This is a genomic window from Pseudomonas sp. 13B_3.2_Bac1 (genome assembly GCF_025466205.1).
Taxonomy (GTDB): Bacteria; Pseudomonadota; Gammaproteobacteria; order Pseudomonadales; family Pseudomonadaceae; genus Aquipseudomonas; species Aquipseudomonas fluorescens_H.
Genome location: NZ_JANLOG010000070.1, coordinates 56858 through 114528 on the forward strand (window position 1 = coordinate 56858; position 57671 = coordinate 114528).

The 57671-nt window shown below is 60.8% G+C and carries 49 protein-coding genes and 1 pseudogene (1 of these 50 cut by a window edge); 19 read left to right on the forward strand and 31 right to left on the reverse strand.

Going from position 1 to position 57671, the window contains the following annotated elements; genetic code table 11:
* Positions 1-114 precede the first annotated feature (114 nt).
* The gene (locus NTD85_RS10750) at positions 115-1470 is read right to left on the reverse strand and encodes a GntP family permease (protein WP_201136783.1); all 1356 of its coding nucleotides are present in this window, start codon (positions 1468-1470) and stop codon (positions 115-117) included.
* Between the two features lie 82 nt (positions 1471-1552).
* The gene (locus NTD85_RS10755) at positions 1553-2086 is read right to left on the reverse strand and encodes a gluconokinase (RefSeq protein ID WP_003227379.1); all 534 of its coding nucleotides are present in this window, start codon (positions 2084-2086) and stop codon (positions 1553-1555) included.
* Between the two features lie 216 nt (positions 2087-2302).
* Here NTD85_RS10755 and NTD85_RS10760 point away from each other — a divergent pair, with 216 nt between their 5' ends.
* Positions 2303-3334 (forward strand): LacI family DNA-binding transcriptional regulator, encoded by a 1032-nt coding sequence (locus NTD85_RS10760; RefSeq protein WP_027612588.1) that lies wholly within the window; start codon positions 2303-2305, stop codon positions 3332-3334.
* 158 nt (positions 3335-3492) lie between these two features.
* Here NTD85_RS10760 and NTD85_RS10765 read toward each other — a convergent pair whose 3' ends face one another.
* On the reverse strand, positions 3493-4365 hold the full coding sequence (locus NTD85_RS10765) for a LysR family transcriptional regulator (RefSeq protein ID WP_262142123.1): 873 nt from the start codon (positions 4363-4365) through the stop codon (positions 3493-3495).
* Positions 4366-4487: 122 nt separating this feature from the next.
* Between NTD85_RS10765 and NTD85_RS10770 the strand changes: the two genes are divergently transcribed.
* The 3 genes from NTD85_RS10770 to NTD85_RS10780 all read left to right on the forward strand — a co-directional run bounded on the left by NTD85_RS10770 (position 4488) and on the right by NTD85_RS10780 (position 7195).
* The gene (locus NTD85_RS10770) at positions 4488-4928 is read left to right on the forward strand and encodes a PACE efflux transporter (RefSeq protein ID WP_262142124.1); all 441 of its coding nucleotides are present in this window, start codon (positions 4488-4490) and stop codon (positions 4926-4928) included.
* A 125-nt stretch (positions 4929-5053) separates the two neighbouring features.
* Positions 5054-6478 carry an MFS transporter gene (locus NTD85_RS10775; protein ID WP_103486039.1) on the forward strand — a complete coding sequence of 475 codons (1425 nt, stop codon included), beginning with the start codon at positions 5054-5056 and terminating at the stop codon, positions 6476-6478.
* A gap of 156 nt (positions 6479-6634) precedes the next feature.
* The gene (locus tag NTD85_RS10780) at positions 6635-7195 is read left to right on the forward strand and encodes a hypothetical protein (protein ID WP_262142150.1); all 561 of its coding nucleotides are present in this window, start codon (positions 6635-6637) and stop codon (positions 7193-7195) included.
* Between the two features lie 126 nt (positions 7196-7321).
* Here NTD85_RS10780 and NTD85_RS27745 read toward each other — a convergent pair whose 3' ends face one another.
* From NTD85_RS27745 to NTD85_RS10790, 3 genes and pseudogenes are all read right to left on the reverse strand, one after another.
* Positions 7322-7861, reverse strand: coding sequence for a methyl-accepting chemotaxis protein (locus NTD85_RS27745; RefSeq protein ID WP_400497918.1), 540 nt, complete (start codon positions 7859-7861; stop codon positions 7322-7324).
* A gap of 3 nt (positions 7862-7864) precedes the next feature.
* A pseudogene (locus tag NTD85_RS27750) lies at positions 7865-8641 on the reverse strand (PAS domain-containing protein); the annotation flags it as partial.
* A 405-nt stretch (positions 8642-9046) separates the two neighbouring features.
* Entirely contained in the window at positions 9047-9937 is an 891-nt protein-coding gene (locus tag NTD85_RS10790) for a LysR family transcriptional regulator (RefSeq protein WP_262142125.1), read from the reverse strand.
* Between the two features lie 99 nt (positions 9938-10036).
* Here NTD85_RS10790 and gstA point away from each other — a divergent pair, with 99 nt between their 5' ends.
* The gene (gene gstA / locus NTD85_RS10795) at positions 10037-10630 is read left to right on the forward strand and encodes a glutathione transferase GstA (RefSeq protein WP_262142126.1); all 594 of its coding nucleotides are present in this window, start codon (positions 10037-10039) and stop codon (positions 10628-10630) included.
* A gap of 125 nt (positions 10631-10755) precedes the next feature.
* Here gstA and NTD85_RS10800 read toward each other — a convergent pair whose 3' ends face one another.
* From NTD85_RS10800 to NTD85_RS10815, 4 genes are all read right to left on the reverse strand, one after another.
* Entirely contained in the window at positions 10756-11769 is a 1014-nt protein-coding gene (locus tag NTD85_RS10800; protein WP_003227391.1) for an ABC transporter substrate-binding protein, read from the reverse strand.
* On the reverse strand, positions 11766-12293 hold the full coding sequence (locus NTD85_RS10805; protein WP_262142127.1) for a sigma-70 family RNA polymerase sigma factor: 528 nt from the start codon (positions 12291-12293) through the stop codon (positions 11766-11768). Before NTD85_RS10805 ends, NTD85_RS10800 begins: the two co-directional genes overlap by 4 nt.
* Positions 12294-12417: 124 nt before the next feature.
* Complete coding sequence (locus NTD85_RS10810; protein ID WP_262142128.1) at positions 12418-13209, reverse strand: phosphate/phosphite/phosphonate ABC transporter substrate-binding protein; 792 nt, start codon at positions 13207-13209, stop codon at positions 12418-12420.
* Between the two features lie 157 nt (positions 13210-13366).
* The gene (locus tag NTD85_RS10815; protein ID WP_003227397.1) at positions 13367-14308 is read right to left on the reverse strand and encodes a fatty acid desaturase; all 942 of its coding nucleotides are present in this window, start codon (positions 14306-14308) and stop codon (positions 13367-13369) included.
* Between the two features lie 324 nt (positions 14309-14632).
* Here NTD85_RS10815 and NTD85_RS10820 point away from each other — a divergent pair, with 324 nt between their 5' ends.
* Entirely contained in the window at positions 14633-15052 is a 420-nt protein-coding gene (locus NTD85_RS10820; RefSeq protein ID WP_262142129.1) for a GNAT family N-acetyltransferase, read from the forward strand.
* Positions 15053-15180: 128 nt separating this feature from the next.
* On the opposite strand, the gene def is transcribed toward NTD85_RS10820, so the two are convergent.
* From def to NTD85_RS10835, 3 genes are all read right to left on the reverse strand, one after another.
* Complete coding sequence (gene def / locus NTD85_RS10825; RefSeq protein WP_262142130.1) at positions 15181-15720, reverse strand: peptide deformylase; 540 nt, start codon at positions 15718-15720, stop codon at positions 15181-15183.
* 2 nt (positions 15721-15722) lie between these two features.
* Positions 15723-16673, reverse strand: a complete 951-nt coding sequence (locus NTD85_RS10830) for a YihY/virulence factor BrkB family protein (RefSeq protein WP_003227406.1) — start codon at positions 16671-16673, stop codon at positions 15723-15725.
* Between the two features lie 163 nt (positions 16674-16836).
* Positions 16837-17028, reverse strand: a complete 192-nt coding sequence (locus NTD85_RS10835) for a CsbD family protein (protein WP_003227408.1) — start codon at positions 17026-17028, stop codon at positions 16837-16839.
* Between the two features lie 196 nt (positions 17029-17224).
* Between NTD85_RS10835 and NTD85_RS10840 the strand changes: the two genes are divergently transcribed.
* Positions 17225-17602, forward strand: a complete 378-nt coding sequence (locus NTD85_RS10840) for a hypothetical protein (protein ID WP_003227412.1) — start codon at positions 17225-17227, stop codon at positions 17600-17602.
* 128 nt (positions 17603-17730) lie between these two features.
* On the opposite strand, the gene fadD1 is transcribed toward NTD85_RS10840, so the two are convergent.
* Together fadD1 and fadD2 are read right to left on the reverse strand one after the other, a co-directional pair.
* Positions 17731-19428, reverse strand: coding sequence for a long-chain-fatty-acid--CoA ligase FadD1 (fadD1, locus tag NTD85_RS10845; RefSeq protein ID WP_226499555.1), 1698 nt, complete (start codon positions 19426-19428; stop codon positions 17731-17733).
* 362 nt (positions 19429-19790) lie between these two features.
* The gene (gene fadD2 / locus NTD85_RS10850; RefSeq protein ID WP_262142131.1) at positions 19791-21479 is read right to left on the reverse strand and encodes a long-chain-fatty-acid--CoA ligase FadD2; all 1689 of its coding nucleotides are present in this window, start codon (positions 21477-21479) and stop codon (positions 19791-19793) included.
* Positions 21480-21720: 241 nt separating this feature from the next.
* Here fadD2 and NTD85_RS10855 point away from each other — a divergent pair, with 241 nt between their 5' ends.
* Positions 21721-22665: an alpha/beta hydrolase gene (locus tag NTD85_RS10855; protein ID WP_262142132.1), complete on the forward strand. Its 945-nt coding sequence runs from the start codon at positions 21721-21723 to the stop codon at positions 22663-22665.
* A 43-nt stretch (positions 22666-22708) separates the two neighbouring features.
* A complete protein-coding gene (locus tag NTD85_RS10860; protein WP_003227420.1) occupies positions 22709-23179 on the forward strand; it encodes a MaoC family dehydratase in 471 nt (156 codons plus the stop codon).
* 127 nt (positions 23180-23306) lie between these two features.
* On the opposite strand, the gene NTD85_RS10865 is transcribed toward NTD85_RS10860, so the two are convergent.
* The gene (locus NTD85_RS10865; RefSeq protein WP_103522061.1) at positions 23307-23774 is read right to left on the reverse strand and encodes a ferritin-like domain-containing protein; all 468 of its coding nucleotides are present in this window, start codon (positions 23772-23774) and stop codon (positions 23307-23309) included.
* Positions 23775-23980: 206 nt separating this feature from the next.
* Here NTD85_RS10865 and NTD85_RS10870 point away from each other — a divergent pair, with 206 nt between their 5' ends.
* A complete protein-coding gene (locus NTD85_RS10870) occupies positions 23981-24217 on the forward strand; it encodes a DUF3820 family protein (protein WP_003227425.1) in 237 nt (78 codons plus the stop codon).
* Positions 24218-24243: 26 nt separating this feature from the next.
* Positions 24244-25425, forward strand: coding sequence for an aminotransferase class V-fold PLP-dependent enzyme (locus NTD85_RS10875; protein WP_262142133.1), 1182 nt, complete (start codon positions 24244-24246; stop codon positions 25423-25425).
* A 4-nt stretch (positions 25426-25429) separates the two neighbouring features.
* On the opposite strand, the gene NTD85_RS10880 is transcribed toward NTD85_RS10875, so the two are convergent.
* From NTD85_RS10880 to zwf, 4 genes are all read right to left on the reverse strand, one after another.
* Entirely contained in the window at positions 25430-26155 is a 726-nt protein-coding gene (locus NTD85_RS10880; RefSeq protein ID WP_262142134.1) for an intradiol ring-cleavage dioxygenase, read from the reverse strand.
* Positions 26156-26316: 161 nt separating this feature from the next.
* On the reverse strand, positions 26317-26982 hold the full coding sequence (locus NTD85_RS10885) for a bifunctional 4-hydroxy-2-oxoglutarate aldolase/2-dehydro-3-deoxy-phosphogluconate aldolase (protein WP_003227433.1): 666 nt from the start codon (positions 26980-26982) through the stop codon (positions 26317-26319).
* Between the two features lie 17 nt (positions 26983-26999).
* Positions 27000-27713 carry a 6-phosphogluconolactonase gene (gene pgl, locus NTD85_RS10890; protein ID WP_262142135.1) on the reverse strand — a complete coding sequence of 238 codons (714 nt, stop codon included), beginning with the start codon at positions 27711-27713 and terminating at the stop codon, positions 27000-27002.
* Positions 27700-29166 (reverse strand): glucose-6-phosphate dehydrogenase, encoded by a 1467-nt coding sequence (zwf, locus tag NTD85_RS10895; protein WP_262142136.1) that lies wholly within the window; start codon positions 29164-29166, stop codon positions 27700-27702. The genes pgl and zwf overlap by 14 nt, the downstream gene beginning before the upstream one ends.
* A 226-nt stretch (positions 29167-29392) precedes the next feature.
* Here zwf and NTD85_RS10900 point away from each other — a divergent pair, with 226 nt between their 5' ends.
* The gene (locus NTD85_RS10900) at positions 29393-30253 is read left to right on the forward strand and encodes a MurR/RpiR family transcriptional regulator (RefSeq protein ID WP_169432688.1); all 861 of its coding nucleotides are present in this window, start codon (positions 29393-29395) and stop codon (positions 30251-30253) included.
* Between the two features lie 137 nt (positions 30254-30390).
* On the opposite strand, the gene NTD85_RS10905 is transcribed toward NTD85_RS10900, so the two are convergent.
* From NTD85_RS10905 to NTD85_RS10945, 9 genes are all read right to left on the reverse strand, one after another.
* Positions 30391-31245, reverse strand: a complete 855-nt coding sequence (locus tag NTD85_RS10905; RefSeq protein ID WP_007969321.1) for a D-hexose-6-phosphate mutarotase — start codon at positions 31243-31245, stop codon at positions 30391-30393.
* A gap of 287 nt (positions 31246-31532) precedes the next feature.
* A complete protein-coding gene (locus NTD85_RS10910) occupies positions 31533-32882 on the reverse strand; it encodes a carbohydrate porin (RefSeq protein ID WP_262142137.1) in 1350 nt (449 codons plus the stop codon).
* Positions 32883-33078: 196 nt separating this feature from the next.
* Positions 33079-34239 (reverse strand): ABC transporter ATP-binding protein, encoded by a 1161-nt coding sequence (locus NTD85_RS10915; RefSeq protein ID WP_003227447.1) that lies wholly within the window; start codon positions 34237-34239, stop codon positions 33079-33081.
* Between the two features lie 2 nt (positions 34240-34241).
* Positions 34242-35087 (reverse strand): carbohydrate ABC transporter permease, encoded by an 846-nt coding sequence (locus NTD85_RS10920; protein ID WP_003227450.1) that lies wholly within the window; start codon positions 35085-35087, stop codon positions 34242-34244.
* A complete protein-coding gene (locus tag NTD85_RS10925; RefSeq protein ID WP_003227452.1) occupies positions 35080-35988 on the reverse strand; it encodes a carbohydrate ABC transporter permease in 909 nt (302 codons plus the stop codon). The genes NTD85_RS10920 and NTD85_RS10925 overlap by 8 nt, the downstream gene beginning before the upstream one ends.
* Before the next feature lie 153 nt (positions 35989-36141).
* A complete protein-coding gene (locus NTD85_RS10930; protein WP_262142138.1) occupies positions 36142-37443 on the reverse strand; it encodes an ABC transporter substrate-binding protein in 1302 nt (433 codons plus the stop codon).
* Between the two features lie 118 nt (positions 37444-37561).
* Entirely contained in the window at positions 37562-38821 is a 1260-nt protein-coding gene (locus tag NTD85_RS10935) for an AGE family epimerase/isomerase (protein ID WP_262142139.1), read from the reverse strand.
* A 218-nt stretch (positions 38822-39039) separates the two neighbouring features.
* Positions 39040-40509, reverse strand: a complete 1470-nt coding sequence (locus NTD85_RS10940) for an ATP-binding protein (protein ID WP_262142140.1) — start codon at positions 40507-40509, stop codon at positions 39040-39042.
* Positions 40499-41230 carry a response regulator gene (locus NTD85_RS10945; RefSeq protein WP_003227460.1) on the reverse strand — a complete coding sequence of 244 codons (732 nt, stop codon included), beginning with the start codon at positions 41228-41230 and terminating at the stop codon, positions 40499-40501. The genes NTD85_RS10940 and NTD85_RS10945 overlap by 11 nt, the downstream gene beginning before the upstream one ends.
* Positions 41231-41461: 231 nt before the next feature.
* Here NTD85_RS10945 and NTD85_RS10950 point away from each other — a divergent pair, with 231 nt between their 5' ends.
* On the forward strand, positions 41462-42454 hold the full coding sequence (locus NTD85_RS10950; protein WP_003229651.1) for an AraC family transcriptional regulator: 993 nt from the start codon (positions 41462-41464) through the stop codon (positions 42452-42454).
* A gap of 166 nt (positions 42455-42620) precedes the next feature.
* On the opposite strand, the gene NTD85_RS10955 is transcribed toward NTD85_RS10950, so the two are convergent.
* A complete protein-coding gene (locus NTD85_RS10955) occupies positions 42621-43052 on the reverse strand; it encodes a hypothetical protein (protein WP_003229653.1) in 432 nt (143 codons plus the stop codon).
* A gap of 619 nt (positions 43053-43671) precedes the next feature.
* Here NTD85_RS10955 and NTD85_RS10960 point away from each other — a divergent pair.
* From NTD85_RS10960 to NTD85_RS10975, 4 genes are all read left to right on the forward strand, one after another.
* On the forward strand, positions 43672-44697 hold the full coding sequence (locus NTD85_RS10960) for a histone deacetylase family protein (protein WP_103484635.1): 1026 nt from the start codon (positions 43672-43674) through the stop codon (positions 44695-44697).
* On the forward strand, positions 44694-45794 hold the full coding sequence (locus NTD85_RS10965; protein WP_262142141.1) for a polyamine ABC transporter substrate-binding protein: 1101 nt from the start codon (positions 44694-44696) through the stop codon (positions 45792-45794). Before NTD85_RS10960 ends, NTD85_RS10965 begins: the two co-directional genes overlap by 4 nt.
* 149 nt (positions 45795-45943) lie before the next feature.
* Positions 45944-50485, forward strand: coding sequence for a dermonecrotic toxin domain-containing protein (locus tag NTD85_RS10970; protein ID WP_262142142.1), 4542 nt, complete (start codon positions 45944-45946; stop codon positions 50483-50485).
* A 140-nt stretch (positions 50486-50625) separates the two neighbouring features.
* A complete protein-coding gene (locus NTD85_RS10975) occupies positions 50626-55215 on the forward strand; it encodes a dermonecrotic toxin domain-containing protein (protein WP_262142143.1) in 4590 nt (1529 codons plus the stop codon).
* 15 nt (positions 55216-55230) lie between these two features.
* On the opposite strand, the gene NTD85_RS10980 is transcribed toward NTD85_RS10975, so the two are convergent.
* On the reverse strand, positions 55231-56784 hold the full coding sequence (locus NTD85_RS10980) for a PLP-dependent aminotransferase family protein (protein WP_262142144.1): 1554 nt from the start codon (positions 56782-56784) through the stop codon (positions 55231-55233).
* A 92-nt stretch (positions 56785-56876) separates the two neighbouring features.
* Between NTD85_RS10980 and NTD85_RS10985 the strand changes: the two genes are divergently transcribed.
* A complete protein-coding gene (locus tag NTD85_RS10985) occupies positions 56877-57500 on the forward strand; it encodes an FMN-binding negative transcriptional regulator (protein WP_103521545.1) in 624 nt (207 codons plus the stop codon).
* A gap of 10 nt (positions 57501-57510) precedes the next feature.
* Positions 57511-57671 carry the 5' end (the start) of a GNAT family N-acetyltransferase gene (locus NTD85_RS10990; protein WP_003229664.1) on the forward strand. It continues 286 nt past the right edge of the window, so 161 of the gene's 447 nt are visible here — the first part of the coding sequence; it begins with the start codon at positions 57511-57513; its stop codon lies beyond the right edge, outside the window.

Genomic DNA, 57671 nt, shown 5'->3' on the forward strand with positions numbered 1-57671 from the left:
ACACGACGCCTTCGCGGGCAAGCCCGCTCCCACAGGGGTAATGTATTGAGCCTGATACCGTCACCCACAAAAAAACCGCATCGCTGCGGTTTTTTTGTGTCTGCAAGAAGCTGCTTAGACGAACAGCGACAACAGCAGGATAAAGCCCAACGCAACCACCGACAGGATGGTTTCCATCGCGGTCCAGGTCTTGAAGGTTTCGGCCACGGTCATGTTGAAGTACTGCTTCACCAGCCAGAAACCGGCGTCGTTCACATGGGACAGGATCAGCGAGCCGGCGCCGGTGGCCAGCACCAGCAGTTCACGGTTGACGCCCGGGATCATCCCCACCACCGGCACGACGATGCCCGCGCCAGTGATGGTCGCCACGGTGGCCGAACCGGTGGCGATACGAATCACCGCCGCCACCAGCCACGCCAGCAGGATCGGCGAGATCTGCGCGCTGACCGCCATGTGGCCGATCACGTCGCCCACGCCGCTGGTCACCAGCATCTGCTTGAAGCCGCCACCGGCACCGATGATCAGGATGATCGCGGCAGTCGGCGCCAGGCTCGCGTCCAGCCACTTGAGGATCTGCTGCGAACCGATGCCCTGCTTGTGGCCAAAGGTGTACAGCGACAGCAGCAACGCCAGCAGCAGTGCGGAGATCGGGTGACCGATCATGTCCATCCAGGTGCGGAAGAAGTGACCGTCCGGCAGCGCCACGTCAGCGAAGGTTTTCAGCAGCATCAGGAACACCGGCAGCAGCACGGTGATCAGGGTGATGCTGAAGCTTGGCAGCTTGGCCGATTCGTCGTTCTCACGGGCCAGTTGATCGACCAGGTCCTGATTCGGCGTGCCGGGAATGTGCTTGGCAATGAACGTACCGAAGATCGGACCGGCAATGATTGCAGTCGGCAGTGCGACGATCAGACCGTAGAGAATGGTCTTGCCGATGTCGGCGCCAAATACCCCGATCGCCAGCAGCGGGCCCGGGTGCGGGGGCACCAGACCGTGTACCGCAGACAGGCCAGCGAGCAGCGGGATACCGATCTTGATGATCGACACACCGGTCCGCCGGGCGACGATGAACACCAACGGAATCAGCAACACGAAGCCGATTTCGAAGAACAGCGGAATACCCACCAGGAACGCGGCGAACATCATCGCCCACTGAACCCTTTCCTTGCCGAAGGCGCGGATCAGGGTCTGGGCGATCTGATCGGCACCACCGGATTCGGCCATCATTTTGCCGAGCATGGTGCCCAGCGCAAGGATGATCCCGACGAAACCGAGCACGCCACCAAAGCCGTCCTGGAACGCCTTGATGATGGTGCCGATCGGCATGCCGGACGTCAGCCCGAGAAAGGCAGCGGCAATGGTCAGGGAGATGAAGGGGTGAATCTTGAACTTGGTAATCAGGACAATCAGCCCGATTACCGTGACCACTGCATCAAGCAGCAGAAACGTGTCGTGGGACATGCCAAACATTGGGGGTGTCTCCTGGCTTGTTGTTGTTATTAAAGCGGGTTGAACAGAAATCGTGAGGACTGCGCTATCTGCATGAACACACTCATACCGCCTGTTTCAGACCATGGGCCTGCCACCAGACGTGGGCTTGCGCGGCAAGCTCTTCAACACTGTGGATCGAAGCATTCAGCGCCAGGGTCAGCGGCTCGCCGACCGGCGATTCGAGGGTGGCGAACTGGCTTTCGATCAGCGTCGCCGGCATGAAGTGGCCCGGGCGATGCGATACACGGTCGGCGGCCACTTCCGGGGTCAGCTCCAGGAACACGAAGCCCAGGCCCGGCAAGGCACTGCGCAGCACTTCGCGATAACTGTGTTTGAGGGCCGAACAGGTCAGCACCGGACGCTCGCCAAGGGCGTCGACACGGCGCAGTTCATCGCACAGGCTGTCGAGCCAGCCGGCGCGGTCGTCGTCGTTCAGGGGGATCCCCGCGCTCATCTTTTCGATGTTGGCGGCCGGATGAAAAGTATCGCCTTCAATGGCAGTGGCGCCGCTCAATTGGCACAGGGCCTCGCTGACGCACGTCTTGCCGCAACCGGCAACGCCCATGATGACCAGGGCGGTGATGGGATGACTCATATAACACCTCAGCGCGCAGACAGCGCTACCTTTGCTAGCTATGACTCTAGTGCACAGGCAGAAGTTGCCGACGCCTTCTTGTCGTTTTTTTGGGTTGCAGCAGGTTTGCGCCCCAACGCCAAAAAGCGAGATCAGGCAGGACCTCGCTTACGCATTTGCAGCTGCATCAGGACAGCGCTACCTTAGTGCCTTGATTTTTGTTTGGCAAGCCGCCCGATGACCACCCCTAAAAACGATAAAAACACTCGCACCACCGGCCGTCCCACCCTTAATGAAGTTGCCCGCCTCGCCGGCGTGAGCCCGATTACCGCCTCCCGTGCCCTGCGCGGGGTCAGCACCGTGGCCACCGAACTGGTGGAAAAAGTGCAGAAAGCCGCGCTCGAACTCAACTACGTGGTCAACCCTGCCGCCCGCGCATTGGCCTCGGCGCAGAGCCATTCGGTGGTGGTCCTGGTGCCGTCGCTGTCCAACCTGTTGTTCATCGATACGCTGGAAGCCATTCATCGGGTACTCACGCCCAAGGGCTTCGAAGTGCTGATCGGCAACTTCCACTACTCACGCGATGAAGAAGAAAACCTGTTGCGCAACTACATGGCCTATCAGCCGCGCGGTTTGCTGCTGACCGGCTTCGACCGCACTGAAAGTTCACGGCGGATGATCGAGGCCAGCAACATTCCCTGCGTGTACATGATGGAACTGGACAGCGCCGCCGGGGTGAATTGCGTGGGTTTCTCCCAGCTCAATGCCGGCGAAACCGCTGCCGAACATTTGCTCTCTCGTGGGCGCAAGCGTCTGGCCTATATCGGCGCACAACTCGATCAGCGCACTTTGTTGCGCGGCGAAGGTTTCCGCAAAGCCCTGCAAAAGGCCGGTCGCTACGACCCGGATCTGGAAGTGCTGACCCCACGTTCCTCGTCTGTTGGCCTGGGCGGTGAGCTGTTCCTGCAACTGCTGGCGGCGCACCCGGACGTTGATGCGATCTTCTTTGGTAACGACGACCTCGCGCAGGGTGCGCTGCTGGAAGCGTTGCGCAACGGGATCAAGATCCCCGAGCAGGTGGCGATTCTCGGCTTCAATGACTTGCCGATGTCCGAACACATGGTGCCACGCCTGAGCAGCATCAACACCCCGCGCGAGGCAATCGGCCGGCGCGCGGCGGAGCAGATGTTGACGTTGATGGCCGGCAACAGCGTGGCGCGACCGGTTGAGGATATGGGCTTTGAACTGAAGATTCGCGAGAGTACTTGACCTCTGAAATCCCTCGGATGGTCACAAATGCCAAGGTGAAACCCAATCTCCCTGTGGGAGCGGGCTTGCTCGCGAAGGCGGTGTGCCAGATAAGCAAATGCCAGCTGACACGACGCCTTCGCGAGCAAGCCCGCTCCCACAGGGGAAGTGTGTTGGGCTTAGTGACCGAGCAATTCGACGAGGGCCAACGCGCCCTTCTGCAGCGGCTGGCTCTTGAGCCACACCGCGTGCACCGGCAGCACCAGGCCATTCTCGATATTGCGGAAATTCAGCCGCTTCAAGCGCCCGCTGTCCAGCCACGGCTGCACCACCGACAACGGAAAATTGCCCCACCCCAGCCCCGCCTCGACCATCTCCAGCGCCGCCCCCAAGGTGTCGGTGCGCCAGTGCGATTCGGCCACCAATGGCCGGGTCTCGCTGATCGGCAAGTCGCGGCTGGCGACGACGATCTGCCGCACATGCACCAGGTCTTCGAGAAACAGATCCTGCCCCTGCAACAACGGACTGTCCGCTGCCAGCGTGGCGATCATCCGTTCGCTGCCGACAAACTGAAAACGCTCCAGTACGTTCATGCTCAACCCGGCAAACGCCAGACAGACGCTGACGCGGCCACTGTGCAGCAGCGCCAGCACGTCGTCCTGCGGTGCGGTCAGCACTTCGATGTCGAGCAGCGGATGGCGTTCGGCAATTACCTTGATCGCGGCGAGCAAACGACGCCGGTCGATGTCCGCGACCACACCTATCGACAGCTTGCTCTCCAGCCCTAGTGACAACTCCACCGCGTGCACCTGGAGTTGCTTGAGCTGCTCGGCGATCAACCGCGCATGCGGCACCAGTGACAGTGCCATCGCGGTCGGTTGGGGTTCGCGATGGCTGCGGTCGAACAAGGGATAGCCAAGCTCCGCCTCCAGATTGCCGATGCCCATGCTGACCGCCGAAGGCACCCGGCCCAAAGCGCGGGCAGCAGCGGAGAACGAGCCACGCTCGATCACCGCCAGAAACAGTTCGATGCTGTCGCTGTTGAAATTCACTTCACCTACCTATCACCAAAACTGAAAGCTACTGACTTTTTCTGTCACGTCTATTGAAGCTATCTTTCGCCGTCTTCGCCAGCCCCGCTGGCCAACACGTTGCAAGAAAGAGGCAAATCCCCATGCAAGGCGTCAAACGCAAACTGGTCTACGTGTCGCTCTACGAAGTGATCGGCATGACCTTCTCGGCCCTCGGTCTGGCGCTGTTGTCCGGCACTTCGCCCGGCAGCACAGGCCCGCTGGCGGTGATCATCACCACCATCGCGGTGACCTGGAATTTCATCTACACCTCGCTGTTCGAGCACTGGGAAAGCCGCCAGAAGTCGCGCACCCGCACGGTCAAACGGCGCATCGCCCACGCCGTGGGTTTTCAACTGACGCTGATCGTGTTCCTGATTCCGCTGATCGCCTGGTGGATGAACATCAGTCTGGTGCAGGCATTCCTGCTGGATCTGGTATTGATCATCTTCATCCCGTGCTACACGTTTGCCTTCAACTGGCTGTTCGATCGCCTCTTCGGCTTGCCGGCCTCAGCGCTGCCCGATTCGGCCGCTGCGGCATAAATCGTTAATTCGTAAGCAGTTATTGCAAAAAATCGGCGGCATTCCCGGGCAAACCGCCGATATTCACAACCCATCCACTCCGGTAGCAGGCTAAGCTTTTCCATCAATAAAAAATGGATCAGCCGATGACTGCTCATGCCCCCGCCGCCGCGCAACGCGACGGCATCGACCCGATACGCGCCGCCGAGATTTCCGCCCGCATCGACCGCCTCCCTGCCGTCGCCACGATCTGGCGTCTGGTGGCGCTGTTGTCGATCGGCGGCTTCTTCGAACTCTACGACCTGTTCCAGACCGCCTACATCAGCCCCGGGCTGATCCGCGACGGGATCTTTGCCACCGGCAATCAGGGCGTGTTCGGTTTCTCCGATCAGGCGGCCTTCGCTTCCGCGACCTTCCTCGGCCTGTTCCTCGGCGCGAGCCTGCTCAGTCCGTTGGCTGACCGTTTCGGCCGCCGCGCAATCTTCACTTTTGCGCTGGTCTGGTACACGGTGGCCACGGTGCTGATGGGCGTTCAAAGCTCGGCGCTGGGCATTATCTGCATGCGTTTTCTGGTGGGCATCGGCCTCGGGATCGAGCTGGTGACCATCGACGCCTACCTCTCGGAGCTGGTGCCCAAACGCATGCGCAGTTCGGCGTTTGCCTTCGCGTTTTTCGTGCAGTTTCTCTCGGTGCCGGCGGTGGCACTCATGTCCTGGTGGCTGGTGCCGCAGGCGCCGTTCGGTGTGTCCGGCTGGCGTTGGGTGGTGTTGGCGAGTGCGGTGTTTGCGCTGTTCATCTGGTGGCTGCGCAAGCGTCTGCCGGAGTCGCCGCGCTGGCTGGCGCAGCATGGGCGGTTCGATGAAGCCAACAGAATTCTCGACAACATCGAAACACGCTGCGAGAAGGATCACCGCCAACCGCTGGATGCCCCCGAAGCCGTCCCGGTGGATGTCGAAGGCAAGGGTCGTTTCGCCGACATCTGGCAACCACCGTATCGCCGTCGGGCACTGATGCTGATCGTCTTTCACGTGTTCCAGGCGATCGGTTTCTTCGGTTTCGGCAACTGGCTGCCGGCGCTGCTTTCCGGCCAGGGCGTCAGCGTCACCCACAGCCTGATGTACGCGTTCATCATCACCCTCGCCTACCCGCTCGGGCCGTTGCTGTTCGTGAAGTTTGCCAACCGTTTCGAGAACAAATGGCAGATTGTCGGCTCGGCCCTCGGCGCGATGACCTTCGGCACTTTGTTCGCGTTGCAGACCAGCGCCTTCGGCCTGATCTTCTGCGGGGTGATGATCACCTTTTGCAATGCGTGGCTGAGTTTCAGTTATCACTCGTACCAGAGCGAACTGTTCCCGACCAACATCCGCGCCCGGGCGGTGGGCTTCTGTTATTCGTTCAGTCGCTTGTCGACGGTGTTCAGCAGCCTGTTGATCGGGCTGTTCCTCGACCACTTCGGCACGCCCGGGGTGCTCGCGTTCATCGTCAGCAGCATGCTGATCGTGATGCTGACCATCGGCTGGTTCGGCCCGCGCACGCGCAATCTGGCACTGGAAAACATTGCCCATCGCTGACGGCCGCACGGTCATCCTCTGCCGCCTGACGGCAAGGGATGACCGCTTTGTTGCGCATGCCAGAGCAGCAACTCATTGAAATAGCGGAATTTGCTGCAAAGGCACGGTAATTGCTCGGATACGACCGTCAGCAATTATCCAAAGGTCTCCATCATGATGTTGGTCAGTGCCAAACAGCAGCAGCTCATCCACCTGCCCAAGCGGCTGGCGGAAGACGCGACCACGACCGCCGCTGCCGGTCTGCAAAGCGGCCTGCACGGCGCCATGCTGCAATCGCTGCAGAATCAGACCCAGTCGCAAGCCACCGATGCGACGTCAACGGTCCAGGATTCGGCCACGCAGATCGCCTCTCAGCAAGTGGCCGCCGCCACGCGCATCAGCGATAACGTCGACGAAGCCTTCGCCAAGACCCGCGTCGGCCTGCAAACCACCGACGCCACGGCTGCCGGCAGCACTACCGGCACCTCGGCCACCGACGCGTTCAAGGACTACATGAGCAAGTCGCCGGAACAGCGTCTGCGTGACAGTGTCCTTCAGAGCATGGGCCTCACCGAAGACGACATCAAAGCCATGCCGCCGGAGAAGCAGCAGGCCATCGGCAAGGAGATCGCCGAGCGCCTGCAGGACAAGATGAAACTGGCGCAGTCGGAGAAAGACAACGTCAATGACGTCAAGGACAGCGACAAACTGGCGAACAAGTTTCTCGCTTCGCTGTGATCTGAAAGTTGCTTAGAAACCAATGTAGGAGTGAGCCTGCTCGCGATAGCGATACATCAGTTACTTATCCAGTGACTGACGCACCGCAATCGCGAGCAGGCTCACTCCTACAGTTGTTGATGGGTGTCAGTTCAGTTGCAACGTATCGTTGAACTGGCTGATCGCATCCACCACATGCCGTGATCCCTGCTGAATCTCCAGAATCACCTCCCCCGCCTCATTCGCCAGCTCCACACCCAGCCCGGTGCGGCTCAGGCTCGACTGCATGCTCGACACCGCACTCAGCGACAGGTCATGGTTTTTGCGCACCACTTCGACAATCTCCAGGGTCGCCTGACTGGTGCGTGCCGCGAGGCTGCGCACCTCATCCGCCACCACCGCAAACCCACGCCCGTGCTCACCGGCCCGGGCCGCTTCGATCGCGGCGTTGAGCGCCAGCAGGTTGGTCTGATCGGCGATCCCGCGAATGGTCTGGACGATGCTGCCGATGATGTCCGACTGTTTGCTCACCGCATCGATGCTCAGCGCCGCTTCGTTGAGGTCGCGGGAAATGTCCTGAATGATCTGCACGGTTTGCTGCACCACCTGTGAGCCTTTTTGCGCACAGGCGTCGTTTTGTACCGAAGTGCTGTGGGCCGATTCCGCGGCGTTCTGCAAGGTAGTCATCTGCTGGGTGATGTCGCTGGCGAACTTCACCACTTTGTACAAACGGCCCTTGGTGTCGAACAGCGGGTTGTACGAGGCTTCGAGATAAACCATCTGCCCGGACTTGTTCTTGCGTTCGAAACGGTGCGAGTGATATTCGCCGCGATTGAGCGACGCCCAGAATGCCTTGTATTGCGCCGACTCGGATTCGGCACGGTGGCAGAACATACTGTGGTGATGACCAACGATTTCGTTGAGCGAGTACTGCATGGTTTTCAGAAAGTTGTCATTGGCGGTAATCACGTTGCCGTCCGGGGTGAACTCGATCACCGCCATCGAACGACTGATCGCCGCCAGCATGCTTTCTTCTTCATGCTCTTTGTTGACCCGGGCGGTGATGTCCGAGGCCACCTTGATCACACTTCGAACCTGTTTGTCGGGGCCATAAACCGGCATGTAACTGGCTTCGAGCCAGATTTCCCTGCCGCTCTTGTTCAAGCGCAGGAACGTGCCGCTGATCGGTTCACCCCGGGCCAGGTCGCGCCACAACTTTGCGTATTCCTCGCTGCGGTAAAACGCTTCTTCACAAAAGATCCGATGATGTTTGCCGCGCACTTCCTCGGCGCTGTAACCCATGGTCTTGCAGAAGTTTTCGTTGGCATCCAGAACAATGCCTTCGGGGGTAAATTCGATCATCGCCATCGAACGGCTGATCGCTTCGAGCTTGGCGTTGGCTTCGGTCAAGGCGCAGCTGAAACGCTCGATTTCCTGCAGGTCAGCCTTGTGATGTAGGTTGAACATGGTTGTATCACCTTCCGCGCGGTCTTTTGATTTGATGAAAGTCAGGTCTTTCAGAATCCACCACTACGTTCCACAGAACAGGCACACGCATTCCTCCACGGGAGGAAGTTGTCAGGTGATAAATGATGTTCAATCGGAGTGTCCATGCCGCGACGCTCTAATCAAGACATCCTTCTCTTGATAGCCCAGCAGCGGGCCAGCCCTAACGTGCAGAAAACTTCCATGTACAACTTGCTCCTTGTTGGTTCAGTGTCCGGTGCCTTGGGTTGCGCACTCTGGCAGCGTTGAAATCACGGCTAACCGATGACGGTCGACATAGTTAGTTACAGCTAGCATAGCCAGCGCCATGCCGTGCGCAAGGCCACTAGTCGGCCAGTATCTGGCACTTTTTGCACAAGAAACGGTTCAGCGAGCTGTCGCGACTGCCGTCTCCACCACCAGATCCAGCAACGCCTGCACCGCCGCTGGCGGCGTCTGCCCCGCAGGCAGCACCAGCGAAAAGACCCGTTCGATACGTGGCTGCAAGGCAATCACGCGCAAGCCCTGGCGCTCGGCCGGCAAGGTCATTTCCGGCACCAGGGTCACGCCGAGGTTTTCCCGCACCAACGTGAAGGCGCTGCTCCATTCGCGCACCTCGACCCGCACGTCCTGCAACTGCAACCCGGCTTCGGCGGCGAGGCTGCGGGCGTTGGTCGAGCAACCGCCGGTGGCCAGCACAAAGGGCAGCGCCGTCAGTTCTTGCAGGCTGACGCCCTGCTCGGTTCCTCGCAGCCCCAGCGGATGCCCTGCCGGCACCACCACTACCCATTCATCCCGACCCAATGGCCCGGCGTTACGCTCGGGTGCGGGGTTGAGCACCACGCCAACATCCACCAGACCGGCCGCGAGCAGGGTTTCGACCTCATCGTCGCTGACCTCCAGCGCCACCACTTCGATCCCCGGATACAGCCGATTGAACTGGCGCAGCAGCGGCGGCAGAAAACTCGCCAGCACCATGGGGAAACTCGCCAGACGAATCGTCCCGCGCAGCATCGGGAGAACGCTGTCGACAGTCTGGCGAATAGTCTCCAGTGCACCGAGCATCAGCCGCGCCTGTTCGATCACCGGCAGACCGATGGCGGTGGGCAAGGTCTGTCGGCTCTCGCGGCTGAACAGCTGCACGCCGAGGGTTTCCTCCATCAGCGCCAAAGCCTGGCTGGCGCCGGACTGGGTCATGCCGACCCGCTCGGCCGCGCGGGTGATGTTGCCGTGATCGGCGACGGCGACCACCAGCCGCCAATGCATCAGGTTCATCATGCCAGTAGCTGTCCTTATGGCAGGTTTCTGAAAGATTAATTTTACCGAGGGTGCGGCGCACTATGACACTGGCGCCAAATCCCTACCAGAGAACTGCCGATGAAGCTGTATTACGCCCCGCAAGCCTGTTCGCTGGCGCCGCACATTGTGTTGCGCGAACTGAACCTGCCCTTCGTGCTGATCCGCGTCGACAACCGCAGCAAGCGCACGGCCAGCGGCGAAGACTTTCTTGCGATCAACCCCAAGGGTTACGTCGCGGCACTGCAACTGGACAACGGCGCGGTACTGACCGAGGGGGCGGTGATCCTGCAGTATCTGGCGGATCTGCAACCGCAATCATGGCTGGCTCCGGCGCCCGGCAGTTTTGAACGGCTGCGTTTGCAGGAGTGGTTGAATTTCATTTCGAGCGAGATCCACGGCGGCTTCGGCGCGCTGTTTGATGAGCGTCTGCCGGCCGAACCGATCAAGGAGAAGTTGTTCAAGCGTTTTGCCGTATTGGTCGCGGTGCTGGAGCGGCAGGAGTATCTGCTGCCGAGCGGTTTTAGCGTCGCGGATGCGTTGTTGTTTGTGGTGTTGCGCTGGGCCGGGTTGTTCGGGATCGAGTTGGGGCAGTGGCCGGCGCTGGCGCGGTTTCAGGCGCGGATTGAGCGGCGACCTACCGTGGTGGCGGCGCTGGCGGCGGAAGCGGTGTAGGTCTTTAGATCATTCGCGAGCAAGCTCGCTCCCACACTGGATTCGGGCAAGCCACAGACCCAGTGTGGGAGCGAGCTTGCTCGCGAAGGCGTCCGTTCAAACAACGCAGATCAACCGGCAGAAACTCAAAGCCCCGCCGTCACCTTGCTCGCCACCTCCCCCGGCACCCACGCCTTCCACACCTGCGGCTGATCACGCAAAAACGCTTCGGCAACCTGCCGCGGTGGCTGGCGCTTTTCGCTCATTCCGGCCAGGGTCTGGTTCAGCAGATCGATCGGTAAATCGACTTTCTCGAAGAACGACACCAGTTCCGGATACTGCGCCTTGAACGGTGCCGACACGCCAATCGCCAGGCTTGCGGGCATCGAGCGGGTGCCCTTTGGATTCGGGTTGTTGGCATCGGCCAGGGTCTTCCAGGCTTCGGCATCGAACGGCGGCTCTTCGAGCTTCACCAGTTTGAATCGACCGAGCAGCGGTGTCGGCGACCAGTAGTAGAACAGCACCGGTTTGCCGCGTTTGATCGACGACGCCACCTCGGCATCCAGCGCCGCGCCGGAGCCGGTGCGGAAGTTGACGTAGCTGTCGGTCAGCGCATAGGCCTTGAGTTTCTGGCTGTTGACGATCTCCGAAGTCCAGCCGGTCGGGCTGTTGAGGAAACGTCCGCGGCTCGGGTCTTCAGGGTCGCGGAACACGTCCTTGTAGCGCGGCAGATCGGCCACCGATTTCAGCTCCGGGGCCAACGGTTTGATTCCGCGTTCCGGATCGCCCTTGATCACGTATTCCGGCACCCACCAGCCCTCGGTCGCGCCTTTGACCGTATCGCCGAGGCCGAAGACCTTGCCTTCATTGGCCGCCTTGACCCACGCCGGACTGCGCCCGGCCCATTCCTCGCCGATCACCTGAATATCGTTTTTCGCCAACGCCGCTTCGAGGCTGACGGTGCTGCCCGGCAGCGTATCGGTGGGGTAGCCGTAGCCTTTTTCGACGATCAGGCGCAGCACTTCGGTGATGAAACTGCCGCTCTCCCAAGTGATGTCACCGAAGTGGATCGGTGCGGTTTTTTCCGCCGCCGAAACAGCGCCGACGCTCAGGCTCAGCGCCAGTAACGAACGGCCGAGCAGGGTTTTGATCGATCTCATGCGGACCTCTTGTCTGTCAGGATTTGGTTGGCGCTGTGGCGGTCGCACAGGGCCTGGGAGCGGGTCATGTAAACGCTGACCGAACGTTGCGAGATGCCCAGTTCGGCGGCGATTTGCGGGTAGGTCAGGCCATCGATCCGCGCCAGCAGAAAGGTCGAGCGGACTTTGCCCGGCAGGCGTTGCAGGCTGTGATCGAGGCGCTTGAGGGTCTGGCTCAGTTGGGCGATTTCTTCAGGCGAGCGCGCGACCTCGACGTCGATCTGCTGCGCATGCCGGCGCTCCAGATCCGCCCGGCGCCAGCGCTGATAAAGCAAGCGCTGAGCAATCGTGGTGAGCATGGCGCGGGGTTCACGAATCGCCGTGACACTGGGCGCCTGAAGCAATTGCGCGAAGGTTTCGGCAGCGATGTCTTCCGCGCCTGCGGCGTCGTGCAGCTGTCGGCGCAGGTACGTGCACAGCCAGCGGTAATGGGCGCGGAACAGAGCGTCGAGATGATAGCGGTGAGCGGTGTCGGCGCCGGACATAAGGGCTCCTGGGTAAGGGTCGCTGAATGTCCGGTGATCCGGTGGCGCGATCCTAGCAAGGCGCCTTATGCATTAATAATATTTATATTTCATTTTTATATTCTTTTTGGAGATATGCGATCTTTCAACGCAAGCGGCCATAGCCCAACTGTTCAGCCTCACGCTGATAGTCGAGCACGACCTGATAATCGCTTTCGCTGGCCGCCAGCACCTCAGGCAGCCCCAATGTCTGCACAACATCCGGCAGTTCATGCAAAGCTTGATTCATCACCCGGCGCAATTTTTCGATCTGCTCATCAGTGGCAGTCGCGGCGGTGATAAAAGGCAAGGTCGGACTGAGCGCAGTGCGTGCCACCACCCGCAATCCAGTGACTTCTTCAGGCGCATGCCGAGCGAGGTACGCATAGGTCACGCTGTCGATCGCCGCCAGATCAGCGCGCCCCTCACGCACCCAACGCAGACTCTCGCGGTGCGCGCCACTGATGCCGACCGAGGCGAAAAACTGCCCGTCGCGCTGCAGCGGCGCCAGGCGCTGACGCAACAGGTTCATGCCGCTGTTGGAGTCGTCACTGTTGATCACCCCGCGACTGCCGCGAAAGTCCGCCAGGGTTTCGCGCGAATCGTCAGCACGGCTGAGAATCAGGCTGCAATGATTGCCGGCAGTGGCGTCGGGCAATTCGTAGCGCGGGCGACCGACGATGCGTACTTGACCGCGCAGCAGGGTCATCAGCGGATAGCCGCAAGTCTGGGTCAGCAGCAGATCAGGCGATAACCACAGCGCTGGGAGCGACAGGCTTGCGGCGTTCAAGCGGGAGTGGCCGAGGTGTTCGAGGATGCGGGTGATCCAGCGTTCATTGGCCGCGCGGATGGGCTCGGGGGCGGTGTACATCAGCAGTTCGAGATGGTGTTGGGTCATACACGTTATTTCCCTGCAAATACTTACCCCTGTGGGAGCGGCGGTGCGACGATTCGACTTGCTCGCGAAAGCGGTGTGTCAGACACCAGACATGTCACTGTTCTACCGCATTCGCGAGCAAGCCCGCTCCCACAGGGGTTTTGTGGTGTTCTTGAGATTAGTGGAAAGGATGCTGCGGACTGTCGATCGGTCTGAACCCGTGCTGCCGCCACAACTGCCCATAACCCTGCACCAGAAATCCGCCACTGCGCGCCACCCATTGCTCGCGGCGCATGCGGTAGGCCTGGGGCAAGTCATACCACGCCAGCCCCGGCAGGTCGTGATGCACCAGATGAAAATTCAGATTCAGAAACAGCCAGCGCCACGGCCAGCCAGCCTCGTTGAGCACCGTGCGCTGTTCCGGTTGTGCATGCGGACGGTGTTCATAGTAGGAGCGGATCATCGCGATCGACAGTGCCGGTACGCTGATCAGCAACAGGTAATGCCAGACCGGCAGCACGCTGTAGCGGGCGATGAACCACAGCATCAGTACAGTCATGGCTCCGTGGGTCAGCCACATGAGCCAGGCCTGACGCTCGCGGTTTTTCAGCCGTTGCAGTTCTTCGGCGGCCAGCGCAATCAATCCCAGCGGAGCACCAATGATGAAGCGGCCGATTACGGTTTTATTCAGCCAGTGCAGGCTGCGTTCAAACAGCGAACTGCCCTGCCAGCGTGCTGCCGTGAGGTAGCGACTTTCCGGATCAATGCCGGGCACGGTCAGGTCTTCATCGCGGTGATGCAGCAGATGGCTGTCGCGGTAGAGCGTGTACGGATACCACACCGCAAAGGGTGCGTAGCCGAGGATTTTGTTGAACCGCACCGAGCGGGTCGGATGCCCATGCAGCAATTCATGCTGAACCGACAGCCACAGCACCAGCAACGGAATCAGCAACAAGGTGCTCAAGCCGCGACCCAGCCAGGCGCTATTGAGGATGATGGTGAACCAGCCGCCATACACGCCGATCAACAGTAGCCACGTTGGCCACTCGGTGCGGGCGGTGAAGCGCTGGCGCAGGGTTTCGATCTGCTGGCGATGGTCGGCGTCGAAGTAATTCGGCATGGCGTGGCTCGGAACGGGAATCTTCCCCTTCTGTGCAACGAAGCCGAGCAATCTTGCAGATTATTTTTGCGTTGAAACGGGAGCCCGGCGGGCGGGCTCCCGAAGGACGGGATCAATGACCGAAAATATCGACCTTCTTGGCTTTCTTCTCTGCACGCTTTTCAATCGCCGTCTTCACCGGTTTCTTCTTCGCGGCTTTCTTTGAATCCATACCTTTGGACATGATGCGTACTCCACTCACAGGGATGTAGGCTCAGGTATACACCTATCGCGCGGCGCGCGTTCTTTTATAATCGGCGCTTTGCCCGCCGCCAGTCCGATCCCATGCCCGATACCCGCTACGTCCTGCTCGACGAGCCTTTGTGGCCGTTGATGAACAAGTTTTACCGCAGCCACCAATCGTCGATGAAGGCGGTGCGCGATGCGCAGTTGTGGGTGGCCCGTCGCGAGGACATCGTCGCCGCATTGTGCTTGCGGCCGGTGGCGGGCGGGTACTGGTTGACCGGGTTGTTTGTTGATCCGGGTTGCCGTGAGCAAGGGATCGCCGGAGAGTTGATCACGGCGGCGGTGAAGGATTTGCAGGAGCCGGTGTGGCTGTTCTGTCATCCGGACTTGCGCGGATTTTACGAGCGGCGCGGTTTCAGTTTCGATCCCGCCCTGCCCTTCGCACTGGCCGAACGCTTGAGCCGGTATGCGCGGAGCAAGCCGATGATTGCGATGGGGCTGACACCGCATTCAATCTGAGATCACAGATACCCTTGTGGGAGCGGGCTTGCTCGCGAAGGCGTCGTGTCAGTCGCTGCATCAATTGACTGATACGACGCCTTCGCGAGCAAGCCCGCTCCCACATTGGGATAGAGGTGTTCTCAGGATCAGTCGTCGGCTGTGGGATCGAGATCCGGGAACATTACCTCGGTAAAGCCGAACTTGCTGAAATCGGTAATCCGCGACGGATACAACCGACCGATCAGGTGATCGCACTCGTGCTGCACCACCCGCGCATGAAAGCCTGACGCCACGCGCACGATCGGCTCGCCTTTGGGATCAAAGCCTTCGTAGCGTATCTGCTGATAACGATCCACCGCGCCGCGCAGGCCGGGCACCGACAGGCAGCCTTCGAAGCCCTCTTCGGTCAGCGTATTCAACGGGGTGATCAGCGGATTGATCAGGATCGTCTGCGGCACCGCTTCGGCGTCCGGGTAGCGTTCGCTGTGCTCGAAACCGAAGATCACCAGTTGCAGGTCGACGCCGATCTGCGGCGCGGCCAGGCCGACGCCTCCGACACTTTCCATGGTCTGGAACATGTCATCGATCAGTTGCCACAGCTCGGGGCTGTCGAACATTTCCGGGGGCACCGGCGGAGCGATGCGCAGCAGGCGTTCATCGCCCATTTTCAGGATTTCACGGATCATGATCAGACTTCGTCGGTATTCGGTTTCAGCGACTGGTCGCGCCCAAGCCCTGAAACGTGTTGTTTGGGATGTTCATCGAGTTCGCCGGGGACTTTCTCGCCCTCGTTCTTGCCCTCGCTGGACATGTGTTCGATCACCGCGTTCATCTCCGCCCCAAGCAGCAGCACGGCGGCGGAAATATAGAAATACAGCAACAGCACGATGATCGCGCCGATGCTGCCATACATCGCGTTGTAGTTGGCGAAGGTTTTGACGTAGAACGCGAACCCCAACGAGGCCACGATCCACACCACCACCGCCAGCACCGAGCCTGGGGTGATGAAGCGGAATTCCTGTTTGACGTCGGGCATCACGTAGTAGATCAGGGCCACGGCGACCATCATAAGAATCACGATCACTGGCCAGCGGGCAATCGTCCACACCGTGACAATGAAATCTTCAAGGCCCACCTGCGCGGCAATCCAGCCCATCACTTGCGGCCCGAGCACCATCAGTGCGGCCGCCACCAGCAACATGCCGGCAATGCCGACGGTGTAGAACACCGACAGCGGAAAACGCTTCCAGATCGGCCGGCCCTCGACCACGTCGTAAGCGGCGTTCATCGCGCTCATCATCAGCCGCACGCCGGCAGATGCCGTGTACAGGGCGATGACGATACCGATCGAGAGCAAGCCGCCCTTGGACTGCTGCAACTGATCGATGACCGGGTTGACCTGTTCCAGCGCCTGCGGTGGCAGCACCAGTTCCGATTGCAGACGCAGCCAGGTGAAGAAGTCCGGCAGGTGCAGGAAACCGATCAGGGCAATCAGGAACAGAATGAACGGGAACAGCGAGAACAGCATCTGGTAAGCCAGTGCCGAGGCGTAGGTCGACATCTCGTCATCGATGAATTCAGTCACCGTGCGCACCATCACCCGGTGCAGTGGCAGACCTTTCATGTCCGGAAAAATCATTCGCGTCTCCTTTCGCCGCATTACAGGTTGAAGTCGTGGCGACTCAGGGGCGGTTTTTTACATCAAGGTAGCTCACTTGGCGACCCTTGGTGGCTCGCGCAAGCTTTTGACACAAGAACGGCCATCCCTGGATGGCCGCTCGTGTGTTGCGTTCAAGGCTGGATTACGCCTTGTCGACACCTTTTTTGATGGCGTCTTTGGCTTTGCCGACTGCTTGCTGGGCTTCGCCTTTTTTCTCTTGAACCTTGCCTTCGGCTTGCAGCTTGGTGTTGTCGGTGGCTTTACCGACGCCTTGCTTGACGTTGCCGACAGCTTCGTTGGCCATGCCTTTTACTTTATCGCCTGTGCTACTCATGGTGTTTCTCCTTGGTGCAATTAGGGGGAAAAGTCAGTACGTAATGATTGACCGGGCAGGTTTGCCACGAGTTTCATTTATTTTTGCTGTTCATTTCGTCGTGCAATGCAGGTTGGGCTTTATGTTTGCCCTTCAAGCCCCGAGAATGCGCACCTATGGGCGCCGCGCGCCAACGATCAGATCCCGCAGGAATGTTATGAAACTCGATAAAAAGCAGGCCATTGCCCGTCGCAACCAGGAACTGGGCGGCGCTGTGCTCGGCACCAACAACTGTCACTTCGCCGAACTGAACCGCAACCGCAACATCTGGTGGTTCGACCTGCCGGTCTCGCGCCTGGCCGTCGGTCAATACGAGTGGATTCACCTGCTGATGCACACTCCGGCCACCGACGAACTGCTGCACCTGAAAGTGCCGACGGTGTTCCTGCGGGAAAAGCTCGAAGGTCTGGTGATTCGCAACGAAGGCAAGCGCAAGGCCGCGTTGAGCCTGGAATTGAGTGCGGACAAGGATTCGTACCTGCAGGACATGCGTCCGACGGGGACCAACGTGAACTTCGCACCGTTCCGCCAGTAACAACCGCATAAAGCAAAAGATCGCAGCCTTCGGCAGCTCCTACATTGAACTCTGTAGGAGCTGCCGAAGGCTGCGATCTTTTGATCTTTTTCACAAAGAAGAGCCCCGCATCGGCGGGGCTTTTTGCTTTAGGCGGCGGACTTGGCCTTGATCTTCTTCAGCTCTTCGTCACGCAACTCGCGGCGCAGGATCTTGCCGACGTTGGTGGTCGGCAGCGCATCGCGGAATTCCACCGAACGCGGCACCTTGTAACCGGTGACGTTGGCGCGCATGTGCTCCATGACGGTTTCCTTGGTCAGGGTCACACCCGGCTTGGCCACGATGAAAATCTTGATCGCTTCACCCGACTTCTCGTCAGGCACGCCGATGGCCGCGCACTGCAACACGCCCGGCAGGGTTGCCAGCACGTCTTCCAGCTCGTTCGGGTAAACATTGAAACCGGAGACCAGGATCATGTCTTTCTTGCGATCGACAATGCGCATGTAGCCATCGGGCTGGATCAGCGCGATGTCACCGGTCTTCAACCAGCCTTCGCTGTCGAGGATCTCATCGGTGGCTTCCTGACGCTGCCAGTAGCCCTTCATCACTTGCGGGCCCTTGACGCACAGCTCGCCGATTTCGCCCATTGGCTGCTCGACACCGGCATCGTCGATGACTTTGCACAGGGTCGACGGCACCGGAATGCCGATGGTGCCGATCTGGATGTTCTGGATCGGGTTGACCGTGGCCACCGGACTGGTTTCGGTCATGCCGTAACCTTCGCAGATCGAGCAACCGGTCACCGCTTTCCAGCGCTCGGCCGCGGCCAGTTGCAGGGCCATGCCGCCGGACAGGGTGACTTTCAGGTTGGAGAAATCCAGCTTGCGGAAACCTTCGTTGTTGCACAGCGCAACGAACAACGTATTGAGGCCGACAAAACCACTGAACTTCCACTTCGACAGTTCCTTGACCATCGCCGGCAGGTCGCGCGGGTTGCTGATCAGGATGTTGTGGTTGCCGATCAGCATCATCGCCATGCAATGAAAGGTGAACGCATAGATGTGGTACAGCGGCAGCGGGGTGATCAGGATCTCGCAGCCTTCATTGAGGTTGGAGCCCATCAGCGCCTTGCACTGCAGCATGTTGGCGACGAGGTTGCGATGGGTCAGCATCGCGCCCTTGGCCACGCCGGTGGTGCCGCCGGTGTATTGCAGAACCGCGACATCACCGCTGTGCGGATTGGCTTCGGCCACCGGCTGGCCCTGGCCCTTGCTCAGCACGTCGTTGAACTTGACGGCTTTAGGCAGGTGATAGGCCGGCACCATTTTCTTCACGTACTTGATCACGCTGTTGATCAGCAGGCGCTTGACCGGCGGCAGCAGGTCGGCGACTTCGGTGACGATGACGTGTTTGACGCCGGTTTTCGGCACCACGGCTTCCGCCAGGTGCGCCATGTTGGCCAGGCACACCAGGGCTTTGGCGCCGGAGTCATTGAATTGGTGTTCCATTTCCCGCGCGGTGTACAGCGGGTTGGTGTTGACCACGATCAGCCCGGCGCGGATCGCACCGAAGACGGCGACCGGGTACTGCAGAACGTTGGGCAGTTGCACGGCGATTCGATCACCGGGCTGCAAGTCGGTATGCTGTTGCAGATACGCGGCAAATGCACCGGACAATTCGTACAGTTCACCGTAGGTGATTGTCTTGCCCAGGTTGCTGAAAGCCGGTTTGTTGGCGAAGCGTTGGCAGGATTGCTTCAACACTGCCTGAATATTCGGGTACTCGTCTGGATTGATGTCGGCAGCAATTCCAGCCGGGTATTTATCCTTCCAAAAGTCTTCGATCATGGAAGCCCACTCCTCAGCAACGCGAATTCTTCACCGCATTTGATGCGATTATTATTGGTGTGTGTTTTGTATTGGTGAATCTGGCTTTCATACAGGCCGAGAAGTCACAAAGCGCGCCGAGAGTAGCAGCTTTGCCGAGGGCCGACTAGAGCCAAAAGCGGCCTTCATGGTCACTTTAATGACTCAAGACTTTCTAACAGTCATTTTAGAGCAAAAATCCTATACCAGCCTGAAAGCCCCGGTTTTCCGGGACTTCACCGCCCAAAAAGCATCGCGGGCAAGCCCGCTCCCACAAGGTTGATGGAGATCCCTGTGGGAGCGTGGCTTGCCCGCGATCCGCGCAACGCGCGGCCATTCACCGATCAGGCGATATCGCGCAACTCCCGCCGCAGAATCTTGCCAACCGGCGTCATCGGCAACGACTCACGCAGTACGATGTGTTTCGGCACTTTGTAAGCGGTGAAATTCTCTTTGCAGTACGCCTTCAGCTCCTCAAGGCTGATCCCGGTTTCCCGCGCCACCACAAACAGCTTCACCGCTTCGCCCGAACGCTCGTCCGGCACGCCGATCACCGCGCAGTTGGCGACTTTCGGGTGAGCCATGACCACGTCTTCGATTTCGTTGGGGTACACGTTGAAACCGGAGACGATGATCATGTCCTTCTTACGGTCGACGATGCGCACGAAACCGTCCGGGTCGATCACCGCGATGTCACCGGATTTGAACCAGCCCTCGGCATCCAGCACTTCGGCGGTGGCTTCGGGTTTGTGCCAGTAGCCTTTCATGATCTGCGGGCCTTTGATGCACAGCTCGCCGCGCTCGCCCATCGGCTGCTCGATGCCCTCATCATCGATGACTTTCAGCAGCGTACCCGGCACCGGCAGACCGACCGTGCCCAGGCGCGACTGGTCGCCATACGGGTTGGTGCAGGCCACCGGCGAGGTTTCGGTCAGGCCGTAACCTTCGGTGATGCGGCAACCGGTGATCTGCTCCCAGCGCTCGGCGGTGGCCTTGACCAGCGCAGTACCGCCGGAGTTGGTCAGCTTGAGGCTGGAGAAGTCCAGGGGCTTGAAGTCCGGGTGATCCATCAGCGCGACGAACAACGTATTCAGGCCGAGCAACGCCGAGAAACGCCAGTTCTTCAGTTCCTTGATGAAGCCTGCGATGTCTCGCGGATTGGTGATCAGCACGTTGTGGTTGCCGGACACCATCATGCACATGCAATTCGCGGTGAAGGCATAGATGTGGTACAGCGGCAGCGGCGCCACCATCACCTCCTGCCCTTCGCGCAGCAGTGGCTGACCGTCAGGCCCCAGTTGCGCAAGACACGCGCGCACTTGCTGCATGTTGGCCACGAGGTTGCCGTGGGTCAGCATCGCGCCCTTGGCCAGGCCGGTGGTGCCGCCGGTGTATTGCAACACGGCGATGTCGTCGAGACCGACTTTCAGCGGCTTGATCCCCAGACCACGGCCCAGGCGCAGCGCACTCTTGAACGAGATGGCCTGGGGCAGCGAATAGGCCGGGACCATTTTCTTCACTTTGCTGACCACGGTGTTGACCAACCAGCCCTTGGCGGTGGGCATCAGGTCGCCCATCTTCGCTTCGATCAGGTATTGAATCTCGGTGTCCGGCAGCACTTCCTGAACCTTCTGCCCGAACATGTTCAGGTACACCAGCGCGCGGGCACCGGAGTCCTTGAACTGGTGGCGCATCTCGCGCGCGGTGTACAGCGGGTTGGTATTGACTACGATCAGCCCGGCGCGCAAGGCGCCAAACACGGCAATCGGATACTGCAGCACATTGGGCATCTGCACCGCGATGCGATCCCCCGGCACCAGATCGGTGTGGGCTTGCAGGTAACCGGCGAATGCCGCGCTTTGGCGCTCGAGTTCCGCGTAGGTCAGGGTCACGCCCATGTTGCTGAAGGCCGGACGGTCCGCGAACTTCTTGCAGGAACGCTCAAACACCTCGATCACCGACTTGAACTCGCCCATGTCGATGTCCAGTGGTACGCCGGCGGGGCGTTTGTCATTCCAGAAATCAGGTTGCATTGTTCTTGTCCTCTTTACCTGAATCGTTCCGGGAGCCGCTTTTCTGTGGTTTCGCGCTGCCCCCTAAAGGGCAGAAAGCAAAAAGCGGAGCTTCACGGACACTAGCAGCTATGGCCGGTGAGGCAAATATGGGCGATGGCGACATTGATCGTATGAATCTTCCTGCCGTGGCGTGAGCTGATCGGACGCGCTATACAATGCTACGACTGCGGGCCGTTACCGCTCGATAAAAGGAATTGCCATGATCCACCACGCCTTCTGGCTGGACGCGAGTGACCGCAGCCGCCTGTACGTCAACCAGTGGCTGCCATCCGCACCATTGAAAGCGGTGATCCTGCTGGCCCACGGCATGGCCGAACACAGTGCTCGCTACGAGCGACTGGCGAATGCGTTCTGCGAGCAAGGCTACGGGGTATACGCCCCGGACTTGCGTGGCCATGGCAAAACCGCCGAACACGGGACGCTCGGGCATTTCGCCGATGACGACGGCTGGTGCAAGGTGATTGGCGACCTGGCCAGCCTCAATCAGCATATCGGCCAGCAGCATCCCGACGTGCCGATCATTCTGCTCGGACACAGCATGGGCAGCTACATCGCTCAGGGTTACCTGCTGCATCACAGCGCCAGCCTGCACGGGGCGATTCTCAGCGGCTCGAATTTCCAGCCAGTGGCGTTGTACGGTGCGGCGCGGCAGATCGCCCGCTTCGAGAAACTGCGTCAGGGTGGCAAGGGCCGCAGTGCGCTGATCGAGTGGTTGTCATTCGGTTCGTTCAACAAAAAATTCAAACCGGCGCGCACGCCGTTCGACTGGCTGAGCCGCGACCCGGTCGAGGTCGACAAGTACGTCGCCGATCCGCTGTGCGGCTTTCGCTGCACCAATCAGTTATGGATCGACTTGCTCGGTGGCTTGCAGCAGATCAGCAAAGCGTCCAATCTCGCCCAGATCGACCCGGGCCTGCCGCTGCTGGTAATCGGCGGTGAATGTGATCCGGTAAGCGAAGGCAAGCGTCTGACAGATCTGGCCGAGGCGTTGCGCTCGGCCGGCAGCCAGAACCTGCAACTGCAGATCTACCCGCAGGCGCGGCACGAATTGTTCAATGAAACCAATCGCGACGAAGTGATTGCCGATGTGCTGGCCTGGATCGACCAGGCGCTGAGCCATCGTCGCCCTCAACGCAGCGAATAATTTTTTGTGGATTCACTTTAATCCGTCACAGGAATCAAGACCGATGACCCAGGTTACCAACATCCCTTACGAAGCCCTCGAAGTCGGCCAGACCGCCAGCTATAGCAAGACCGTCGAAGAGCGCGACATTCAGCTGTTCGCCGCGATGTCGGGCGACCACAACCCGGTGCACCTGGATGCCGAGTTCGCCGCGGCCAGCATGTTCAAGGAGCGTATCGCCCACGGCATGTTCAGCGGTGCGCTGATCAGCGCTGCCGTGGCGTGCGAACTGCCTGGGCCGGGCACCATCTACATCGGTCAGCAGATGAGCTTTCAGAAGCCAGTGAAAATTGGCGACACCCTGACCGTGCGCCTGGAAATCCTCGAGAAGCTGCCGAAGTTTCGCGTACGCATCGCCACTCGCGTGTTCAACCAGCGTGATGAACTGGTAGTGGATGGCGAGGCCGAAATTCTGGCGCCGCGTAAACAACAGACCGTGACCTTGCCGACGTTGCCGGCGATCAGCATCGGCTGATCATCAGGTACACAAAAACAAAAGTGGGAGCGGGCTTGCTCGCGAAGCGGTTATGTCAGCAACATCATCGTTGCATGACACAGCGCTTTCGCGAGCAAGCCCGCTCCCACAGTTTTTTCAGCGTGGCTTACGAACGAGCGCGAGCCTGGTTACGCAGGGCTTTCACTTGGTCGTGATTGCGTTGTACGCCGTGGTACTGACGCTCAACCAGGTCACGAATACCCACCAGGCTGTGCTTGTTGATTTTCTCGATGGCTTCACGATAAGCCTTCAGCGCATGGTCTTCACCGCGCTCGGCTTCGTTGAGCACCGCTTCTTCGTCTTTGCCGGTGAACATGGCTTTGACGTCGACCCAGCGACGGTGCAGGTCACCGCTGACGCTGGTGGAAGTTTCCGGATCACCGCCCAGTTTACGTACTTCAGCCTGCAGTTCAGCGGCGGCAGTCGCGCAATCGGCAGAACGGGTCACGAACAGGGTTTTCAGTTCTGGATGCTTGATGTCTTCAGCGCAAGTCTTGAACCCTTCCTGACCGTCTTTGCAGGTTTCGATCAGGTCGTTCAGTACAGAGATGGCTTCTTTATTCATGTCAGTCATTTTTCAATTCCTTGCGGTTGGTTGAAGATGCAAGGGTTATTGCAGTGTGCGTGCCAGCTTTTTCAAAAATAAATATCACTTAAAAATCAATAACTTAAAGATAGTTGAACTATCTGTATCACGGTTATTTGCATGAACTGTCATTTGGCCTGCATGCAGAATGCCTGTATTTTCCTGACTGTTTCGAACCCAGATGATTGCCACTGATGAATCCTGAAAAGCTTGAACTACTGATCACCCGTGAAATGCCCTTCGGCAAGTACAAGGGCCGGATCATTGCCGACCTGCCAGGGCCTTACCTGAACTGGTTTGCCCGCGAAGGCTTTCCTCACGGCGAACTCGGCGGACTGCTGGCGCTGATGCAGGAAATCGACCATAACGGCCTGTCGGACCTGCTCGAGCCGCTACGCGCCAAACACGGCAAACCTGCCCCGCGCCACTGAAGCGCCCTCCTCCTAGAGCCTCGACCATGCCTGACAACACCCGCCGCGCCCGTGACGAAGCTTTCTGGCAAACCTTCGCCGATCGCTACGAAGCGCAAACCGGCCCGCTGAACCTGGAGAACGGTTACTTCGGACGCATGTCGCGCACGGTGATCGAGGACTACCAGCGCAACATCGAAATGATCAACACCAGCAACTCGGTGTATGTGCGCCAACGTTTTGAACAGTACGACAGCCTCGACATCCGTGCGCAACTGGCCGAGTTGATCGGCGTGCGCGCGCAGAGCGTGGCCTTCACCCGCAACGCCAGCGATGCGCTGCAGTCGCTGATCCGTAATTACAATCGCCTGCTACCCGGCGATCAGGTGCTGATCAGCGACCTGGAATACGACACCGTCAAAGGCGCCATGCGCTGGCTGGCGCGGCATCGCGGCGTCGATGTGATCGAGATCAACCATGCGCATCCGGCCAGTTTCGACAGTCTGCTGGACAGCTACCGCGAAACCTTCATCCGCTATCCGAAACTCAAACTGATGGCCCTGACCCACGTCACCCACCGCACCGGGCTGGTGATGCCGGTGCAGGCCATCGCCGCGCTGGCGAAACAACATGGCGTGGACATCATCCTCGACGGCGCTCACGCCCTCGGCCAGATCGACTTCAATCTCGAAGCAATGGGCATCGCCTTCGCCGGCTTCAACCTGCACAAGTGGATCGGCGCACCGCTGACCCTGGGCTTTCTGTATATCGCGCCACAGCGTCTGGCCGACATCGACCCGGACATGGGCGAAATGCACTTCCCCATCAGCGATATCCGCGCGCGCACGCCGTACAGCACGCCGAACATTCCGGCACTGATGACCCTGCCGCTGGTATTCGAGGAGCACCGTTCACTCGGTGGCGCCGCAGCCAAAGGCGCACGGCTCAATTACCTGCGCAACCTGTGGGTCAGCGCGGTGCGGCACTTGCCAGGGATCGAGGTCATGACCCCGGACGATCCGCGCCTGTATTGCGGGATCACCTCGATGCGCTTCACCCGTCACGCCGATCAACAGGTGATGGCCGCGCGACTGCTCGACGAGTACAACCTGTTCACTGTGGTGCGCAACGGCGCAGCGAGCGGGCCGAACATCCGCATCACCCCGGGACTGACCACCACCGCCGATGACATGCAGTTGCTGACCCGCGCGCTCAACGAACTGCGCTGATCGCTCACACGGTGTACTTGTCGAAGTCCTCGGGTTTGATCTGCGACGAGGCGGCAAAGGTGTCGATGCCGATGGTCAGGTGGCCGAAGAAACCGTCCTCGTGAGAGTCTCGGCCGATCGGCCACACGGTCAGCGTCGAATCTTCGCCGCCCATGTTGCTGTAGTAGCTGTCATCGGCGTTGTTCAAGGGGGCCGAGGCACGCCCGCGATAGTCCCGGGCATTGAGCACCGAGCGTGACACCACTTCGGGGAAATACAGCTGGCCGACCCAGGCCACGTTGCGCTCCGCCAGATATTCAGTGCCGGCGACAATGCGCACTGCCACATGAATGTGCAGCGCTCGCCCGGCATAGAACCCCGGATAGATCGTGGTGAATCGTGCCCGTCCCTGTTGATCGCAGAACTGGCTGCCGCGCAGGTAGGTGTCATCGTCGGTACGCGGCACTGAGCCGATGGCATCGGAATCGACCTCCTGATCCGGATTGATCCGGCTCCAACCCGAATAGGCGCCCCGTGCATTGCAGTGCCAGATGTCCACCAGCGCCCCGCTCACCGGCTCGCCGGTCATCGCGTCGACGATGCTCAGGCGCAACAGCAAGGGCAGCCCTTCGGCGCCTTCGCTGATGTTGCGACGCAGTAGTTTTGGATTGCGGAAATACGGCCCGGCGATCTGTTCGGGGGCCAACTGATAGATCGATGATGACGGTGCGGTTGAAGTATCTCGTTCCATGACGCGTTCTCTCTTCCATAAGAGAACGCAGATTAACGGCGCACGAGCGCCGCAGTGCGGTAACTATGTATCGCGCCATTTCTCGGGGCAAAAAAAAACGGTGCACCGACCAAGCGCACCGTAAAGCCGTAGAACACACAACGAAGTGTCAGGTAAAACGTTTAGTCCAGCAGCGCCAGGGCCTCGGCGGTGCATTCCTGAATGCGCGCCCAATCGCCGTTCTTGATCCACTCGGGATCGAGCATCCAGCTGCCGCCCACGCACATGACGTTTTTCAGCGCCATGTAACTCTTGATGTTGGCCGGGCCGACGCCACCGGTCGGGCAGAATTTCACTTCGCCGAACGGGCCGCCGAGGGCCTTGATGGCTGCCACGCCGCCGCTGACTTCCGCCGGGAACAGCTTGAAGCGGCGGTAACCCAGGCCATAGCCTTCCATGATGCCGGAGGCGTTGCTGATGCCGGGCAACAGCGGAATCGGGCTGTCGACGCTGGCTTCGAGCAGGTCACGGGTGATGCCCGGGGTGACGATGAACTGCGAACCCGCCGCTTCCGCCGCCGCGAGCATGTTGCGATCCAGTACGGTGCCGGCACCGGTCACCAGCTCCGGACGCTGCTCACGCAGGATCTGAATCGCCTTGAGCCCGAACTGCGAGCGCAGGGTCACTTCCAGCGCGGTGAGGCCACCGGCCGCCAGCGCGTCGGCCAATGGCAGCACGTCCTGTTCACGGGCGATGGTGATCACTGGCAGGATCCGCGCCTTGGCGCAGAGGCTGTCGATCAGGGCAACTTTGTCCGCCATGGAAACGGTCGGGGATGGATTTTTCATAGCGGCTGATCCTTGGCTCATGGGCACCAGTAAATCTCTAACGTAGGTTGCAGAAACGCGCGTACCGGCATGGCCGCGACGTCGTCGGATGCCAGCGCGGCATTCAGGGTGGTCAGTTTCGACTGACCGGAAATCGACAGAATCTTGTGCTTTGCCGAAGCCAGCAGCGCGCGGCTCATGGTCAGGCGTTGACGCGGCACGCTCGGCGCCAGCATCGGCCAGCAGCGACGAGTGCCGTCGATCTGCAAGGCTTCGGTCAGGTTCGGGCTGTCGGGGAACAACGACGCGGTGTGACCGTCATCCCCCATGCCCAGCACCAGCACGTCGATCGGCGGCAATTCCGCGAGCAGACGGTCGGCCTGTTCCGCAGCCTGCTCGACGTTGGCCGCCGCGCTGTAAAGGCTGAGGAACTGCGCCTTGGCCGCCGGGCCCTTGAGCAGATACTGCTTGAGCAGGCCGGCATTGCTGTCGGCATGCTCCACCGGCACCCAGCGCTCGTCGGCAAGGGTCACGACGACCTTCGACCAGTCCAGCTCCTGCTTGGCCAGGTGCTGGAAAAACGCCACCGGACTGCGACCGCCAGAGACCACCAGCACCGCGTTGCCGCGTGCAGCGATGGCATCGCTCAGTTGCTTGGCGACGTTCAGCGCCAGACCTTCAGCCAACAGCACCGGGCTCTTGAATGGGTGAGCGTGCACGCCCGCAGGCAGTTTCACATCAGATATCGCCATACCACGACCTCCCGTCCCGCGTGATCAGTGCAATCGAGCTCATCGGCCCCCACGACCCGGCCGCATACGGCTTGGGCGCGTCACCGGATTTTTTCCAGCCGGCGATCAACTGGTCACACCACTTCCACGCGGCTTCGATTTCATCTTTACGGACAAACAGGTTCTGATTGCCGTTCATCACTTCCAGCAACAACCGCTCGTAGGCATCGGGGATCCGTGCGCTGCGCCAGGTGTCGGAGAAATTCAGTTGCAGCGGACCGCTGCGCAGTTGCATGCCCTTGTCCAGGCCCTGCTCCTTGGTCATCACACGCAAGGAAATGCCTTCGTCCGGTTGCAGACGGATGATCAGTTTGTTGCTGATCTGCAGGCGCTGTTCCGGCGCAAAGATGTAGTGCGACGGTTCCTTGAAGTGGATGACAATCTGCGACAGCTTCTGTGGCATGCGCTTGCCGGTACGCAGGTAGAACGGCACGCCGGCCCAGCGCCAGTTGCGGATGTCGGCACGCAGGGCGACGAAGGTTTCGGTGTCGCTTTGGGTGTTGGAATTCGGTTCTTCGAGGTAACCCGGAACGGATTTGCCTTCGCTGTGGCCGGCGATGTACTGGCCGCGCACCACCTGAGTGGTCAGGCCTTCTGGGCTGATCGGTGCCAGCGCCTTGAGCACTTTGACCTTTTCATCACGGATGCTGTCGGCAGACAGGTCGGCCGGCGGGTCCATGGCGATCAGGCACAGCAGCTGCAACAGGTGATTCTGGATCATGTCGCGCAGTTGGCCGGCCTTGTCGAAATAGCCCCAACGGCCTTCGATGCCGACCTTCTCGGCCACGGTGATTTCCACGTGGGAGATGTAATTCTGGTTCCACTGGGTTTCGAACAGACTGTTGGCGAAACGCAGGGCGATCAGGTTCTGGACGGTCTCTTTGCCCAGGTAGTGGTCGATGCGGTAGGTGCGGTTCTCCGGGAAAAACTGCGCCACGGCGTCGTTCACTTTGCGCGAGGATTCCAGATCGGAGCCGATCGGCTTTTCCAGCACCACACGGGTGTTTTCCGCCAGACCGACTTTCGCCAGGTTCTCGCAGATCGCGCCGTACACCGCTGCCGGTGTGGCGAAGTAGGCAATCATGCGTTGCGTGGTGCCGGCGGCTTCGGCCAGCGCCACATAGTCTTCAGCCTTGAGGAAGTCGACGTGCAGGTAGCTCAGGCGCGCCAGAAAGCGCTCGGCCACGGCCTGGTCCAGCTCTTTGCCGACGTAACGGCGCAATTCGGCGGCGATGAACGCCATGTGCTGCTGCTCGGAGCCAGGTTCACGCGCCAGCGCGATGATGCGCGTGTCTTCGTGCAACAGGTCGGCGCCATCGAGGTGATAAAGGGCAGGAAACAGCTTGCGCAGGGCCAGATCGCCCAGAGCGCCGAACAAGGCAAAGGTGCACGGTTCAACCGTAATCGAAGGCATGATGTTTGTTCTTTTATCAAGTTAAGCTACAAATACCTTTTTTCAAGGCATCACTCAAGGGAAAATGTAGTAATAACCACAACATTTTCGCAAAATACAGATTCCGAGTGGTGGTCGGTCGGAGCCATCAGTAGGATAGGCCACCGTTACGGGCCATATCAAAGGCCCAATTTGCATAGCCCGGCGCACCTTTGCGCAGGTGAATTAGGAATTCCATATGGACCGCGTGCGAAATTTACTGGAACAGATCCAGAGTCGCCTTGAAGAGCTGAACAAGGCCGAACGCAAAGTCGCCGAGGTGATCCTGCTCAACCCGCAGCAGGCCACCCGCTTCAGCATCGCCGCCCTCGCCCAGGCAGCAAAGGTGAGCGAGCCGACGGTCAACCGTTTCTGCCGTTCGTTCGGTGTCAGCGGCTACCCCGAACTCAAGCTGCAACTGGCGCAGAGCCTGGCCAGCGGCGCGGCGTATGTCAGCCGTGCGGTGGAGGCCGATGACAATCCCGAGGCCTACACGCAGAAGATTTTCGGCAGCGCCATCGCCTCGCTCGACAGTGCTTGTCAGGCGCTCGATCCGAACCTGATCAGCCGCGCCGTCGACCTGTTGATTCAGGCCCGGCAGATCCACTTCTTCGGCCTCGGTGCTTCGGCGCCGGTGGCGCTGGATGCGCAGCACAAGTTCTTCCGTTTCAACCTCGCCGTCACCGCCCATGCGGATGTGCTGATGCAGCGGATGATTGCTTCGGTGGCGCACACCGGTGAGCTGTTCGTGATCATTTCCTACACCGGCCGCACCCGCGAGCTGGTTGAGGTGGCGCGCATCGCCCGGGAGAACGGTGCTTCGGTGCTGGGCCTGACCGCCGAGAATTCGCCGCTGGCCAAGGCCAGTACCCTGAGTCTGAACATTCCGCTGCCGGAAGACACCGACATCTATATGCCGATGACCTCGCGGATCATTCAGCTGACCGTGCTGGATGTGCTGGCGACCGGCATGACCTTGCGCCGTGGGGTGGATTTCCAGCCGCATCTGCGCAAGATCAAAGAGAGCTTAAATGCGAGCCGGTATCCGGTGGGTGACGAGTTCAACTGATCCAGAATTTAGGCTGATTGATCCGGCCTCTTCGCGAGCAAGCCCGCTCCCACAGGTGATCGGGTTCCTTCAATTGGAATGCCATCTACTGTGGGAGCGGGCTTGCTCGCGAAGGCGTCAGCCGACTCACCACAAATCTAGGCCGCAGCCCACGCCTGCAAACTCAAATGCGCCTTCTCCCCCGGCGCCAGATGCAGGCTGTCGGTGCCCCCCGCCGCCGCTTCGACACAGACAAACTCCGTCACTTCATCCCAACTCACGCCCAACAGCGGTCGCGAGCCGGGATGCCAGACCACGGTGTCACCGCTGTCACCGGTATCGATGCACAACTCGCGCTGCCAGGCGTGATCCTTGAGCTGCAATTCGCCGTCGTGCTGGAACACCCGCTGACAACCACCATCGACGCGCAACTCGCCTTCCTGCTGGCAGGACTGGCGGCTCAACTGGTCGTAACCTTGCGCGCCTTCGAGGCCAGACAGCGCTATCTCACCAACATCACCAATACGCCAGTAAGCGTGCAAAGCCTGGCTCAACTGGCACGGCATGTCGTCCTGATGCTCGGTGCTCAGGCGTAATTCCATGCGTTCACCGAGGTGCGCGTGCAGGTCGACCTGCCAGTCGCACAACTGCAATTGCCAGTGCAGGCGCACGCCATCTTCGGCGCTGCTGCTGTCGAGCAGCTTCCAGTCGAGCAGTCGTGCCCAGCCATGCGATGGCCAGGCATTTTCGCTTGGATGGCGGCCATACCACGGCCAGCACACCGGCACGCCGCCACGAATGGCGCCAACGTGCGGCCACTTCGCCGCACACCACAACCACGGTTTCTGCCCGCGTGGCTGAAAGTGCAGCAACTGCGCGCCCTGCCGACTGAACACCGCCTGACACAGCGGATGGTCGATCACCAGCACATCGCGCATCTGATAGCGCTCCCAGGCAAACACCGGTCGTTCGCGCAGGGATTTGAAGAAGCGTTGCAGCGGATGCTCATGCATTGGCCACGGTCCTGAAAATCATGGGGGTACTCAACAATCCACATTGCTCTTGTGGCGAGGGAGCTTGCTCCCGCTGGGCTGCGAAGCGGCCCCGAAACCTTTCACTGCGGTGTGTCATTTAAACCTCATCATCAGGATTTACGACTGCTGCGCAGCCGAGCGGGAGCAAGCTCCCTCGCCACAAATGGGTACGCCACAAACCTTGTATACGAGTGTCGCAAAAAAAAGCGGACAGCCTTGGCTGTCCGCAAATATGCGCACATAGAGAGGAGCTTATCGCAGACGCGTTAGAACACCGACTGAATTTTCAGGCCAGCGACCAATGCGTTGTCCACGGCATCAACACCACCCGGGTGAGTGATGTATTGCAGGTTAGGACGCACCGTCAGCCAGTTGGTGACGTGGAAGCCGTAGTTGATCTCGTAGTTGTATTCGGTATCACGAATCGGCGAGAACACCGGATTGTCGTAGTCCGAAACACCGTTGGAAGCGTTCAGCAGTTCGGCGTTTTTCTTCACGTCGTCGTTGACGTGGATACGCGCCGCGCCGATGCCGACGTCATCCTTCGGACGCGCGTCGAACGGGCCTTTGTAGACAAACATCACCGACTGGTAGTTGTCGATGAAGTTGGTGTCCTTGTCGTGGAAGGTCGCGTTGGCCGCAATGTTCAGACCGCGAGACGCATCACCGTTATGGCTGGTGAGTTGCTGTTGCGCGACGAACCAGTAGCCGTGTTTGCTGCTGTGTACACGGTAAGCGTCACCGGTGGTTGCCGCGTCGTTGCCGTTGGCGTCTTTGAGTACGTCGTTGGCGTCAGCCGTGCTCTTGTAGTAACCGATACGGTATTCGCCCGGCAGGCTGTTGACCTTCGGCGACCAGACCAGCTCGACGGGCAATACGGTACCGGCAGTACCGCTGCCGCTGAGCTTGAAGCCGTTGCCGTGTTCCAGTTGCGACGGGTTCTGGTTGTACGCACCGATCTGCGCGTAGAGCTCGTCGTTGATGTTGTACTTCACGCGGATCGCGGCCTGGCTGACGGGCCAGTTGTACCAGATGTTGGTCGCCCAGTTACCCACTTGCGAGCCGCAGAACGCCAGGTTCTGGAAGTCGCACGGGAAGGTATTGAAGTCTTCGCCTTCACCGAAGTAACCGGCCTTGACGTCGAGTTTGTTGTCGAAGAACTGGTGCTGAATCCACAACTGGGTCAGACGCACCATGTGGCCACGACCGTAGACTTCCTGCGAAGACGACAGAGTGCCGGCACGCGGATCGCCCACGCGATCGTTGGAGATGTTGTAGCCGTTACGGTTGGTCAGCTGGATCTTCGCCTGGGTGTTATCCCAGCCCCAGAGTTTTTGCAGATCCAGTGCCACGCCCAGACCGAACTGGTCAGCGTAACGCGCAGTCTTGTCGTCGTTGTAGCCGCCATGCAGGTTGCCACCGACTTCCCCAACGTAGTCAGCCTTGATGTCGATACCTTGCTCGATCAGCTTGGTCCGCTCGCCACCCCAGTCGCCGGTCATCCATTTCGAATCGGAGCTGAATGCATCGGCAGCCATTGCATTGCCGGCCAGCACCAATGCCGCCGCAGCTGACACTTGGCAGATCAACCGGGCATTGACGTGTTTCTTTTTCATCCCTACATCCTCGTCTTTATTGTTATTAACTGTTTTTTTCCAACGTGGTTTACATAAAAAGTGCGGCGAACGACAGGCCGAACACCACTTTTCCCCTGTGGGAGCGGGCTTGCTCGCGAAGGCGTCATGTCAGTCGCCATATGTGCTGCCTGACACTCCGTTTTCGCGAGCAAGCCCGCTCCCACATTTTTGATCTTCAGCGACCCTTGAATTGCGCCACGTTCGCCGACCGCGCTTCGGTCTGCGCCTGACCCGCAACGCCCAGACGCTCGCCAGTCTTGGCATCGAACAACAACACTTTCGACGGATCGAATTGCAGTGTCAGAGTCTCGCCCACCTGCGGTGCCACGTCGGGTGCCAGGCGGCAGCAGACCTTGGTTTCATTCAGGTTGACGAACACCAGGGTGTCCGGACCGGTCGGTTCGGTGACCTGCACTTCGGCCTTGATGCTCGGCAGGCCATTGCCCTCGCCGCTCGCCAGAACGATCTGTTCCGGGCGCAGGCCGAGGATCACTTCGCGATCTTCCAGCCCTGCATCCTGCATGCTCATCGGCAACTCGCAACGGGCCTGGCCGCTGTCGAGCAGTGCCAGCAGACGACCGTCCTTGCGCTGCAGGCGCAGCGGAATGAAGTTCATCGGTGGCGAACCGATGAAGCTCGCCACGAACAGGTTGGCCGGGTCGTTGTAGATCTCTTTCGGCGTGCCGAACTGCTGGATGATCCCGTCCTTCATCACCGCCACTTTGTCGCCCAGGGTCATCGCTTCGATCTGGTCGTGGGTCACGTAGACCGTGGTGGTTTTCAGGCGCTGGTGCATCAGTTTCATTTCGGTGCGCATCTCGACGCGCAGCTTGGCGTCGAGGTTGGACAGCGGTTCATCGAACAGATAGATCTTCGGCCGACGCGCCAACGCACGGCCCATCGCCACGCGCTGTTGCTGACCACCGGAGAGCTGGCCCGGCTTGCGGTTGAGCAGGTGCTCGATCTGCAGCAGCTTGGCCACGCGTGCGACTTCTTCGTCGATTGCCGACTGCGGCATCTTGCGGATCTTCAGACCGAACTCGATGTTCTCGCGCACGCTCATGGTCGGGTACAGCGCGTAGGACTGGAACACCATGGCGATGTCGCGATCCTTCGGGCTCATGCCGCTGACGTCCTGGTCGCCGATCATGATCGCGCCGCCGGTGATGGTCTCGAGGCCGGCGATGCAGTTCATCAGGGTCGACTTGCCGCAGCCCGACGGGCCGACGAGGATCAGGAACTCACCGTCCTTGATCGACAGTTCGATGTTCTTCAGGGTGTCCGGCAGGCCGGCACCGTAGGTCTTGTTGACGTTGCGAAGTTCGAGCGTTGCCATGATTACCCCTTGACTGCGCCGGCCGTCAGCCCGCGCACGAAATACTTGCCTGCGACCACATAGACCAGCAGGGTCGGCAGGCCGGCGATCATCGCCGCTGCCATATCCACGTTGTATTCCTTGGCCCCGGTGCTGGTGTTGACCAGGTTGTTCAGCGCCACCGTGATCGGTTGCGAATCACCGCTGGAGAACACCACACCGAACAGGAAGTCGTTCCAGATCTGGGTGAACTGCCAGATCAGGCAGACCATGATGATCGGGGTCGACATCGGCAGAATGATCCGCCGGAAAATCGTGAAGAAACCCGCGCCATCCAGACGCGCAGCCTTGACTAGCGCATCGGGAATACTCACGTAGTAGTTACGGAAGAACAGCGTAGTAAACGCCAGACCATAGACTATGTGGACGAACACCAGCCCCGTCGTGGTGCTGGCCAGGCCCATCTTGCCGAGGGTGAACGACGCTGGCAGCAGCACGGTCTGGAACGGCAGGAAGCAGCCGAACAGCAGCAGACCGAAGAACAGCTGCGAACCACGGAAGCGCCACATCGACAACACGTAACCGTTCAGCGCGCCGATGGCGGTGGAGATGACCACGGCCGGCACGGTGATCTTGATCGAGTTCCAGAAGTAACCGTCAACCGTGGCCCAGGCCTTGACCCAGCCGATGCCGCTGACCACGGTCGGCCAGCTCAGCAGGTTGCCGGTGCTGATGTCTTCCGGGGTCTTGAAGCTGGTCAGCAGCATCACCACCAGCGGAATCAGGTACAGCAGGACCGCGAGGATCAGCACCGCGTAGATCGCGACGCGACTCAGGCTGAAAGCGGGTTTGGCAGCGAGACTAGTCATGACGCTTGGTCCTCAGCTCGGAGTACAGGTAAGGCACGATGATCGCGAGAATCGCACCGAGCATCAGAATCGCACTGGCCGAGCCCATGCCCATCTGGCCGCGACTGAAGGTGAAGGAATACATGAACATCGCCGGCAGGTCGGAGGAATAACCCGGGCCACCGGCCGTCATCGCCGCGACCAGGTCGAAGCTCTTGATCGCGATATGGGCGAGGATCATCACCGCACTGAAGAACACCGGACGCAGGCTTGGCAGCACGACTTTCCAGTAGATGGTCGGCATGCTCGCGCCATCGATCTGCGCGGCACGGATGATCGACTGATCAACGCCACGCAGGCCGGCGAGGAACATTGCCATGATGAAGCCCGAGGCTTGCCACACGGCGGCAATCACCAGGCAGTACACCACGCGATCCGGGTCGATCAGCCAGTCCAGACGGAAGCCTTCCCAGCCCCAGTCACGCAACAATTTGTCCAGGCCCATGCCCGGGTTGAGCAGCCATTTCCACGCGGTACCGGTGACGATCATCGAGAGCGCCATCGGGTACAGGTAAATGGTGCGGATAAAGCCTTCGCGACGGATGCGCTGGTCGAGGAACACCGCCAACAGCACGCCGATCACCAGGGTGATGCCAATGAACATGCCACCGAACACCGCGAGGTTCTTGCTCGCGACCCACCAGCGATCGTTGTCGAACAGCCGGGCGTATTGCGCCAGCCCGGCCCACTTGTAGTTGGGCAGAAACGTCGAGGTGGTGAACGACAGCACGAACGTCCACAGGATGTAGCCATAGAAGCCCACCAGCACGATGAACATGCTCGGCGCCAGCACCAGTTTCGGTAGCCAGCGCTGCAGTGCATCGAACGGCGAGGCCTTGCTGAACACAGCAACAGAACTCATGGGGAAATCCAGTACGAGGGTAGAAAATTCACACGCTTTCCCCTTGTGGGAGCGAGCTTGCTCGCGAAGGCGTCCTGTCAGTTGATATTGCGATTGCCTGACACTCCGCTTTCGCGAGCAAGCTCGCTCCCACAGGGGCTGCGGTGCTGATGCTTATTTGGCCGACTGAACCGCCGCGCCCAGCTTCTTGGCCGCATCGGCCGGATCGGCTTTCGGGTCGTTGATGTAGTTGGTCACCACATCAAAGAACGCGCCCTGCACCGCCAGCGTGGTCGCCATGTTGTGCGCCATGCTCGGCTGCAGGCCGCCCGTCTTGGCGTCTGCCAGGAAGTCCTTGGCAGCGGTCTGCGCGCAGGAGTCGAAACCGAGTTTGTCCATGTTGTTCAACATGTCGTTACGCACCGGGATCGAGCCTTTGTTGATGCTGAAGACTTTCTGGAAGTTTTCACCCAGCACCACTTTGGCGATGTCCTGCTGACCGGCCGCAGTGCCTTTGTCTTTCTGCTTGAACACCGCCAGGGAGTCGATGTTGTAGGTGAACGCCTTGTCGGTACCCGGGAAGGCTACGCACTCGTAATCCTTGCCGGCGACTTTCTTGGCGGCAGTCCACTCGGACTTGGCCCAGTCACCCATGATCTGCATGCCGGCCTTGCCGTTGATGACTTTGGCCGCTTCCAGGTTCCAGTCCTGGCCTTTGCCGTCCTGGTCCATGTAGGTCGCGACTTTCTTCAGCTCGGTCAGCGCCTTGACCATCTCGGGGCCTGTCAGCGCTTTGTTGTCCAGATCGACCAGGGCTTTCTTGTAACCATCAACGCCCATGACCGAGAGCACCACGGCTTCGAACACGGTGCTGTCCTGCCAAGGCTGACCGCCGTGGGCGAGCGGGATGAAGCCCGCAGCCTTGAGCTTGTCGCCAGCGGCGTAGAATTCTTCGAGGGTGGTCGGGTTCTTGGTGATGCCGGCTTTCTTGAAGACTTCCGGGTTGATCCACAGCCAGTTCACCCGGTGAATGTTCACCGGTACGGCCACGTAATCACCGTCGTACTTCACGGTATCGGAGACTTTCTTGTCGAGCAGGCTGTCCCACTTCTCTTCTTTGGCCACGTCTTTCAGGACGTCGGTGTCGAGCAGACCGGTGGAGGCCCATTCCTGAATGTCCGGGCCTTTGATCTGGGCGACGCCCGGCGGGTTGCCGGCAACCGCACGACTTTTCAGTACGGTCATGGCCGTGGCACCGCCACCGCCGGCGACAGCGCCGTCTTTCCAGGTAAAGCCGTCTTTTTCGACTTGGGCCTTGAGCACATCGACAGCGGCTTTTTCGCCACCGGACGTCCACCAGTGCACGACTTCGACCGAACCTTTGGATTCGGCAGCGGACACACTGAGGGGCAGAATTGCGAGCGGGAACAGGGAGGCGACAGAAATGACAGTAGCGAGGCGAGAAATCGCATTCATCTGAGATGTACCTTTCTTGTTGTTATGCATGCAAGTCTGGTGCTTGCGCTGCACAGGAGTTTAAACAGGGCGTTTCCCCCCGCAGGTAACGAAGGGACGCGCAAATGTCACCACATGGTTACACAGGAACGGACCGAGATAATTGCGCCAGAGCCGTTGCCATACTCGGTGACAAGGGTAGACGAGGAATCAGCACTGCTTGCCAGGCGTGATACAGATCCGGCTTGCCGGCCCAGATATCGGCACTCGGGCGGTTCTGCGGATCGAGTTCGTGATGCCAGCTGCCGTCGCAGCGATCGATGAAATACATCTCGCAGAATTCCCAGAACTGGCGGTACCAGATTTCGTATTGCTGATCGCCAGTGCGTTTGAGCAAGGCACTGGCGGCGGCGCTGGCCTCGGCATGGGTCCAGTGCAAACGGTGACGCACAACGGCTTGGTTGTCCCAGTCGAGGGTGTAGACGATCCCCGGGGCGCCATCGACGTCCCAGCCGTTTCGGCAGTTCTGTTCGAAGAGTTTTTGCGCATCGGTCGCCAGCCAGCCCGGCGTGAGCATCCCGGCCTGGACCCGCGCCGCTTCGAGGTGCAGCAACAGCCGCGCCCACTCGAAACCGTGGCCCGGCGTGGTGCCGTAAGGGCGGAAGCCATCGGCGGGATTGTCGTGGTTGTACTCGCGCAGCGGTTGCCAGTCGCGATCGAAGTGTTCGATGACCATGTAGCCATTGGCGGCGGCGTGACCGTGAATCACTCGCTCGACGATGCGTTGCGCACGCACCAGCCAGCGCGGGTCTTCGGTGACATCGGCCAGCGCGAGGAATGCTTCGGTGGCGTGCATGTTGCTGTTGGCGCCGCGATAGGCTTCTTCTTCGCGCCAGTCGCGATTGAAGAATTCGCGCATCGCGCCCTCTTCTTCGCTCCAGAAATAGGTGTCGATGATATCGATCGCATCATCCAGCAGCGCCTGGGCGCCGGGACGTTGCGCAACCACCGCAGAACTGGCCGCGAGCGCAACGAAAGCATGCAGATAGGCGTTCTTGCCGGTGTTGCCGTCGCGATGTTCGGCGACCGCAAACCAGCCGCCGTGCAGCGCATCCCGCAGCGGCCCGCGCAGGGCCGCGATGCCGTGATCGACCAGTTCGGCAAACCCCGGCAGCCCCTGAATATGGGCCATGGCGAAACTGTGGGTCATGCGCGCGGTGTTCATGGTTTCGGCCTGCGCGCTCGCCGGCAAACGGCCGCGCTCGTCGAGGTTGCCGAAACCTTCGGGCAGTCTGGAAGCCTTGGCGAATGCCAGCAGACGCAGGCCTTCGTCGGCGAGCCATTGCTGGTGAGCAGGGGCGTTCAGCCAACTGCTGAAGCCTGGGTGGAAAAGATCCATGGGTGGCCTTTTTTGTTGTTATGACTGCGGGGAGTCTAAACAACGGGCCGCGGTGGGCTTGTAACGAAGGGGGCGGGTTTTGTCACCAGCCTGTGACATAGATCAGAAGTGAAACCTGTGGCGAGGGAGCTTGCTCCCGCTGTGGCGCGAAGCGGCACCCAAAAGACGGCCTGCTGCGCAGTCCAGCGGGAGCAAGCTCCCTCGCCACAGGGGTGGTATCAGTCAACACTGCGCGGCAACTGCAACGTCACCCGCAACCCACCCTCACGCAGATTCTGCAACGTCACTTCACCGCCATGGCTGTGAGCGATGTTGCGCGCAATGCCCAGGCCCAGCCCATAACCCTGCTGCTGCCCGGCCAAGCGAAAGTGCGGCTCGAACACCTGCTCCAACCGCTGCTCCGGGACACCCGGGCCTTCATCGTCGACGTGCAGGACAAACGCGCGCTCATCGTCATCGATGTGCAGATGCGCGTTCTGCCCGTACTTCAACGCATTGTCGATCAGGTTGCCGATGCAGCGCTTCAACGCCAGAGGCTTGCCCGGATACGCCGCCAGCGCCTTGCCTTGCTGGGTCACACGGCCATTGCCGTTGGGCGCCAGATACGGCTCCACCAGACAATCGAGCACATGATTGAGATCCACCGGCTCGATGTTCTCGTGGATGTCGGTGTCTTTCACGCATTGCAGTGCGCCTTTGACCAGCAGCTCCAACTCATCCAGATCGCGACCGAACTTGGCTTGCAGCTTCTCGTCTTCGAGCAGTTCGACGCGCAGGCGCAGACGGGTGATCGGCGTGCGCAGGTCATGGGAAATCGCGCTGAACAACTGGCTGCGTTCGGTCAGGTAACGGCTGATGCGCTCGCGCATGGTGTTGAATGCACGGCCCACTTCCACCACTTCACTGCCGCCACCCTCGGCCACCGGCTCGACATCGGCGCCCAGCGACAGATCCCGCGCGGCCCGCGCCAGTCGCTTGAGCGGCCGGCTCTGCCAGTGCACCAACAGGCCGATGAACAGCAGCAAAAAGCCGCTGGTAAGGACGATGAACCACACCTGCTGCGCCGGCAGGCCTTGCTCTTCGAGGCTGGTGTAGGGCTCGGGCAACAACGACGCGATGTACAGCCATTCGCCCGGCGCCATCTGAATCTGCGTCACCAGCACCGGCGGATTCACCGGTTCCAGGGTCAACGCGTAATGCGCCCAGGAGCGCGGCAGCTCATCGAGTTTCAGCCCGGCATTGAAGATCCGCAGATCCTCGGGGCTGACGAAGGTCACCGAGATATCAGTGTCATGGCCCAGCGACTGACGCAGCACTTCGTCCACTGCCTCGATCACCGCAGCCTTGCGCGGGGTGATCGGCAGCACGTCCATACCCAGCGGTTTGTCGTTGAGCGTCACCACAAAACGGGTGCCGCCCATGCTGCGCAACTGGTCTAGCACCAGCGGCCGGTACGCCACCGGCAACGAGCGAAAATAACTGACGCTGGCGGTCATCGAATGGGCGAGGCTGCGGGCGCTGGTGACCAGGCCTTCGAGCTGGGTCGCGCGCAGTTGCGAGACCCAGATCACGCTCGACAACGTCTGCGCGAACAGCACCGCCAACAGGGTCAACAGCAGCATCCGCCCGAGCAGCGAACGCGGCACCGGGACTTTGCTGGCGAGCTGGCGCAGCGACTCAGTGACCATTGCCGGCAACCACATTGGCTGCCAGTTGGTAGCCGCTGCCGCGCACGGTGCGGATCAGTCGCGGCGGTTTTTCCGTGTCGCGCAGACGTTGGCGCAAGCGGCTGACGGCCATGTCGACAATCCGGTCGAGCGGCATCAGGTCGCGGCCACGGGTGGCGTTGCCGATGGTGTCGCGGTCGAGGATTTCCTGCGGATGATCGAGAAACAACTTCAGCAGCGCGAAGTCGGCGCCCGAGAGAATCACTTCTTCGCCGTCGGTGTGGAACAGTCGATGGCTGACCATGTCCAGCCGCCACTCGTCGAACGCCAGCACGTCGCTGCCGCTGCGCTCCTGACCGAACTGCGCACGTCGCAACAACGCCTTGATTCGGGCTTGCAGCTCGCGGGGACTGAAGGGTTTGCCGAGGTAGTCATCAGCGCCGAGCTCCAGCCCGATCACGCGGTCGGCTTCGTCGGAACTGGCGGTCAGCATGATGATCGGCACCTGCGCCTGACGCGGATGCTGGCGCACCCAGCGGCACAGGCTGAAACCGTCTTCGTCGGGCAGCATCACATCGAGGATCACCAGATCGCTGGGCGCCTCGTTGAGTGCCTGGCGAAAACTGGCGCCATCGGCTGTGGCCCGCACCTGGAACCCGGCGCGGGTCAGGTAGGTTTCCAGCAACTCGCGTATTTCCTGGTCGTCATCGACCAACAATATCGACTTGTTGACTGAGCTCACTTCGAAGGCATCCTTGTTGTTGGAATTGGGGCGGATTATGCCTTAAGCATCGAACTTGCAAACACCATAGAACCACTGTGGGAGCGGGGGGGGGGGGGGGGGGGGGGGCCCCCCCCCCCCCCCCCCCCCCCCCCCCCCCCCCCCCCCCCCCACAGCAGCCCTCGTACAGTTTGATCCGCGTACGGCATATAACTTGCTGCCGTTTCCAGCATCCCCAGGCTGGAAGATCTTATGCTGCACTCCCACCTCACCACGCTCAACGCCGTCTCGCTGGTGCTCAACACCTTCAAGGCTGAAGGCTTGTCGAGCGACGCGCTGTTGGCCGGCAGCGGCATCAGCACGGCAGATCTGGCCCGTGCCGACACGCGCATCACCACCAATCAGGAGATGCAGGTCTGCGCCAACGCCGTCGCGCTCAAGCATGACATTGGCCTGGAACTGGGGCGGCGGATGCACGTGTCCTGCTACGGCATCCTCGGTTACGCGCTGCTCACCAGTGCCACCTTAGGTGACGCTTTACGTCTGGCGATTCGCTATCCGGCGCTGCTGGGAACACTTTTCGAACTGAGCCTGGAAGACGATGGCGAGCAGGTCTGGTTCGTCGCCGCCGATTACCGCGAGAGTCCGTCGATGGCGGTGTTCAACGCGGAATTCTGCCTGGTGTCATTGAAGGTCATCTGCGACGACTTGCTCGGGCATCCGCTGCCGTTGCGGGCGACACGTTTTGAACATGCCGCGCCGGATTATCGCGACAGCTATGCCGAGCACTTCAACAGCCCACTGCATTTCGCCGCCAAGGACAACGCCTTCGCCTTCGACCGGCGCTGGCTCGATCAACCGTTGCCACTGGCCGACAGCATCACCCACCAGGCCATGGCCGAACGCTGCCGCAAACAGAACATCGAGTTCACCGGACGGCAGGCGTGGCTCGGGCGGATTCGCCAGTTGCTCAGCGCCCAGCTCAATGCCGCACCGGGGCTTGAGGGACTGGCCCAGCAGATGAAATGTTCGCCGCGCACCTTGCGCCGCCATTTGAAGGACATGGGCAGCAGCTATCAGGAACTGCTCGACGAACTGCGCTTCGAGCGGGCCAAGCAGATGCTGTGTGAGGATCAGTTGCCGATCTACCGGATTGCCGAAACGCTGGGTTTCAGCGAGACCGCGAGCTTCCGCCATGCGTTCGTGCGCTGGAGCGGTGTTGCGCCGAGTCAGTACAGACCCTGAAGATCAAAAGATCGCTGGCTTGGGCAGCTCCCAGACTGGAGTCGGCTGACGTGAGCCGACTGATCGAATTCGACCTGTGTGGCGAACTGATCTGATAAAAACTTGAAAATGCGATTCGGAGCATCAATAAACCTTCCTGCAAAACTCACGCAGGAAGGTTTAACAATCAAGCTAAGGTTACTTCAAATTTACCTTGCTCCAGTTTGGAGTCACCAGGCCGGCCGCTTTCCACATCGTCCACCAGCCCAGTGATTTTCTTGCTGTTCTCTTGCCAATCCACATGAATCCAGCCTTTTTCCGCCAACCACTCTTGCTTGGCATTCTGAAACAGGAAATAAACGGGCTTACCTCCCCCGGTAAATTCCACTTTTTTATTCAAATACTGCTTCTCAATAATTATTGAAATAAGGTGGTTAACTTCAGGATTCCCCCCACTCAGATCGAATCTCAGAACAATGTCTTTTTCGCGTATTTCGGCATGACTGACCGGAAGGGAATGCTTTTTACCGTTAATTTTAATGTCGAATTGACCTTCGGTTGCCTTTTTGATGCCCCGAAAGAACTCCGGCGAATATTTTTCAAACTTTGAAGTACTCATACAAATCTCCTTTTGCAAATCATCAAGTCAATGTTCATAGGAATAGCCCACCTCTACCCTCAAACAGCCAGAGGTAAGCATTTGGCAACCTAGACCCAACTTATCAGGCTGTCAAAAAACAAATATATAAATAAAAATATGCGACAAACGGTATTGAATTCGAGAGAAACCTGTAATTTCTGACAGTAGACCGCGCATGTTTTCAACTTTAAAATTGGCATGCGTCATGCCTTAAGCCAACTAAATACAATAATAAAAAATCATTATAGACCGACTTAAAAACTTCTCACTCACTGTTAAAAACCAAACTTCAAGATCATTTCCAACTTATCAACCATGATTAGCTGCGCATAATTTTCTGAGTTTTTAATGTGGCTCGCGAATGCGCAGTGTCAGTCGCCATCATTGCATCTGACATACCGTATTCGCGAGCAAGCCCGCTCCCACAAGGACGCATTGCATGGCTGAATCGGAGCTTGACTGCATTGAGAGGAGGGGCGAATTGCGGTCAGAGTTTTTGGCCATATCGATCCCCTTTTGGCCTTTCCTGCCGTTCTCCGATTCGCCGCGCGCCGCAACACTGGGGGCAACCGAATCAGCCCCCTGCGGAGAACAACAAATGCTGACGATCTACTCGGACGATCACCACCTGCACCACGGCCGCTGCGAACTCATCGATGGCCAGCTCAAGCCGTGCTTCGAGATGCCGTCGCGCGCCGACCACGTGCTGCAACGGGTCAAGAATCAGAATCTCGGCCCGGTGGAAGCGCCGAAGGATTTTGGCCTGGAGCCGATCGCGCGGATTCACAGCCGCGACTACCTCGATTTCTTCAAAGGCGCATGGGCGCGCTGGACCGAATTCAACACTGACGGCGACCTGCTGCCCTACACCTGGCCAGCGCGCACCCTGCGGCAGATCAAACCGACCAGCCTGCACGGCCAGCTCGGTTACTACAGCTTCGACGGCGGCGCGCCAATCACCGCCGGCACCTGGCAAGCAGCCTACAGCGCAGCACAAGTCGCCCTCACCGCCCAGGCCGAAATCCAGCGCGGCGCGCACAGCGCCTTCGCCCTGTGCCGGCCACCGGGACACCACGCCGCCGGCGATTTGATGGGCGGTTATTGCTACCTCAACAACGCCGCCATCGCCGCCCAGGCATTTCTCGATGCCGGCCACAGGAAAGTCGCGATCCTCGACGTCGACTATCACCACGGCAACGGCACTCAGTCGATTTTCTACGAGCGCAGCGACGTGCTGTTCACCTCGATCCACGGCCACCCGGAAGCCGAGTTTCCGTTCTTCCTCGGCTACGAAGATGAACGCGGTGAAGGTGCCGGTGAAGGCTTCAACTTCAACTATCCGCTGCCGGCCGGTTCCGGCTGGGACACCTGGAGCGCGGCGCTGGAACAGGCCTGCAACGAGATCGACAGCTACGGCGCCGACATCATTGTCGTGTCGCTGGGCGTCGACACGTTCAAGGACGATCCGATCTCGCAGTTCAAACTCGACAGCCCGGATTACCTGGCCATGGGCAAGCGCATCGCCGCCCTCGGCAAACCGACGCTGTTCGTCATGGAAGGTGGCTACGCGGTGGAAGAAATCGGCATCAACGCAGTGAACGTGCTGGAAGGTTTTGCACAATGAGCCGACTCAAGCACTGCATTGCGCCAGCCCTGTGCGCGGCGCTGCTCAGCGTCGGCGCCCACGCCGAAGAACGCACCCTGCGCGTCTACAACTGGTTCGACTACATCACGCCCAAGGCGCTGGAAGACTTCAAGGCACAGAACACCCAGACCAGACTGGTCTACGACATCTTCGACACCAACGAAGCGCTGGAAGCCAAGCTGCTGACCGGCAACTCCGGCTATGACGTAGTGGTGCCGTCCAACGTGTTCCTCGCCAAGCAGATCGAGGCCGGCGTATTTCAGCCGCTGGATCGCAGCAAGCTGCCGAACTGGAATCACCTCGATCCGAAACTGATGAAGCTGATCGAGGCCAACGACCCGGGCAACCAGTTCGCCGTGCCGTACATGTACGGCACGATCCTGATCGGCTTCAACCCGGCCAAGGTCAAGGCCGCGCTGGGCGATAACGCGCCGGTGGACAGCTGGGACCTGATCTTCAACGAAGACAACATCAGCAAGCTCAAGCAGTGCGGCGTCGCCCTGCTCGACTCGCCGTCGGAGATCCTGCCGCTGGCCCTGCAACACCTGGGTCTGGACCCCAACAGCAAAAACCCGGCGGACTATGCGAAAGCTGAAGCGCTGCTGATGAAGATCCGGCCGTACATCACCTACTTCCACTCCTCCAAATACATGGCCGATATCGCCAACGGTGACATCTGCGTCGCGGTCGGTTACTCCGGCAGTTTCTCGCAGGCGGCCAACCGCGCCAAAGAAGCGAAGAACGGTGTCGTGGTCGACATGCGCCTGCCCAAGGAAGGCGCACCGATCTGGTTCGACATGCTCGCCATTCCCAAGGGCGCGAAGAACCCGGAGGACGCCTACACCTTCATCAACTACCTGCTGCAACCGGCGGTGATTGCGCCAGTCAGCGACTTTGTCGGTTACCCGAACCCGAACAAGGACGCCACGCAACTGGTCGATCAGGCGATCCGTAACAACCCCAATCTGTACCCGACCGATGCGGCAATGGGCACGCTCTACACCCTGCAACCGCTGCCGCGGGATGCCGAGCGCGCACGCACCCGGGCCTGGACCAAGATCAAGTCCGGCACCTGAGCCGCCGCTGAACCCAAGACCCGCGCCGTTGCGGGTCTTTTTTTGCCGGCGATATCTATGTACCACCCGACGTCCTGACCAGCGCCCTACCTTCGCCCTTGTCCGGCACTGCACACCGCAGGCCGCCAACGTCAGACAAGGATTTGGTCATGCCCGAAAGCACCGCCCCCAGCGCTGTCGATGTACTTACACAATTGGTCAGCGGCCCCTCGCTCACCGAAGTCGCCTCAGGGGCCCTGCGCCCCGCTCTCGCCGGGATGGATCCGCCGGTGACTATCGACCCGGCGCTGGCGCTGATTGCCACCCCGACCTGGCTGGTCGATGACGACGGGATCGAGGTCGGGCCTTACCAGATCGAATCGCTGACCGATGCGCTGGTCCGCCTGAGCCTGTCGGGCACAGCGGTCACCTTCATCGGCGGCGAACACTTTCTGACCCAGGAATCGGGTATCCAGTTGCCCGTGAAGATCGAGGCCATCGGCGCCCTGCTCAACGAACTCGCCCCGCTGTTGTTCAAGGCCTATGAGGAGCAACAGATCGAGTACTGGAACGATATCGTCAGCCCCTCCGTGCCGCGCTGGCATCAGCTCTCGCAGTCGTTGCAGCAGCTGTGGAACGTCAGCGACGACAACGGCTGGGACGCCGATCAGCGTGCCATGGCGCGTGCCGTGTTCAATCAACCGGACAAACGCCTGCGCGCTCCCACTGACCCCTATCAGACCCGCGCCTGCCTGATTGATCTGGACCTGGATGAAGCATCCACCCGCCGCCACCTCAACATTCTCGACACGGTCGTGCTGGTCGGAACCGTCGGCCCGCGCACCCTGATCATCAGCCATTCGCTACCCCGAGGTTTCCAGCGTTTCGACAGCTTCGCCGAGCTGCAACAATCACTGCACTGGCCCGTGGCAGGCGGCGTTGGCGACATCCATGTGAAGTGGCGGCTGTTCGAACCCCAGGGCAATTTTTTCGCTCACCAGGCCTGCGCGCTGATTGCGCTGGAAGCCCAGGCGATTGGTGACATCGACTTCTTCCAGCGTACCGGGCGCGGGATATCGCGCTCCCGTCGCGATGACGACAGCGTCGCCCCCCATCCTTCACCCGCCATCGTCCGCGTCGAGCAATCGTTGCCGGCATGGCTGGCCAGCGCTGCGCCCGCCGATCAGGCTCGCTACAGCCGGCATCTGCTGGATCTGGTCGCCGTGCAGCAACAGAACGCCGGGAAGACCTTCCAGACCGAGGTGCCGGGCATTCAGGCATTCACCCTGGAAAAGTTGAACGACGCCATCCATCTGGCACCGGACAAGAGGTTCGCATTGCAGGATGTGGAACTCACCGACACCAGCGTGGTGGTCTGGGGCACGTTCGTGGCACCGGAGCATGAACAGACCCTGACCCTGTCCCTGGTTGAACTGGCGTTGCAGAATCTGTCGGGCTTGCCGCTGGGTAACTTCAGCGTGCGCTACCGCGATGGCGTCACCGCAGTTCCGTCCTGGATGACCCCGGTGTATCTGACAACCCTGGTGAGCAAGGTGAACATCGGCAAGGCCTACCCCCAGTTTCTGCAAAACCGGCTGATCACCGACGCGACCCAGGCTGCCCGCCTGCGCCAGCTCTATAGCCGTCAGTTGCCGATCGAACTGCCGCTGCTGGCGTTGCAACACAAGATCCGCGGCGAAGCCGGTGTGGATGAGCTGGGTTATCGCTATGTGGCCGCCGCACTGGCCGCTGAGCCGGCGGATCGCCAGGTCGACGGCCAGGACATCGTGATTCGCCCGCTCGCCTTCGTCATGGGCGGCAACAGCGACGAAGTGCTCAACATGTTCGTGATCGGTCCGCGCGCGACGGACTCCGGCCCGTGCCTGCTGTATCGCCCGCTGCTCGAAGCACCGCTGTTGCAGTACCCGTCAACCGCCAACCTGCTGTACGCCATCAAGCATTCGCGAACGTTGCGCCAGTCGGTGCTGGCCTGGTTGCCGGACCGCGTGCGCTTCAACTATTCACAGTATGTGTTCCCCGGGGCGTTGCCCTCGGTATGGACGATCCCGCAGCTGTTGATCGACCCGACGGCGGCGCCCGACCCGGATGCCAATGTGACCCTGGGCACCCGCGTGCTTGAAGGCGACCTGCTGGCGACCCTGTTTCAGCGCAACGCCGAAGCACTGGTGACCCAGGCCGATCGCAGCAGCACCTCGAATGCCGAGGCGCGTTGGGCCAGCCTCAAGCAGGGCGGCTGGGCGCTGTTCAATGCGGCGCTGCCATTTCTGGGACGCGGCGTCGGCACTGCTGCATGGGTGTGGCAAATCCTCGATGACCTGCAAAGCCTCGCCGACACCGAGGACCAACAGCAGACGCTGGACTGGACAGCGCTGACCGACCTGCTGCTGTCGCTGGGCATGGTCCTGGCCCATCGCGCCGCCACCCGCAAACCGGTACCGCACAAGGCTGTGGAAAGCCCCCATGAACAGACTCGCCCGATCAGCAGCCCCACCACCCGCCCGCTGATCCGCGTCTCCCGCCTGCCGGACATCGGCGGTGCGCAACTGCCGGACGACCATCAACTGTCATTGCACATTCTCGGGGCCTTGCACCCTGCACCCGCGGACCTCGGCACCTTCCTCGACAGCCTGAAAGTCAGCCGGCCCGAAACCCTGTCCGCTCCCGCCAGCGATGGCGCGCATCGCCATCTGCGCAGTGCCGGACAAAAATGGTACGCCGAGGTCGGCAGCCGCTGGTTCGAGGTCGCACTCAACGACAACGATGACGTGCAGATCATCGACAGCCGTCAGCAACCGCCCCGCAGCGGCCCCCTGCTGATCGGCAATGCCCGCGGTGAATGGTTCATCGACCTGCGCCTGCGCCTGCGCGCCGGCGGCCTGAAGAGCCGGCGCAAGCAGCTGCAGGAGGCGAACGCGGAAAATTTACGCCAGAAAAAACAGGCCATCCGCGACTTCGAAGCAAGCCTGGAAGACCAGCGCAGCCAACTTGTCACGGTGCGCCGCGCCATGCTCGAGTCCACGCCGCAGACTGCCGAAGCCGCGCGCCAGCAGTTTCTCGATACCCTCGAGAGCCAGATGCAGGCCTACAGCGTGCACATCGACGGCCTCAAAGAGCTGAACATTCTTGAAGCGGTGCCCAACTACCGTACCGCGATGGTCGACCGCATCTCCCTGCAACTGTTTCTGATGCAGTCATGGATCGAAGAAACCTACCCGGCCTTTCGCCAGAGCATGGAAGTCACCCTTGGATTGCTCGATGAAACCGCTGACAACGCGGCCAGCGATCGCAGCGATCCCTTCGAGAAAATGGCCGAACTGACCAAAGGCATCATCGATAAAATCGAGTTCGCCCACGAGCGCTTCGCCGAACTGAGCCTGCTGGGCAAAGAGGGGGTGGATACCATCCGGCAGTACAAGCCTCGGCTGCCGCAATTTTCCCTCGACGACCTGAAGCTGCTGCAGATCACGCTGGGGCAAGAGCTGTGCCTGACGGCCGAGCCGGGTGAGTTTCGCGCACAAGCCCGTGTCGATCTGGAAAGCCTGATCGAAGATGCCTCGCTGAATATTCAGAGCGCGCTGGACCTGAGCGCTGAAGAGAGCCTGGAACAGCTCGGCGAACGCATCGACGCGATGAACAATCTGGTGGAACAGTTCGACGTCATCGAACAGCGCTTCACCGATCTCGTCACCGAGTATCCGCAGGAGCTGATGACCGAACGGCTGGAGGACATCAAAAAACGCGTGGGCGGATTCCAGCAGGACGCCGTGCAGCAGCTGTCCAACCTGCTGCGCGAACAACGCCTGGTGGAGCCGGTGGCCGGCCCCTCGAAATCGCCGACACCCCCGGCGCGCAAAATCATCAAGACCCGTTACAAGGGCACGCTGGTCGGCCAGCCCCGGCGCAGTGCCGACGGCAAGGACAGCGATCTGGTCGACGTGCGCGCACCGCTGACCGGCCGCGTGATCGCCACGTTCCACGAGAAGACCCCAGGCAACTGGGTCGAACGGGTACCGGCCAGGCCAGGTACGTCGCCTCGCCCAAGCCCCGATCTGGCGAAAAGCCTGCAGGACGGACAAGCCCTGATCGACGGCTTGCCGGTATTTCGCCGGCGTACCCAGGCGCACATTGATCGGGCGCAACGCAATCCGACGGAGATCGAGGAAACCTACTATCTGCACGCCACGCGATTGCACGAGGCCATGGAAAAAGTCGATCAGGCCCTGGTCGCCGGCAACCACACCGAGAGCCGCACGGTCTCCGCTTCGGCGCTGCGCCAGCAACTCGATATCGAGGCCAAGGCACTGTATGCCACGGGGCGCAGCGCCCGAATCAGCCTGACCAAACAACAACCGCCCACGGCCGCGCGCGTCGAGTGGCTGCTCGGCAAGGGCGAAGTGAGCATCGGCAAAACCACCGAGCGCCGGCGCCTCAAAGGGCCGCGCAAGGATTACCTGCTGGAATACTCGATTCTCGACCGACCGAGCGGCCGAGTCCTGTGGTACGCGCACTTTCACTACGCTGCGCCGACGGACCCGCTGACCGCCTTCACCGCCGCGCACCTGAAAACCGTTGAGCAACGGCTCCTGGGCGGCGCTTACGTCGAACGCGACAACCGCAGCAACCAGGAGCTGATCGCGATTCACCGCAGCAGCATCAGCCATACGCAAGCCGCTGCGGTGTTCTTCGCCTGACCGGCATCCAGGCCCGCGCACACCGCGCGGGTCTGGATGCACCCTATACATATCTACCACCCGGGCCGGTGGAGGCCTCGCTACTGTCGGTTGCATGCGGCAGGTGCCGCGCCATCCACCCTCCTACCGGTGCAGATTCCATGAGTGACACAACCCGAACCAACGTTGTCCCCCAACTGCAGAACAAAAGTCGCCTGATCGAGCAGACCAGCGGCGGTCCGATCCTCCACGACGCCGCCGCACACCTGTTGCGCATCAGCCTGAAGCAGCATATTCCGCAACTGCCGATCGACCCGGACAAAGCCATGCTGATCACCCCGCTCTGGCAGGCGCAGGGAGAACGTCTGGTGAGCCACAGCAGCCACTTCGAATCGCTGACCCATGCGCTGGCGCGGCAGGCGTTCACCCAGGACAGCGCCAACTACATCGAAGGCGAGCACTTCCTCACCCTGTCCCCGAACGACGCCGAGCCGGTGCACCTGCCGGTCGGCATGGACGCGATCACCACAATCCTCAACGAAACGGCCCCGGCACTGTTCCTCGGTTTTGCCAAAAGTCAGTTGCACTACTGGAATGAAACCGTTGACCGCCAGCCGCGCTGGCAACAGCTGTCCGACAACCTGAGAAATGCCCTGAACGTACACACCGCCAACGGCTGGACGGTCGATGAGTGCAGCCTCGCCCGGCACGTCGCACAACAGCCGGAGAAGACGCTGCGCGCGACGGCCGGTGACGGTTTGACCAACATACGCGCGCGTCTGGTTGACCTCGATCTGGTCTTCGACCTCGCGGAGAGCAGCCGCACCCGGCACCTGATGCTCGCCGGTGCGCTGGTGCTGACCGCAACAGCCGGCGATCGAGAGCTGATCGCGCTGTACACCATCGAAGATGGCTACGAATCGTTCAGTTCACTGGCGCAACTGGCCGCCACGTTACCTGAACGCCTCGACATGGATTTGAGCGGCCGGGATCTGAAGTGGCGCTTGTATGAACCCGACGGCAATATTTTCGATGCCATGGTCCAGGCGCTGGTGGGTTGTCAGCTCGATGCGATCGAATCACTGGATCCCGCCAGCCGTTCGCCGCTGGCCCGGTTCGGCGCACGCCAGCCCTATGGCGAGGTCATCGAGTCGCAGGACAACGCACGCTTCGAACAGCTGGACCAGGCCATCCCCGAATGGCTCAAGAACGCATCGCTTGAAGATATCCAGCGCTACAGCAGTGACCTGAGCGCCTTGGGCAACTTGCGGGGCGGCCCCGACAGCGACGCGTTCGATGTCCGGGAAGTCCCGCTGATCCTCGACTATGCCGAGCAGAAGATGCGCGCCGCCATCCTCGCCGAGCAGCCTCCTGAACAGGCTTCACTGCTGCGCCTGGATGACCTGCGGATCACCCTCACTGACAGCTTCGAGGCCGGCGGATTCGTTCTGCCCGATCCGCACAGCATCCGCGAGTTGAGCCTCGGCGAATTTGCCCTGCGCAACACGCCTGCCTACCTCACGACTCTCGACTACGCCGACGGCACGTCCGCACCAGCCTGGCTGACCGTCAAACTGCTGCAACGCATCGCCGGTGAGGTGAACATCGGTGAACACTACCCGCAGTTGATCAAGCGCACCCTGATTGATGACCCGGTTCAAGCCCGGCGCCACAAGACCCGCTACTGCCGCCAGTTGCCATGGCTGCTGTCGATCCTGGCGCTGGAGTGCAAACTCAAGCATCAGGGCGATGTCGACGAGCAGGGTTATCGTCTGGTTCGCCAGTTGCTCGATTCGATCACCGCGCAGACGCCCGTCGCGCAGTGGCCGGTGCAGATCCGTCCGCTGGCGTTCGTCCCGCGCTTTCGTCTGAGCCAAACGTCCGACACCGTGGCGAACATGTACATCATCGGCCCACGGGACGGCAGCAGCGGTCCGTGTCTGCTGTATCGACCGCTGCTCGAGCAACCGCTGCGCCAGTTTCCCTCCGCGCAGAACCTGCTGTACGCGTTTTACCAGCCCGGCGAACTGCAGGACTCGATACTCGCCTGGCTGCCGACCCGGGCACTGAGCTTCGAGTACGCTCAGTACGTGTTTTCCAGCGGCCTGCCCTCGCCATGGACCGTGACCGAACTGGCCTTCGAGCCGTTCATTCACCTCGACCTGACCGCCGCCGTCGACCTCACCAACACTCCCCTGAGCGGCGATATCTTCGCCACGCTGTTTGCCAGCAACAGTCAGGCGATGGCCGACCTTGCCGATCGCCAATCGACCTCCAACGCCGAGCGCCGCTGGGCCCTGCTGGTGGACAGCGGTTGGGCGCTGTTCGGCGTTGCCGCCAACTTCCTCAGCGGCCCGGCGGGCGCGGCGGTCTGGGTCTGGCAAACCATCAGCCAGATCCAGCAGGCGCTGGATGCCCATGAACAAGGCGCAACCTCGGTTGAATGGTCGTCGATCGGCGACGTGCTGCTGACACTGAGCATTCTGCTGGTGCAGAAGGTGGCGATTCGACGTATCCAGCCCTCCGGCCCGCGCAGCGAAAATACTGCGGGATACCGCCTGCGCTCCGACCGATTGCCGGCGATCGCGATACCCCACGAGGCACCACCCCGCGTCGTTCACGACCCCGTGGAACTGACGTCCGTCGATCCCGCGCCACAGCCGTCGCTGCTGGTATCCACCCCGCTCACGCGCAACACGCAGCCCTCGTTCCTGCTGACGATCGAGCGCTTGAAAGTGCCGAGGCCGGCCCTTGCCGCCAACGCTCAGGCCAACGCCCGTCATCTCTACGAGTTTGCTGGAAAGCTGTATGCCCAGGTCGGCGAACGCTGGTTCCAGGTCCGCGCCGAGACGGACGAGCCGGTGCAGATCCTCGACCCGGAGCATCCGGCGCGCCCCGGCCTGTGCATCCGGCTCGACCCCAAGAGCCTGCGCTGGCACTGGGATTTGCGCCTGCGCCTGCGTGGCGGTGGCCCCACGCGGCGTATCGACGCCTTTGTCCGGGAACGGGAGGCGCGCAAGGACGAAGCCTGGGCGGCACTGCGTCGTTTCTTCGCACAGGAGGCCCCCCGCAAGGCCGGTCTGGACGAGGCCCTGTTGCCCCTGGACACTGGCGACCAGAACACGCCGTTGTCTGAAGAGGCGATCAGCACCTACATCGCCAAGGCCGACGATTTGTCCACAGGCTACCGTCAGGCCCTGGCAGAGCTGGAAAAGTGGCGCGAGGCGGGCGGCACCGGAGGTGTTTATCAAGCTGAATTAATGCGCATGACCGTCGAACAGCACCGCTTCCTCAGCGGCTGGATGCGCATGAAATTGCGCGAATACGCGCACATTGTCGCGCCGCAAATCAGCCCGCTGGAGCCGGCACAGACCCGTTCGCGGACAGTGCAGATGCAAGCCGCGAGCAAGGCCATCGCCGTCAGCGACGAAATGGTCGAGCGTCTCGAGCATCTGTACAGCTCGCTGAACACCTTGCAAAAGCACACCTCAGCCACGCGCAAGGTGGCCGCTGATCTCAAGCGGCTGATGCCTTCGTTCAGCCGCCGCGACCTGCACGCCAATGAGATCGGCATGTCCATCGAGCTGTCGATGCTGGAGGCGCCGGACAGCGTGCTGGAGCCGTTACGGGAGCTGATCGGACCGATTTTCGAGAGCGCGGCGGACGCCGGCCATCAACTGGTCGAGCGGCGTCACCAGCTCACGCCGAACGTCGAGAAATTGAGCAGCGTGGTCGACCGGCTCGCCGATGCAGAGCGCCGCCTGGAGGATGTATTTGCAAGCTCGTCCGCACAGCTGGAGCCGGTTCGCTTCCAGCGCATTCAGTATCTGGTCAGCGATTTTCACCAGATCGCGCGCGAGCACTTGCTCAAGCTCCTGCCGGAACCGCAGGAGTTGCCGGCGACCGTCACCGCCAGAGCCGAACCCACGCCCTCCACTTCCCGCGCCACCGGCAAGGTCAACAAGTCCCGGCCGCGGGTCATCGAAACCCCCAGGCCCGCGTCCAGCGCAACCTCCACGGCGCATGCGCAGCAAGAACTGCCGCTGATCAGGACCATTCACAAACAACCGGCTACGACCCCAAACCTCAGCGATGAGCAAATGGTCGGCAGTGCCATGCAGATGCTCCAGGAACTTGAGCCGCTGATCCGGCGCTGGCGCACCGATGCCCAGCGCCCGTCGCGCATTCCCGCCGACATGCAGGATCTCTTCGACCAGCAGGCCACCCGCCTCGATCAGCGGGCGGCAGATATCGACGCGATACTCGCCCGGCGGCGCGCCGAACTGCCGGTGGGCAGTCTCCCTACAGAACTGCGCGAGGCGGCGGCGCGCCTGCGTCGCGAAGGTATCAGCGTCTACGGCAGCATGCTCACCGGGCGCAGACCCCGGGAGAGTTATCTGCAATGGCTGCATCAACACGGTCTGGTACAGATCGTCAAAAACGACCACGGGCGGATCCGCACCAAAAAGCGCAAGGACTACTTTCAGGAGTATCAGATTCTCGACCAGCGTCGCCAGAACAAACCCTTGTGGGTCGCCCATTTCCACTACAACTCGCTGACCGATCCGAGCGACCGCTTCACCGCCGCACACCTGAAAATCGCCGATGGCTATCTGCAGGAACTGCCGGCTAAAACCCGGCTGGAGCTGGAGCGCTTCGATGCCGTGGATAACGCGCTGCGGCGGATCGTCAGCCCGACCATCAGGGACCTGTTTATCCACCCCCGCCAGCAGGAGCCGGCCGCTGGCTGAAAAGCGTCGACGCGATCAGGCGCACCAGACCCTGCGCAGCCGTGCCAGAGCAGCCTGAATGTCGGCCTCCGGCACGGCGGCGAAACCCAGCACCAGACCCGCGCGCCGATCCATCGGGGTGCGCGAGTCAGGCAACCAGTAGCTGCTCAGGCCGTTGACCTCGACACCGACGCTCTCGGCCTGGGCAATCAGCTCACGCTCACGGGCAATGCTGTCCACGGCGACCGTCAGGTGCAAACCGGCGGCCACCGCAGGCAGCCCGCCAACGCCTTCGATGGACTCCGGCCAGTGCGCCAGCAGACAGTTGCGCCGACTCAGGGCGGCGCGCCGCATCCGGCGGATATGCCGTAGAAAATGTCCGGCGGCCATGAATTCGGCCATCACCGCCTGGGTGCTGACTTCCGAATGCCGCACGTCCACCGCGCGGCGTCGGGCGAAGGCCTGCACCAGCCCCTGCGGCAACACCAGATAGCCCAGACGCAGCGCCGGAAAGGCGACTTTGCCGAAGGTGCCGACGTAGAGCACCCGGCCCTGACGATCCAGTGCCGCCAACGGAGCCAGCGGTGCGCCGCTGTAACGGTACTCGCCGTCGTAATCGTCCTCGATGATCCAGCCCTGGCTGCGCTCGGCCCAGGCCAGCAGTTCAAGCCGCCGGGCGAGGCTCATGACCACACCGGTCGGGTACTGGTGGGAGGGTGTGACATAGGCCAGCCGGCAGTCGGCAATTTGCGCCAGTGCTGTGCAATCAATGCCGTCCTGATCCACAGGCACCCCGTGCAACCGGCCCCCGGCTACCGCAAAGGCATGGCCGGCTGCGCGGTAGCCGGGATTCTCGATGCCCACCGCATCGCCCGGCTCCACCAGCAGCTGTGCACAAAGGCTGATGCCCTGCTGCGCGCCACTGGTGATCACTATTTGCTCAGCGGTGCATTGCATGCCGCGCGAACTGCGCAAATACGCGGCGATCAATCCGCGCAGACGCTGATCCCCGGCCGGATCACCGTAACACAGTTGCTGCAGATCGGGTTTACGCCAGAAAGCCGCGTTGAGCTTGGCCCAGACCTCGAACGGGAACAGATCGAAGGCCGGCACACCGACCCGAAAAGCCTTCGGCGGGCCACTTGGCGGTAACGATAAATGGTTGTTTTCCAGGCGCTGCGCAGCACCGCTGTGGATAACTTTACTGGATGGAATCACAGGTAAATCCAGCCAATTTGTGGATAAGGTTGTGGGTAAGCCTGTTGAAAACCCTGTGGATACTTTTGTGGATAGTTTTTTCGTGGGCAATGCGCTTTGCGGCAATTGGGCGACATACGTGCCGTCCCCGACCCGGCCTTCGATGAAGCCTTCGGCGTACAACTGATCGTAGGCGCGCACCACGCTGTTGCGGGAAATCGCCAACGCCGTCGCCAGATCACGGCTGGCCGGCAGCCGCGTGCCACTGGCCAGACGCCCGTCCAGCACGCGCAGACGCAGCGCCTGATAGAGCTGGCGGCTCAAACCCTGACGGCGGTCGAGCTCGATACCGGCCGGATTGAACGGCATGGACAGCGTGGGCGATTCGGGCATGACAATGGACCTATGAAATTGGTCATCAATGGCTCTTACAACAGACCAATAGCCTGCCTAGGATGCAGGCATTCGCCAAGGAAAATCTCTCCATGTACACGCCCCGCGCCTTTGCCATCGACGAACTGTCGCAACTGCACGAACTGATCCTCGCCAGCCGTCTCGCGATTCTGGTGAGCCACGGTGAAAACGGCCTGCAAGCCAGCCACGTGCCGGTACTGCTGCACCGCGAACAAGGCCCGAACGGCACGCTGTACGGGCACCTGGCCAAAGCCAATCCGCAGTGGAAAGACCTGCGCGACGGCGCTGAAGCGATGCTGATATTTGCCGGCCCCGACGCCTACGTCAGCCCGGGGTTTTACCCGAGCAAGGCCGAGCACGGCAAAGTCGTGCCGACCTGGAACTACGTCGCGGTGCACGCCTACGGTCACGCCGAAACCTTCAGCGACGGCGGGCGCCTGCTCGACATCGTCAGCACGCTGACTGATCGCCATGAAGCCGGCCGCGCGCAACCGTGGAAGGTCGACGATGCGCCGGCCGACTATATCGACGGCATGCTCAAGGCCATCGTCGGTTTCGCCATTCCCATCGATCGCCTCGAAGGCAAACGCAAGCTCAGCCAGAACCGCAGCGCCGAAGACATTGCCGGCGTGCGTGAAGGCCTGGCTGCCAGCCCCGACATCAATGACCAGACCCTCGCCCACTTGATGCGTTAAGGAAATCAGCATGAGTCAGATCGACATCCGCCCGGTGACTGCCGGCGACCACGCCGCCTGGCTGCCTCTGTGGCAAGCCTACCTGCGCTTCTACAACAGCGAATTGCCGGACGCCGTCAGCCACAGCACCTGGCAGCGTTTCCTCGACCCGAGCGAGCCGACCCACGCCGC

What these genes read in the sequence shown, in the direction of transcription:
- NTD85_RS10935 (WP_262142139.1), bottom strand. Translation starts at nt 38,821, where the DNA reads ATGGATCTTTTCCACCCAGGCTTCAGCAGTTGGCTGAACGCCCCTGCT.
- NTD85_RS10755 (WP_003227379.1), bottom strand. Translation starts at nt 2,086, where the DNA reads ATGAGTCATCCCATCACCGCCCTGGTCATCATGGGCGTTGCCGGTTGC.
- NTD85_RS10780 (WP_262142150.1), top strand. Translation starts at nt 6,635, where the DNA reads ATGTTGGTCAGTGCCAAACAGCAGCAGCTCATCCACCTGCCCAAGCGG.
- NTD85_RS10920 (WP_003227450.1), bottom strand. Translation starts at nt 35,087, where the DNA reads ATGACTAGTCTCGCTGCCAAACCCGCTTTCAGCCTGAGTCGCGTCGCG.
- NTD85_RS10865 (WP_103522061.1), bottom strand. Translation starts at nt 23,774, where the DNA reads ATGACTGACATGAATAAAGAAGCCATCTCTGTACTGAACGACCTGATC.
- NTD85_RS10820 (WP_262142129.1), top strand. Translation starts at nt 14,633, where the DNA reads ATGCCCGATACCCGCTACGTCCTGCTCGACGAGCCTTTGTGGCCGTTG.
- NTD85_RS10800 (WP_003227391.1), bottom strand. Translation starts at nt 11,769, where the DNA reads ATGAGATCGATCAAAACCCTGCTCGGCCGTTCGTTACTGGCGCTGAGC.
- fadD2 (WP_262142131.1), bottom strand. Translation starts at nt 21,479, where the DNA reads ATGCAACCTGATTTCTGGAATGACAAACGCCCCGCCGGCGTACCACTG.
- NTD85_RS10940 (WP_262142140.1), bottom strand. Translation starts at nt 40,509, where the DNA reads ATGGTCACTGAGTCGCTGCGCCAGCTCGCCAGCAAAGTCCCGGTGCCG.
- NTD85_RS10830 (WP_003227406.1), bottom strand. Translation starts at nt 16,673, where the DNA reads ATGATTTTTCCGGACATGAAAGGTCTGCCACTGCACCGGGTGATGGTG.
- fadD1 (WP_226499555.1), bottom strand. Translation starts at nt 19,428, where the DNA reads ATGATCGAAGACTTTTGGAAGGATAAATACCCGGCTGGAATTGCTGCC.
- NTD85_RS27745 (WP_400497918.1), bottom strand. Translation starts at nt 7,861, where the DNA reads ATGACTACCTTGCAGAACGCCGCGGAATCGGCCCACAGCACTTCGGTA.
- NTD85_RS10835 (WP_003227408.1), bottom strand. Translation starts at nt 17,028, where the DNA reads ATGAGTAGCACAGGCGATAAAGTAAAAGGCATGGCCAACGAAGCTGTC.
- NTD85_RS10790 (WP_262142125.1), bottom strand. Translation starts at nt 9,937, where the DNA reads ATGATGAACCTGATGCATTGGCGGCTGGTGGTCGCCGTCGCCGATCAC.
- NTD85_RS10905 (WP_007969321.1), bottom strand. Translation starts at nt 31,245, where the DNA reads ATGCATGAGCATCCGCTGCAACGCTTCTTCAAATCCCTGCGCGAACGA.
- pgl (WP_262142135.1), bottom strand. Translation starts at nt 27,713, where the DNA reads ATGGCGATATCTGATGTGAAACTGCCTGCGGGCGTGCACGCTCACCCA.
- NTD85_RS10975 (WP_262142143.1), top strand. Translation starts at nt 50,626, where the DNA reads ATGAGTGACACAACCCGAACCAACGTTGTCCCCCAACTGCAGAACAAA.
- NTD85_RS10805 (WP_262142127.1), bottom strand. Translation starts at nt 12,293, where the DNA reads ATGTCCGGCGCCGACACCGCTCACCGCTATCATCTCGACGCTCTGTTC.
- NTD85_RS10915 (WP_003227447.1), bottom strand. Translation starts at nt 34,239, where the DNA reads ATGGCAACGCTCGAACTTCGCAACGTCAACAAGACCTACGGTGCCGGC.
- NTD85_RS10760 (WP_027612588.1), top strand. Translation starts at nt 2,303, where the DNA reads ATGACCACCCCTAAAAACGATAAAAACACTCGCACCACCGGCCGTCCC.
- NTD85_RS10770 (WP_262142124.1), top strand. Translation starts at nt 4,488, where the DNA reads ATGCAAGGCGTCAAACGCAAACTGGTCTACGTGTCGCTCTACGAAGTG.
- NTD85_RS10955 (WP_003229653.1), bottom strand. Translation starts at nt 43,052, where the DNA reads ATGAGTACTTCAAAGTTTGAAAAATATTCGCCGGAGTTCTTTCGGGGC.
- def (WP_262142130.1), bottom strand. Translation starts at nt 15,720, where the DNA reads ATGATCCGTGAAATCCTGAAAATGGGCGATGAACGCCTGCTGCGCATC.
- NTD85_RS10885 (WP_003227433.1), bottom strand. Translation starts at nt 26,982, where the DNA reads ATGAAAAATCCATCCCCGACCGTTTCCATGGCGGACAAAGTTGCCCTG.
- NTD85_RS10980 (WP_262142144.1), bottom strand. Translation starts at nt 56,784, where the DNA reads ATGCCCGAATCGCCCACGCTGTCCATGCCGTTCAATCCGGCCGGTATC.
- NTD85_RS10910 (WP_262142137.1), bottom strand. Translation starts at nt 32,882, where the DNA reads ATGAAAAAGAAACACGTCAATGCCCGGTTGATCTGCCAAGTGTCAGCT.
- NTD85_RS10870 (WP_003227425.1), top strand. Translation starts at nt 23,981, where the DNA reads ATGAATCCTGAAAAGCTTGAACTACTGATCACCCGTGAAATGCCCTTC.
- NTD85_RS10970 (WP_262142142.1), top strand. Translation starts at nt 45,944, where the DNA reads ATGCCCGAAAGCACCGCCCCCAGCGCTGTCGATGTACTTACACAATTG.
- NTD85_RS10860 (WP_003227420.1), top strand. Translation starts at nt 22,709, where the DNA reads ATGACCCAGGTTACCAACATCCCTTACGAAGCCCTCGAAGTCGGCCAG.
- NTD85_RS10855 (WP_262142132.1), top strand. Translation starts at nt 21,721, where the DNA reads ATGATCCACCACGCCTTCTGGCTGGACGCGAGTGACCGCAGCCGCCTG.
- NTD85_RS10875 (WP_262142133.1), top strand. Translation starts at nt 24,244, where the DNA reads ATGCCTGACAACACCCGCCGCGCCCGTGACGAAGCTTTCTGGCAAACC.
- zwf (WP_262142136.1), bottom strand. Translation starts at nt 29,166, where the DNA reads ATGCCTTCGATTACGGTTGAACCGTGCACCTTTGCCTTGTTCGGCGCT.
- NTD85_RS10880 (WP_262142134.1), bottom strand. Translation starts at nt 26,155, where the DNA reads ATGGAACGAGATACTTCAACCGCACCGTCATCATCGATCTATCAGTTG.
- NTD85_RS10925 (WP_003227452.1), bottom strand. Translation starts at nt 35,988, where the DNA reads ATGAGTTCTGTTGCTGTGTTCAGCAAGGCCTCGCCGTTCGATGCACTG.
- NTD85_RS10815 (WP_003227397.1), bottom strand. Translation starts at nt 14,308, where the DNA reads ATGCCGAATTACTTCGACGCCGACCATCGCCAGCAGATCGAAACCCTG.
- NTD85_RS10930 (WP_262142138.1), bottom strand. Translation starts at nt 37,443, where the DNA reads ATGAATGCGATTTCTCGCCTCGCTACTGTCATTTCTGTCGCCTCCCTG.
- NTD85_RS10775 (WP_103486039.1), top strand. Translation starts at nt 5,054, where the DNA reads ATGACTGCTCATGCCCCCGCCGCCGCGCAACGCGACGGCATCGACCCG.
- gstA (WP_262142126.1), top strand. Translation starts at nt 10,037, where the DNA reads ATGAAGCTGTATTACGCCCCGCAAGCCTGTTCGCTGGCGCCGCACATT.
- NTD85_RS10985 (WP_103521545.1), top strand. Translation starts at nt 56,877, where the DNA reads ATGTACACGCCCCGCGCCTTTGCCATCGACGAACTGTCGCAACTGCAC.
- NTD85_RS10965 (WP_262142141.1), top strand. Translation starts at nt 44,694, where the DNA reads ATGAGCCGACTCAAGCACTGCATTGCGCCAGCCCTGTGCGCGGCGCTG.
- NTD85_RS10840 (WP_003227412.1), top strand. Translation starts at nt 17,225, where the DNA reads ATGAAACTCGATAAAAAGCAGGCCATTGCCCGTCGCAACCAGGAACTG.
- NTD85_RS10960 (WP_103484635.1), top strand. Translation starts at nt 43,672, where the DNA reads ATGCTGACGATCTACTCGGACGATCACCACCTGCACCACGGCCGCTGC.
- NTD85_RS10810 (WP_262142128.1), bottom strand. Translation starts at nt 13,209, where the DNA reads ATGACCCAACACCATCTCGAACTGCTGATGTACACCGCCCCCGAGCCC.
- NTD85_RS10950 (WP_003229651.1), top strand. Translation starts at nt 41,462, where the DNA reads ATGCTGCACTCCCACCTCACCACGCTCAACGCCGTCTCGCTGGTGCTC.
- NTD85_RS10750 (WP_201136783.1), bottom strand. Translation starts at nt 1,470, where the DNA reads ATGTTTGGCATGTCCCACGACACGTTTCTGCTGCTTGATGCAGTGGTC.